The organism is Enterococcus sp. 12C11_DIV0727, assembly GCF_002148425.2.
In the GTDB taxonomy this organism is placed as follows: domain Bacteria; phylum Bacillota; class Bacilli; order Lactobacillales; family Enterococcaceae; genus Enterococcus_L; species Enterococcus_L lemimoniae.
In genome coordinates, this window is record NZ_CP147248.1 from 3,121,951 (window position 1) to 3,179,621 (window position 57,671).

A 57,671-nucleotide genomic window follows, 5' to 3' on the forward strand; every position below is an offset into this window, starting at 1 on the left:
TGCTAGTTGATAATTTAGAAAAAATAAATCAAGAAATTCAGCTGGCATGCCAAAAAGCTTCAAGGTCAGACAATGATGTAACAATGATTGCTGTGACTAAATCAGTGGAAAAAGAGATCGCCAAGGAGCTTGCTGAACTTGGTGTTGAGAATATGGCTGAGAACCGAGTCGACAAATTACTAGAAAAAAAAGCGGCACTTGAAAATTTTTCATCTATTAAGTGGCATTTGATTGGTAATTTACAGCGTAGGAAGGTAAAATCAATAATAAATAAGATAGATTATTTTCATGCTTTGGACAGTTTGAAATTAGCACAAGAAATCCAAAAACGAGCAGAAAAGCAAATTTCCTGTTTTGTTGAGGTGAACGTAACCGGTGAAGAAAGTAAACATGGATTCAAATCAGAGGAAGTACTCGATTTTATCCATCAGCTAGCTGAGTTTGATCAAATCAAAATCATAGGATTAATGACTATGGCTCCGTTAGATGCTTCTGAACCAGTTCTTCATGAAGTATTTTCTAAGCTAAAAAAACTGCAATCAGCAATAAATAATCAGCATCTGTCATATGCACCATGTACAGAGCTTAGCATGGGAATGAGTAACGATTTCCCGATTGCTATTGAAGAAGGTGCAACTTTTGTACGAATCGGAACAGCATTATTCAGAGGTGCGTAAAGGAGGGGAATCTATGTCAATTTTTAGTAAAAATGCGTTATCGAGCTTTTTTGGATTATCTGGTGAAGATGAATATGATAATTATGATGAATATGAAGAGCAAAAGGTAGTGAATGAACAACCAAGACAGACGGTTCGACAAACACAAGCACAGGTACAAAGACCGACTGAGCCTTTAACCGAAAAACCATCTGCTCGTTATCGTTCAACAGAAACGCATCAAGATAAGAAAGAAAGCCGTCAGGAAACAGCATTTAATGAACAAAAGGTTGTCTCCATGCGTAGTTCTAATAACTCAAGTTCAAAACGTTCGCAAGATACACATAGCGCAGGTAGACCAGGAAAAATAACGATTATTGAACCGAGGGTTTATTCTGAAGCAATGAATATTGCTAAACATATTATTGCAAGTGATGCTGTATTGATTAATTTTCATTTAGTGGAAGAAAATCAAGCAAGAAGAATTGTTGATTTTCTAACAGGAACGGTTTATGCATTAGATGGAGATATTCAACGTGTAGGCGATGAAATTTTTCTTTGTACACCATCAAACATTGAAATTGATAGCGCAACGGCTCAATCATTAGCGAAGAAACAAATGTTTGATTTCTAGTCAGGAGGTAATGATTATCGCTCTATTTATATATTTATTATATAAGGCTGTTCAAATTTATTCAGGACTTTTAATCATTTATGCATTGTTATCTTGGTTTCCAGGAGCCTACGATTCTACATTTGGTCGATTGATTGCAAGAATCTGTGAACCTTACTTAAGCATATTTGACCGATTAAATTTGAGAATAGGCATGGTAGGTTTTAATGTAATGATTGCAATCATTGTATTAAATTTAGCTGCTAGTGCACTGGGACGGATTTTACAATCAATCATGTATTAATAAAAGAAAGGATGATTTATCTGTGAACGCAAATGTGTACCAACATTTTCGAAAAGATGAGCATCCTTTTATTGATTCTGTTGGAGATTGGTTGGAACAGGTTGAAAGTCAGTATGCTCCTTATTTATCTGACTTTTTAGATCCTAGGCAAGCTTATATTTTAGAAACATTGATACGGCAAAATAGTGAGCTTGAGTTCCAATTTTACGGTGGATACGAACAAGCTGAGCGGAGACGCTGTCTGATTTTTCCAGATTACTATGAACCAAAAGAAGAGGATTTTGAAGTAGAATTACTTGAAATTGTTTATCCTGTAAAATTTTCTACCTTATCTCACGGTAAAGTACTAGGAACCCTAGTTAATACAGGGATCAAGCGTGAATATTTTGGTGATATTATTTCTGATGGTGATAGGTGGCAAGTATTTGTTGCGAAAGAAGTAGCAAATTTTGTCATAACTCAGGTAGAGAAAATCGGGAAAATTTCAGTAAGACTAGAAAAAAGAAACTATACAGAGATCATTCTTCCAAAAGATGATTGGTCACATGAGCGGACAACAATAAGTTCACTACGTCTGGATAATTTAATCTCTAGCGTATATAATATATCTAGACAGAGATCAAAACAGTTGATCGAATCTGGAAAAGTTAAAGTGAATTGGACGGAGAATATCAGACCAGATTTCTTAGTAGACTTACTAGATATCGTGTCGATTAGAGGTTTTGGCCGAATTCAAATCCAAGAGTTAGAGGGTAAGACGAAAAAGGACAAGTTTCGTTTGTTATTGGGAGTTCTACGAAAATAATCCAAAGAGGTGAAGGAATATGGCATTAACTCCATTAGATATTCAAAATAAGAATTTCTCTACGAAAATGAGAGGTTACAATCAAGACGACGTCGATGATTTTTTAGATCAAGTAACAAAAGATTATGAAGATTCACTTCAAAAAACACGTGAGCTTGAAAAATCATTAAAACATGCTGAAGAAAAATTACAATATTTCAATGAATTGAAAGATGCGTTGAATCAATCAATTATTGTGGCTCAAGATACTGCAGACAAAGTGAAAACAAGTGCGAACAAAGAATCAGAGGTAATCGTAACTTCTGCTGAAAATACAGCAAATGAAATGATTTCTTCTGCTGAAAAACGTTCAAGCAATTTAATTACTTCTGCTGAAGAAAAAGCCAAAGAAATTTTAACAGATGCAACTGATCGTGCTCGTCAATTAGCAGCTGAAACAGATGATCTGAAGAAGAAAACACGTGTCTTCCATCAACGTTTAAGCTTAATGTTAGAAGCACAATTAGAGCAAGTGAAAAGTGAAGAATGGAACGAATTATTAAAACCATTCTCAAGTTACGTAAGTGACTCACATACTGTTATCAAAGAAGTCTTAGCAGGTGAACTTGATAGTAGCAATGATGTAGCTGTTGAGACAACACTAACTGAAGAACCAACTACAGTGGATGAACCAACATTAGAACAAGCAGCTATGGATCCAAAAGCAATGTTAGATCTATTAAATAAAGATCCTAAATAATTTTGTAAATAAATAGAACAGAAAAGTCAATAACCATTCTTTTAGCGAGTCAATGATAGTGCAAGTTTGACAGACCCTGGTATTGAAAAGATCCTCTATTTTACTCAAGTTTGAATCAAGTAAAACTTGACGAGTGATTTCGTTAACAATTAACAGAGGAAATAATTGAGTTGATCGATTATTTTAAATTTGGGTGGTAACGCGAGTACTTTCGTCCCTTGGGATGAAGGTACTTTTTGCTGTTCATCACTACGACTGGCTCCGCCAGAGTAGATGATGAACAGTACTTAGCGACTGCAAGGAGCGAAGTAACCTCACCAAAATTTCTGATGAAAAACAAAGCAAGTGATCCAGTTTAGACTATATTTCATTTATTAGCAGCATGACTTATTAAGCAATCGTTACAAAAGAAAGCGAGGAAATAGAAATGAAAATGAAAGAGACATTACAATTGGGGAAAACTGCTTTTCCAATGCGTGGGAATCTGCCAAACCGCGAGGTAGAGTGGCAAAAAGATTGGGAAGAACAAAAAATCTATGAAAAACGTCAAGAATTAAATGAAGGGAAACCAACATTTGTCCTTCATGATGGACCTCCGTATGCAAATGGAAATATCCATTTGGGTCATTCATTAAACAAAATCAGTAAAGACATCATCATCCGTTCAAAATCTATGTCAGGATTTCGTTCACCATATGTTCCAGGCTGGGATACGCATGGGTTGCCGATTGAACAAGTGTTAACCAATAAAGGTGTTAAAAGAAAAGAAATGACTTTAGCTGAGTATCGTGAAAAATGTGAAGAATATGCTCGTTCACAAGTAGATACACAACGAGCTGATTTTAAACGTTTAGGTGTTGCTGGAGACTGGGAACATCCTTATATTACATTAGATCCTTCATACGAAGCTGCTGAAATTCGAGTGTTTGGAAAAATGGCTGAAAAAGGGTATATCTATAAAGGTCTAAAACCTATCTACTGGTCTCCTTCAAGTGAGTCATCATTGGCAGAAGCTGAAATTGAATATAAAGATGTTAAATCACCTTCTATTTATGTAGCTTTTAAAGTAGTTGATGGCAAAGGAATATTAGATACAGAGACTTCATTTGTGATCTGGACGACAACACCTTGGACACTACCTGCGAATTCAGGAATTTCGGTAAATCCAACCTATCAATATGTCCTTGTAAATGCTTATGGCAAAAAATATGTTGTGGCAAAAGATCTTTTAGAAAACGTTAAGGAAGCAATTGGCTGGGATGAAGTCGAGATTCTAGAAACGATTTCTGGTAAAGATCTAGAATATATGACAGCACAGCATCCATTTTATGATCGCACTTCTCTAGTAATGTTAGGGGACCATGTAACTTTAGACGCTGGTACTGGATTAGTTCATACTGCTCCTGGACATGGTGAAGATGACTATATTGTAGGGAAAAAATACAATTTAGATGTTTTTTCACCTCTGGATAACCGTGGCGTATTTACAGATGAAGCACCAGGTTTTGAAGGGATTTTCTATGATAAAGCAAATCCAATGATTACGGCACTACTTGATGAAAAAGATGCACTCTTAAAATTAGATTTCTTTACCCATAGTTATCCACATGACTGGCGTACAAAGAAACCAGTGATTTATCGTGCTACACCACAATGGTTTGCTTCAATCGATAAGTTCCGTCAAGACATCTTAGATGAAGTTGAAAAAGTCGATTGGATCCTACCTTGGGGAAAAACGCGTTTATACAACATGATTCGTGATCGTGGCGATTGGGTTATCTCTCGTCAACGTGCGTGGGGCGTACCATTACCGATTTTCTATGCTGAAAATGGCGAAGCAATCATTACGCCGGAAACAATTGATCATGTAGCGAATCTTTTTGCTGAACATGGATCAAATGTTTGGTTTAAGCGTGAAGCTAAAGAGTTATTGCCGGAAGGTTTCACACACCCAGGTTCTCCAAATGGTGAATTTACAAAAGAAAATGATATCATGGATGTTTGGTTTGATTCTGGTTCTTCACATGAGGCTGTCTTGCGTGAGCGTCCAGAACTAACTTTCCCAGCTGATATGTATCTAGAAGGCTCTGATCAATACCGTGGCTGGTTTAATTCAAGTATTACAACAAGTGTAGCGATCAACAGAGTAGCGCCTTATAAAGCTGTATTATCCCAAGGATTTACCTTGGACGGTGAAGGTCGCAAAATGAGTAAATCATTGGGGAATACGATTTTACCAGATAAAGTAATCAAACAAATGGGTGCAGATATTCTACGCCTGTGGGTAAGTAGTGTGGATTATGAAGCGGATGTGCGTGTTTCGATGGACATCTTGAACCAAGTCTCAGAAGTTTACCGTAAAATCCGCAATACAATGCGTTTCTTATTAGCAAACACAAGTGATTTTGAGCCTAAAGAACACACTGTTGCTTATGAAGAATTACGTTCTGTGGATAAATATATGGTTGTCCGTTTAAATCAAGTGATTCAAGAAATTCGTGAAAAAGGCTATGAAAAATATAATTTCATGCAAATTTATCGTTCAGTAATGAACTTTTTAACAGTTGATCTATCTTCATTCTATTTGGATTTTGCCAAAGATGTTGTCTACATCGAAGCAGAAGATAACTATCAACGTCGTTGTATGCAAACTGTGTTCTATCAAACGGCTGTTGCTCTAACAAAACTTTTAACGCCAATTATCCCTCATACTTCTGAGGAAATCTGGAGCTTCTTGAAAGAAGACGAAGATTATGTTCAGTTAGCTGAGTTCCCAGGTTATGCTGAGTTTGCCAATCAACAAGAGTTATTAGACACTTGGGCAGCGTTTATGGACTTTAGAGATAATGTTCTAAAAGCGTTAGAAGAAGCACGTAATTCTAAATTGATCGGTAAATCATTAGAAGCGAAAGTGACGGTTTATCCTAATGAACAAATCTATGAGTTATTAACAGCTGTTGATGCTGATGTTGCTCAATTATTGATTGTTTCTGGTTTTGAGGTTGCGGCTAAAACGGCAGAAGTTCCTGAAAACGTGGAAAAATTCGATGATATGTCGATTCTTGTGGAAAAAGCAGCGGGTGAAACCTGTGACCGTTGTCGTGCTGTACGTACAGATGTTGGTGAAGATGAAAAATTACCACATTTATGTGCGCGTTGCGCTACAATTGTTGAAGAAAATTATCCAGAAGCTGTGGCAGAAGGATTTGAAGATTAATAAAAAGGACTCTGGAAATTATCCAGAGTCCTTTTTATTAATCTAATTTTCCACGTTCACGATACCAGATATCTGGTTGCCAATCCCAGGTAAATCCATCTTTTGCCAACAGATCAAATGAAGTATCAGGTCCCATCGATCCTGCTGCATAATTAGGGAAATCAACGGAGGTTTTATCCCAAGCTTGACGAATGATATCAACGATACGCCAAGATTGAGCAACTTCGTCCCAATGAGAGAAGTTTGTCCCGTCACCGTTTAAACTATCTAATAATAGCTTTTCATAAGCTTCAGGGCTATTTCCTGTTGTTTCTGCACTATGACGATAATCCAATTTGACAGGTGTCGTCGTGAAGCCTTGACCAATCTGTTTTCCATTTAATGTCATAGAAAATCCTTCTGTTGGTTGAATATAGATTGTTAAGACGTTTGGTGGCAAATCTGTTTTTTCACCACATTTGTCGATGTCGTCTTTAAAAACATTGACTGGTACTTGTTTGAAGACAATATTGATTCGTGTTCCTTTTTCAGTTAGACGTTTCCCAGTACGAATGTAGAAAGGAACGCCTGACCAGCGGAAGTTATCGATCAAGAATTTACCCGCAACGAATGTTTCTATTTGTGAGTGTTCATCAACATTTGGTTCTTCGCGATAACCGATAAATTGCTGATCATCTAATTTTCCTTCACCATACTGACCACGAACAAAATTCTCCAAAGCTTCTTCTTCTGAATACAGACGGATTGCTTGTAATGCTTTGACTTTTTCTGCGCGGATTTCTGCTTCTGAAAAAGCGACAGGTGGTTCCATGGCTAATAATGAGACAACTTGTAAAATGTGGTTTTGAACCATGTCTTTTAAGGCACCACTGTGATCATAATAGCCACCACGATCTTCAACACCTAAGCTTTCTGCAAAAGTGATTTGAACATTATCGATGTAGCGATTATTCCATTGAGATTCAAAAATGTTATTAGCAAAGCGAATTGCGGAAATGTTTTGAATCATTTCTTTGCCTAAGTAATGATCGATTCTAAAAATATCTTTTTCAGGGAAAACGGCCCGAATTTCTTCATTTAACTGATAGGCAGAAGCATAATCAGCGCCAAATGGTTTTTCGATAACTAAACGATCAAAACCATTATCTGTTAGAATTTTTTGTGATTTTAAATGCTGAACGATCGTACCGAAAAATTGCGGAGCCATAGCTAGGTAGTAAATATGATTGCCGCCTAATTCGTATTTATCACTTAAAGTATCTGATAATTTTTTTAGCGTATCGTAATGTTCAGAGTCATTGACATTGTGAGCTTGATAATAGAAGTGACTTGAAAAAGCAGCGGCTTCTTCTGTTGTTGGATTTAGATCTTTGATCGTTTCACGAACGATTTCGCGGTAGTAATCATCAGACCATTCTCTTCTTGCTGTGCCGATCACAGCAAAATGTTCAGCCAAATTGCCTTTACGATATAACCGGAATAAAGAAGGATATAATTTTCTTTTGGCTAAATCACCAGTGCCGCCAAATATAGTAAATAGAGCTATCTTTTCATTCATTTCATTTCCCCGCTTTCATAATGGAGGTTGTGACAGAAATTTTTCTGAAACCACCAGTTCTTATAATTTATCCACAAAAATAGTGCTTGCTGCTTTATAACTTATCGATAATTTCTTTGTTTCATTACTTATACTGATCGGACCTTCGTAAGCTGCAATATCATTGATCGTGTATTCTTCATGAATTTGCAGATCGATCGAAACAAGATAATCCAATAATTCTTTCTCATCTAAAACGCGAGCGATACGAATTGTAGTCCCAACAGGATAGTCTATTAATGTTTGACGTTTTTCTTCGTGAACAGGTTGATCATCTCTGGGGATGACACCGCCATGAGGACAAAATTTCGGTTGATTCAAGTAAGTAGATAAACGGTTTGCCAAAGTTTGAGAGGTAACATGCTCTAAGACTTCTGCCTCATCATGAACTTCATTCCAGGAATAGTTTAAATGCTCAACCAAAAAGACTTCCCATAAGCGGTGTTTGCGAATCAGTGTACTGGCTTTTTTTAAGCCTGACTCGGTTAATTGAACACCTTGATAGGGTGAATGTTCGACCAATTTTTCTTTTACTAATTTTGAAATCATTTCGCTGACAGAAGCTGCTGAAACATCTAAGCCCGCGACAATTTGTTTATTGTTGATTTTATTTTCATCGCCACCTAATTCAAAAATCAATTTTAGGTAGTCTTCGCGATTTGGGGTCATATCGTTCATCCTTTCAAAGAAGCCATCAGCATAAGTTTATCAGAAAATTGTTTTTTTGACCATTTAATAATATGTTAATCTTGAAAAAAATGTGTGTTTGACTTTTTGAATCTACAAATAGGGAACAAACACTTGATTGATAACGTTTTCTCGGTTCTTTTTGGCTTATGTTTTAGTTTAAATTGGTGAGTACAGGATTATAAAAAAAATGGATTGTTAAAATAAAATTAGAATTTTCGGGAAATGAGAACACCAGTTGATCAACGTTTTATATAATAGAACAAGACTTTTAAGTGAACTTTGCTTTATAATGAAAGTATCATCTTCGAGGAGCGGAAAAAATATGAAACAAAACCAATACATTTTATCGATAGATCAAGGAACAACGAGCTCAAGAGCAATCATCTTCAATCATGATGGACAGGAAGTTGCCAAAGCCCAAAAGGAGTTTACTCAGTATTTTCCAAATCCTGGTTGGGTCGAGCATGATGCTAATGAAATTTGGAATTCAGTTCAGTCTGTGATTGCAGATGTACTGATCGAAGCAAAGTTAAAACCTGCTCAGATCAATGCAATTGGAATCACCAATCAACGTGAAACAACGGTTGTTTGGGATAAACAGACAGGCGAACCGATTTACCGGGCCATTGTTTGGCAATCTAAGCAAACAAATGAATTAGCGGATGAACTGAAAGAAAATGGTCATCAAGAGTTTATTCAAAAACGAACAGGCTTGATCATCGATTCTTATTTTTCTGCAACTAAAGTAAAATGGCTACTAGAGAATGTCAAAGATGCCAAAGTAAAAGCACAAGCTGGACAACTATTATTTGGTACGATCGATACCTGGTTATTGTGGAAACTGACAGGTGGGAAAGTGCATAAGACAGATTACACGAATGCTAGTCGAACGATGCTATTTAATATTCATTCATTAGATTGGGATCAGGATATCTTGGATATTCTGGGTATTCCAAGAATGATGTTGCCGCAAGTGTGTTCAAATGCAGAAATCTATGGTTATACAGAAGACTATCATTTTTATGGAGAAAATATCCCGATTGCTGCAATGGCTGGTGATCAGCAGGCGGCGCTCTTTGGTCAGGCGGCTTTTGAAAAAGGAATGGTTAAAAATACGTATGGCACAGGCGCATTTATTGTGATGAACACAGGGGAGCAGGCAATTTTATCTGACAATGGTTTATTGACTACGATCGGTTATGGAATAGATGGCAAGGTCAATTATGCTTTAGAAGGAAGTATTTTTGTGGCAGGCTCTGCTGTTCAGTGGTTACGTGATGGATTGAAATTGATTGAAAAGGCTGAGGAGTCAGAAGCCTTGGCAAATCAAGTCACAGATTTGGATGGCGTGTATGTTGTACCAGCCTTTACGGGGTTGGGAGCGCCTTTTTGGGACCAGAAATCCAGAGGAGCAGTTTTCGGTTTAACAAGAGGAACAACAAAAGAACACCTGATTCGTGCAACATTGGAGTCGATAGCCTATCAAACCGCTGATGTGATCAAAACAATGGAAAATGATTCTAAGATTACAATTAAGCGATTAAGAGCGGATGGTGGAGCTTCAAAAAATGATTTACTGATGCAGTTTCAAGCAGATATCATTGACAAACCAGTAGAAGCGGCTGATTTTTCTGAAACTACAGCTTTAGGTGTTGCTTATCTAGCTGGTTTAGCCGTCGGTTTTTGGCAAGATTTAGCTGAAATTAAAGCATTTGCTCATCATGGCAAACGATTTGAAGCACAAATCAATGATGCTAAGAGAACGGAACTGTATGATGGCTGGAAAAGAGCAGTTCAGGCAACGATGGCTTTTAAGCCGACTGAATAAAGCATGTGAGAAAGGAGCATGATGATGATGTATCGACCCAAAGTTTGGCAAGATTTTCTAAATGATTATCAAGAAGTAGCTCCTGATCTACGTTTAAGTTCCTATATACAATCGTATTGGATTAGTTATACAGATTCATCTAGCCCGCCAAGTAGAGTCATTCCTGATTTGTGTTCTGACTTAATTGTGCAACTAAGCACTGAATTAGATGTTTTACAGGTCAATATTTGCGGTCCCAGTACACACTTTTTTTATTCATATTCGGATCAGCCATTGATTTATTTTGGTATTCGGTATTATTTAGGCGGCATGTATCCTTTTTTGGGTCAGTCTTTTAAAGGGTTGAAAGATCAGTTGCTGGAGTTAGCTTTGTTTGAAAAAGGCATAGCGACTGAGTTGATTACGTGTTTATCTGGGCAAGAGTCTCTTAGTGTTTTAATCGAGAGTGCAAATCTTTATTTTTTAGAACGTTTGAATCGTTTAACTGTAAAAAAAATCTCAGCACCAATTCAGACATTTTTTGAAGAACATTATCAAGGGATCAGCTATCCTGAAAGTATTGCGAGTAGTTCTTTATCTGAACGTAGTTTACAGCGTACATTTAGAGAAGAAACGGGTCTTTCACCGTATGAAGTATTTGATGTTCTACGTTTTCAAAAGGTTTACCAGGAATTGGTCAGTCGACCAACGATTGAGCATCTGGACTTAGTCGAAAAATATGGTTTTTTTGATCAAGCTCATTATTCTCGAAAATTAAAAAAGATGACGGGATTATCACCACAGGCAATCCGTCAGCATGTCGGAATTTTACAAGACAATATTTAAGCTTGAAACTATAATGGAGAAAAGGAATGGAGGGAATCAAAAATGAAACTAGATATGGTCGGAATCATTGTTGAATCGATGGAGGAAGCAATTTTATTTTATGAGCGATTTGGTTTTGAAGCTTTAGGAGAAAAAGAGGCTGCTTATGTAGAACTGAATAACGAAGGAATGCGTATCTCATTAAATACTAAAAAAATGATTGAAGGAATTTATGGTTATCCGCCCAAAAGTGCAGGGGATAAAATCGAATTAGCTTTTATTTGTGATTATCCTGCAGAAATCGATCAATTATGCGGGAAAATGAAAGGGTTTGGCTACGAACTTTTTCGTGAACCTTGGCAGGCTTTTTGGGGTCAATATTACGCAATTATCAAAGACCCCGACGGTAATTTATTGAGCCTGTTTTGCAATGAGTAGAAGGGGGCAGCAAATGCAAGATAACATTCAGTATTTAAAAGATGAAGCAAGAAAATGGCCAGGGGCTACAGTTGAGTATCGGGAAGATTGGGATTGCGATTATTTTGGCATTGAGAAGAAATGTTTTTGTATGCTTGGGACCAATAAAACGGGTGACCGGGTGATGACGGTTAAAGGTGATCCAGCAGAAAATGAATTGTTACGAGAACAATATTCAGATGTCGTTCCTGGATATTATGCTAATAAAACCCATTGGAATTCATTTTTACTAGAAAAGTCTTCTTTTACCGAAGAACAATTAGCTCTATTTTTAAAAAAATCTTATCAGTTAGTTCTTGAAAAATTACCTAAGAAGGTTCAATTGAAGTATCACCAATAAAAGTTAAAAACGCCACTTTAACTGTAAAAGTAGCGTTTTTTTTGAATTATCCTTGATGTAGATAAAAGTTGATTAATGTAATCACCCAAATATGTAATGGATAGAATACATAAAATAAATATTTGAAGAACGGATTATTGCTCCCTTTTTGACCATTATATAAATGAATAAAAGGAATAACTGTAAGGAATAGAAATTCTGGATTTCCTTCAAGCTGTACTTTAATCATTTCAAAAGAATATTCTGGTAAGCCAAGTAGAGGCATGATAATCAAAGGAATTGCCAAAATAAGATAAGAAATATTTCTTTTTTTCGCATTGTCTCTGAAGAAATAACTTAGTAGCATAAATGGTATAACGACAAGCCCACCTTCTGCGGGAATCAAGCCTAAAGTAGTAACCAAGGTCAAAATAATTGCTAAAAGTGTTGATGTTATTTTAAAGAAGGGTTCCTTTATTCGTTTAGAAAAATCGATTAGTGTTAAAATTGTCACGCCAACAGCTAAAGTGAGAAAAATATTTCTAAAAGCATAATATAATGGATCTGTGATGATTAGTGTGTTAATCAGCGTATTTCCTATAAACATGATAGTAGCCCAGCCGTATAGACGCAGTAGGTATTTTTTTCGACTGCTTGTGTAATGGAAGCCTTCCACTGCCATAAAGGCAAAAAATACAGCAACGCAGCGGGTCAACATATGGATTGGGGTACCAAATTGTGGCGGTAAAAGTGGTGCAAGATGATCAAGTAGCATTAAGCCCATCATGATCAGTTTTAATTGATTTCCGTTCATTTATTCTCCTAATTAATTGTTATTTTATTACTTTTTATAGTATAAAAAAATTAAGCTTTTTTTGCGTGGGAATCAACGAACAATTGTCTTACAAAATTGAGAGTGAGAAGTAAGATGAACGTTTATTACAACGATTTACTTCTGATAAAAAAAAACAAATCAATCAGTAGTTGAAGGCCTAAATAGTATTTCCATTACTTTAAAATTATGATAAGCTTGAGTATAGGTTGGTTAGCGATTAAAAAAGGAGAAAAAAATGAAAAAAACTGTATTATTTTATGGGGTATTGGTATTACTATTAGGAGGCTGTGCCGCAAAAAGCGAATCTGACTCTGCATCTAGCAGTCCAGTTAAAGAGACAAGTGTATCCAGTACAACGAGTGAAAGCTCGAATAAGGAAGCGGAATCTACTACCAGTACAAAGAAGCGTAAATCAAAAAAAGTAAGGACACCTTCTAGTACAACTGAAAGTAGTAAGAAAGAAACAGTGAAACAATCAGAGGCAAATGGACAGCTTTTTGTGCCTAATCCAGAAGAAGATGATGAAGAGGTTTATTATGAGTCATCAGGGGATGGGAACATATCAGCTTTTGTTCCAGATTATTCACAATACGATAAAGAACAAGTAATCAGCAAACTAGGGGAACCAAGTCAGATCATCACAGATGGTGCAGTGATTCGAGATCGATTGGAAGAGAGCGAATGGCAATTGATCAAGGAACAGTTTGATCTAGGTAAGTTAACTGAAGGACAAGCAAAAGCCTTTATGTTTGCTACGAAAGATCTATCTTTAGCAGCAGCGATAAGTATGGAGCTAGAATTATTAGTGTACGATGATCAAAGCAAACCTAATATTTACCTATCAGAAAATAGCGTTAAGTTTATTACACCAATGACAGACTATATTGAGTTTACTGGGAAAATCAATACTATATAAATTACTTTGAAGAGAGAAACTAGCGATGGTTTTCTCTTTTTTTTGCTATGATGGCAATTGTTTATCTGGAAAATATATGCTATTAATTAACTATTAAATCGAAGATGAAAGAAGTGGCTGTATGTGAAAAGTAATTATTTATGTGAATATCAATCAAATTTATTCAGTCTGTCAAAACAAGAACATGAGGAGAAAATCAAGATCATTCAGTTGTTTGTAGAAAATGGCCTGATAAAAATCGGTACAAAGACTTATCCGATTGTGTATGGGGATATTTATTTTATAAATGCTGGGGAAGGCTACTCTATTGTTGAAATAGAAGAAGAGCTAGTGCAAAGTACGATTATGGTGTCAGCTGATCATTTAAAAGAATTAGCCAAAATGTTGGATTTTGAATCCGACTATTATAAAATCTTTGAAAAAAAAGGTCATTTTCATGTAGCATCTCCTCATTACAAAGCGATTGATCGGCGTTTTAAAGAAGCCTTTAGTGTAGTTGCAACAGACAAACCATTTTCAAAAGCGTTATTTGTTTCACGAGTATTTGAATTGCTCAACTATGCTGTTGTGGCGATAGAAAAAAGAAAATAAAAAAGTTGAGAATAATTGTTGACTCTCCCCTAGCTGGAACCTATATGATAAGTTTGTCTCGAGACAGTAAAAAATAGTTGCTTTGAAACATAGTGAATAAAATGAACTGATGTTGAAAAGTACAAGGTGAAGCGAAACGGAACGTTGTCACCATATCTAGCTACGTGGGCTAGCTCTTCGGAAAAAAGATAAAATCTGATTGTGGCAAAAAGCGCCACCCTCCTATTTTCCTATTTTTCTGTCAGAACTGTACGAGCCCGTTACGCTTTTAAATTAGGAGGTAATCATGTTATCAATTGGTGATTTTTCAAAAGTTTCCCAGGTTACGCCCAAAACGCTACGCTATTACGATGAAATCAATCTACTAAAACCAACGTCTACAGATGTTAAAAGTGGCTATCGTTATTATGATGTAAGTCAGCTTGAAATTATTCTTTTGATCAAGAGATTGAAAGAATATACATTTTCTTTAGAAGAAATTAAGCAGGTTCTTGAAAGTGAACAGGATCAAGAATTGTTACAGGTAACGATCAATAAAAAGAAAAAGGAAATCAGCCAAAAGATGCAGAGTTATTCCCGATTATTGGAGCGTATCACTGATGATTTATCGATATTAGAAAGGGGAAATAAAATAATGTCTTATTTGAATACAATCGAAGTTAAACTTACAGAAGTACCAGAAATGAATCTTTTATATCTTAGAAAACAAATGAATGTCAATGAATATGGTCACTATATAGGGGAACTATTTGGTCGTCTAACTGCAGAAAAATTTACGCCCACAGGACCGCCACTAACGATTTATCATAGTCCAGATTTTGATCCAGAAAATACCGATATGGAATTAGCCGTACCGATTGCTGAACAAAATGAGCAAACGAGAACTTTTGCTGCGAGCCTATGTGCAGTGTCTACGTATACTGGTCCTTATACAGAATTATCTTCAGTATATAGCAAGATTTTAAAGTGGATCGAAGAACAAGGGTACACAATGAATGGAGCACCATTTGAAATCTATCAAACAGATCCTAATACCACTGCACCTGATAAAAATATAGTTGAGATCTATTTTCCAGTAGCACTTTGATAAAATCAAGTTGAATAGTGTCATTTAACAGTGATTCCTCAGATTATTAGTCTGTGGGGTTGCTGTTTTATTTATAAGAAGCAAGTTAAAAAAGGTTTAAAATAAGCCTTGAAAATCATTTTAATAGGCATTACTCTTATTCATGAGAACGCTATTGATTATTTTTTTCATGAATAATGACAGTATACATGATTTCTACAAGGAAAAGATTTCCTCTTGTGCGTAATTTAAGTTTTGCAAAAACTATTGACTATATTTGTTTTTCGTGATAGATTGTTTAAAAATATATGAGAAAAAAATGAAAAAATGCTGACCAGAATAGTAGATGAGTTGCTTCGTTTTAGAGAGTTTCCGGTTGCTGTGAGGAAATAGCGAAGGATCATTGAACACGCCTGTGAATTATTTTTCTGAAATCACCCGTTTAGCTTAACGAAATTAAGTTCGTTTTCTAAATTCAGTAGGAAAAATCGGAGAGCCCGTTATCGCTTTTTAGTTTATCTAACTAACAGAGGTTTTTACTGTGAAGTAAAAATAAATCTGAGGTGGGACCACGTGAAACTTATTCTCGTCCTCTTGGCTTATTTGCCAAGGGGACGATTTTTTATTTTGGCTATTAAGTATAGAGGGCGAGCGAAATGGGATGTTGTTACTGTATGTTGTCTAGCTTCAAGAGCTAGCCTCTCGGGAAAAAGATAAAAACTCAATGAGACAAAAAGCGTCTCAGTCATTTTTTTCTATTTTCCAGTCGAGGCTGAACAAGCTCTTTCAGCTTTTAGCGTTATCTAGCTTCGCGGGCTAGCTCTTCGGAAAAAAGATAAATTCTAAATGAGGCAAAAAGCACCTCAGTTAGAATTTCCTATTTTTCTGTCAGAGCTGGACGAGCCCGCTACGCTTTTAAATTTAGGAGGAAATCGTATGAAATGGAATCGTAGTTTACCGTCAGGTACAAAGGATAAGTTATTTCGAGAAGCTAATGGTGCCTATCAATTAGAGCAACAAGTTAATGATATCGTGAAAAAAAGAGGATACCAGCGTATTGATACGCCAGTGATCGAATTTGAAGATGTGTTTTATAGTGAAGAAAAAAATGAGAAAGAATTTTATCGTTTTTTTGATAAACAAGGTCGCTTACTTGTTTTACGGCCAGATATGACTATGCCAATAGGGCGTGTAATTGCCACAACAGGAATTCAACCTCCGCTTAAATTATCTTATAGTGGAAAAGTCTTCCGCTCAAACGATGATATGTTAGGGGAACAAAATGAACTGACACAAGCTGGTATTGAATTGATTGGCTATTCCTCTTTGAAAGCAGAAGTTGAATGTCTCTCTTGTGCTGTTGAAATTTTAGAGGAACTAGAGATACCTAATTTTCATTTTGAGTTAGGTCATGCACAAATTTTTCGTTTGATTGTAACATCACTGGGATTAGACGAGACAGCAAAAACAGAACTTCAAACGTATTTTAATCATAAAAGCTTAACAGACCTTCAACGATTCGTTGCCATTTATCCTAGTGAACTAGATGCATTTATCTGTGCAATTCCCAGATTGTTTGGTGAAGTAGAAGAAGTCTTGCCAGTCGCTAAAACATTATTGCCTAATGAGTCGAAAATCATCCCAGTCATCGATGAGCTAGAAAAACTAATGAGTGTTATTAAGAGCTATCATGAAACTATTTCATTGACTGTAGATTTAGGGTTAATAACATTGATGGATTATTACACTGGTGTATTGTTTAACGGGTATGCTGATTTAGTGCCAGATATTTTTTTACGAGGTGGCCGATATGATCATTTGGCGGAACAATTTGATCATCCGATGATACCTGCAGTTGGATTAGGCATCAATTTAGATACCTTGGTTACGTTACAGTACCAACTAAATAAGCTTGCTGCTTTAAAACCGCCCACAACGCTAGTTCATAGTTCTTTAGCACAATTGGGCAGAGCAGAATCCTTGGTAAAAGAGTATCCTGATTATCAGTTATCGTTATTTGAAACATTGGAAGAAGCGATAGAATATGCTGAGAAATGGCAATATCGACAGGTAATTGAAGTGCTAGAAAATAAAACACATGTAACAAAGGTAGGTGACCAAAATTGACACAATTAACGATTGCGCTGACGAAAGGGCGTTTGGAAAAACAGACCCTAGCTCTATTTGAACAAGCAGGGATCGACATTTCGTTTATACAGGACAAGCAACGAAAATTGATTTTTATTAGTCCTGATCAACGCTTTAAATTTCTTTTAGTAAAAGCGGCTGATGTGACGACTTACGTGCGTCATGGCGTAGCAGACCTAGGAATCGTTGGTAAAGATGTCTTGATTGAACATCCAGTTGGTTATTATGAAATGTTGGATTTAAAGATTGGTGTTTGTAAATTTTCTGTTGCATCAACAAAAAGTTATCAACCAGATGATTATAAACGAAAACGGATTGCAACGAAATATCCAGCAGTTGCTTCTGAACATTTTCGTAGAAAAGGCGAAGATGTTGAGATCATTAAGATCGAAGGATCTGTGGAAATTGCACCAGTTTTAGGATTAGCGGATGCAATCGTCGATATTGTCGAAACAGGCACAACCTTAAAAGAAAATGGTTTAGAGATTTTTGAAGATATCTGTCCAGTTTCAGCGCGAGTAATTGTAAATAAAGCAATGCTTAAACGTAAACGTCAAGCAATCTTTCGACTGTTTGATGAATTAGAGAATGTGATTGGAGGAGAAATGATATGAACTGGCTGACGGGAAGCATCACAGAAATTTTGACTGCATTAAAAGCGGAGGTAAAGCTAGCCCATGAAGACAATCAAGAGATAGAAGAACAAGTTCGTCAAATCATTCAACAAGTCATTCAAAATGGTGATAAGGCACTAAAAAACTATTCAAAAAAATTCGATCAAGTTGAGCTTGAGGACTTGTTTATATCAAAAGAAACAATCGATTTGGGCTACCAACGAGTAGAGGATGAAGTCCTCAAAGCTCTAGAAGCGGCTAAAGAGAATATTGTGAGTTACCATCAAAAGCAAAAACAGTATGACTTTATGGACACCGAAAAACAAGGTGTACTACGGGGGCAATTAGTGCTACCTTTAGCCCGCGTAGGTGTTTATGTACCAGGAGGTACGGCAGCTTATCCTTCTTCTGTATTGATGAATGCTCTGCCAGCTAAGATTGCGGGAGTTGAAGAAATCATCATGGTCACCCCGCCTTCAGTTGACGGCATCCCAGATGTAATCTTAGCGGCAGCCAAAATCGCTGGTGTAGATAAGATTTTTCAATTGGGTGGAGCTCAAAGCATTGCAGCACTTGCTTATGGGACTGAAACGGTACCGAAAGTAGACAAAATTGTCGGACCAGGTAACATTTATGTAGCGACAGCTAAAAAACAAGTTTTTGGTACCGTCGGAATCGATATGATTGCAGGACCTTCTGAAATCGGGATTATCGCAGATGAAACAGCTAATCCTGCATACATTGCAGCAGATTTGCTGTCGCAAGCAGAACATGATACGCTTGCCAGAGCGATCCTAGTGACAGATTCAAACCAGCTTGCAGAGCGAGTTGAAAAAGAAATTTATCGACAATTAGAAACATTACCGCGCAAAGAAATTGCAAAACAAGCAATCGAAAATCATGGAATGATCATTATTGCTTCAACAGTTGCAGCGATGTTTACGATCATGAATGAGATCGCTCCAGAACATTTAGAAGTCCAGTTGCTCGATCCAATCAGCTATTTACATGAAATCAAAAATGCTGGATCGATTTTTTTAGGCGACTATGCATCAGAACCAGTAGGAGATTATTTTTCAGGAACAAATCATGTGTTGCCAACAAGTGGTACGGCAAAATTTTATTCACCGTTAGGCGTTTATGATTTTGTGAAGTATAGCCAAGTCACCTATTATACAAAAGAAGCCTTAGCGCAAGCGAAGGAGGCAATAGCACTCCTGGCACGAAAAGAAGGTTTAGAAGCACATGCAAGAGCAGTTGAATATCGGTTTAAGTGATTCTAGAAAAGAAGATTTTATACTGGGGGAAAAATAATGAGAATAGCTAGTTTAAAAAGAGAAACTGCAGAAACAAAAATTGAGATGAAACTTGATTTAGATCGTCAAGAACCAGTTACGATTCAAACCGGAGTTGGTTTTTTTGATCATATGTTGATTCTATTTGCTCGTCATAGTCGTATTTCGCTGGAGGTCAAAGTAGAGGGTGATTTGGAAGTAGATAGTCATCATACTGTGGAAGATGTCGGGATTGTTTTAGGGCAATGTATTCGTGAAGCGTTAGGAGATAAGACCGGAATCAATCGCTATGGTACTAGTTTTGTGCCAATGGATGAGTCTTTAGGTATGGCATCTTTAGATCTAAGCGGTCGTTCTTATTTAGTGTTTGATGCGGTATTTGATAATCCTAAACTTGGGGATTTTGATACAGAATTGACAGAAGAATTTTTTCAAGCATTAGCATTCAATACCCAAATGAATTTACACTTAAAAATCTTGCATGGAAAAAATACACATCATAAGATAGAAGCCTTGTTTAAGGCAACCGGGCGAGCATTGAGAGAAGCGCTAACTGAAAATCCTGATATTCAAGGGGTCAACTCGACGAAAGGAATTTTGTAGATGATTATTATCATTGATTATGATACTGGAAATACTCGTAATGTTCAAAAAGCCTTAGATTTTGTTGGATTAGAGAATAAAATTTCTGCTGATCCTGCTGAGATAAGAAAAGCAGATGGCTTGATTTTACCAGGAGTCGGAGCTTTTTCATTAGCGATGAAAGAGTTGGAACAACGAGGCTTAGTGACTGTGATCCAAGAAACGGCTCAAAAAGGGATACCGATTTTAGGAGTCTGTTTAGGTATGCAGCTACTATTAGAAGGCAGTATGGAAAATGGTTTTACAGAGGGATTGGGTTTGATCGAAGGGCTGTGTGAAAGACTACCTGACGATCCTGATTTACCTGTTCCTCATATGGGGTGGAATCAACTTGTAGTAACCGAAGAAACATTGCTGACAAAAGATGTGGCTAAAGAGTATGTCTACTTTGTTCATTCTTATTATGCTGATTGTGAACCAGATGTGATTGACGCGATTGCTCAGTACTCCATTAAAATACCTGCAATGATCTCAAAAGGAACTATTTATGGGACACAATTTCACCCTGAAAAAAGTAGTGAGGCAGGCTTACGGATTTTAAAAGGATTTAAGGAGGTAGTGGAGCATGTACGTTTTACCAGCAATTGATATTAGAGAAGGAAAAGCAGTTCGGTTAGTTCAAGGGGACTTTCTCCAAAAAACGATCGTCAATCATGATCCCGCAGCCCAAGCACAAGAATTTAAAGACGCGGGTATTCAGATGATGCATGTTGTTGATTTAGATGGTGCTTTGATGGGGAAGGCGTCCAATGCGCCTTTAATTGAAGCTATGAAAAAGACAACTGGCTTAAAAATAGAAGTTGGTGGTGGTATCCGTACATTAAAACAAGTAGACGATTATGTGGCACTGGGAATCGATCGAATCATTATTGGTTCAGCAGCTTTAAGTGATCCTGAATTAGTCAAAGCAGCGGTCAAAAAACATGGGGATAAAATTGCTGTCGGAATCGATGCTAAAAATGGAAAAGTTGCTGTTAGTGGTTGGTTAGATGTGAGTGAAACAGATTATTTACAGATGGCTAAGGAAATGGCGGCAATTGGTGTCAAAACAATTATCTACACAGATATTTCTAAAGATGGCACGTTAGCAGGACCAACTTTTGATGATTATGCACAGCTGGCAAAGATTGTACCGAATGTACAAATCATTGCTTCAGGTGGGGTTAGTAGCAAAGCTGATTTAATGAAATTAGCAGAATTAGGGCTGTACGGTGCAATCGTCGGAAAAGCTTTTTATAATGGGACTATTGCCTTAGCTGATATGCTGGAGGTGGAACAAATTGCTGACTAAACGTATTATTCCTTGTTTAGATGTTACAGATGGACGAGTAGTCAAAGGAATTAATTTTGTTGATTTACAAGATGTTGGAGACCCAGTAGCGATTGCACGGACATACAATGAACAAGGTGCCGATGAGTTAGTTTTTTTAGATATCACTGCTACGAGTGACAAGCGTGAAACGATGATCGAAGTAGTCGAAAGGACAGCAGCAGAAGTATTTATCCCTTTGACTGTTGGTGGTGGAATTCGGAGTGTTTCCGACATGAAAAGAATGCTGCAGGCGGGGGCTGATAAAATTTCTCTTAACTCAGCGGCAATTCGACGACCAGCACTGATCAAAGAAGGGGCTGAGAAATTCGGTTCACAGTGTATTGTTGTCGCAATCGATGCTAAAAGAACAGGTGATTCATGGCATGTTTTTGTTAAAGGCGGACGTGAAGATACCGGATTAAATGTGATAGAGTGGGCTAAAAAGGCAGTGGCTTTAGGTGCTGGCGAAATTTTACTAACTAGTATGGATGCAGATGGTACTAAAGCAGGATACGATCTGGTATTGAATCAAGCTATTTGCGAGGCTGTCAATGTTCCAGTTATCGCGTCAGGAGGATGTGGTAGCGCAGCAGATATTGTAGAAGTCTTTGAGCAAACTAAAGTCAGTGCGGCTCTAGCTGCTAGTATTTTTCATTATGGAGAGGTAAAAATTCCAGAATTAAAAGAGTCCTTGGCGCTTAAGGGAATGGAGGTACGTCGATGAAATTAGATTTTAGTAAAGGTCTATTACCTGCAATTATTATAGAAGAAAAAACAAACGAGGTTTTGATGCTAGCTTATATGAACGAAGAAAGCTTTGAGAAAACGCTCGAAACAGGAACAACTTGGTTTTACTCAAGATCCCGTCAACAGTTATGGAATAAGGGTGAGACTAGTGGGAATAGTCAAAAAGTAAAAAGCATCGTGACCGATTGTGATTCAGACACGTTACTTATCACTGTTGAGCAAACAGGACCTGCTTGTCATACAGGACAGCATAGTTGTTTTTTTAATGTAATTCTCTAGCTATGTGAGCTAGTCACTACGCTCTGCTCCGATCTCATCAATTCCTAGGAGCTAAAGCTCCAAGGATTGAAGGTCTCGGAAAAAAATAAAGGAGGTAAAAAGACATGCTTGAAACACTCTATGAAGAAATCCGTGCGCGCAAAAAAACGCCAAAAAAAGGCTCCTATACAAATTATCTATTTGATCAAGGGCTAGATAAGATTTTAAAAAAGGTTGGTGAAGAGGCAACAGAAGTGATCATTGCCGCAAAAAATAACCAAACAGAACTTGTTTCTGAAACATCTGATCTGATTTATCATATGTTAGTCTTACTCGTTGAACAAAACATTTCACCAGACGAAATCAAAGCAGAATTAACGAAGCGTGAAGGGAAACTAAGTAAAACCACCGAGCGGAAACAAATTGATACGCTTTAAACGAACCAAAAACTAAAAGAAGCGTCCCACATAAAACAATTACGGGGATCGCTTCTTTTAGTTTTCAGTTGGGCAATCAAAAGAATTGGTTGCTTCTAAAACATAAGTAGCATCATCTGCTTCATCGTATAACGAAGCAGGTTTATCATTTAGACATTGAACAATTAAATGATAGCCATATTCATCTTGGGCGACTAAGCGTTTATTTGTTAATTCAACTAACATGTAACTTAATTTTTTACCATCGATAATGATTTGCAAATCATCTTCGATCTTTAAGGTATGTTGGGTTGCTTTGACTTTATTAACGAACCACCAACTGCCCAAATAACTCTTATATAAAGTAGGAATATCTGAATCAGCCTGCTGTTTTTCTTGTTGTTTTTTTAAGAACAATGAGCCGGCAATCCCCGTAATAAGTGATGCACCTAAAAATAATGACCAATGTTTTTTCATAGTATCATTCTCCTCTAAAACAATCATAGCACGAAATTAAAAAACAAACTATTCGAAAATCTCTTCCTATAAAAAAACTTAATGAAGTCCTTATTCTTTTTAATTTTTAAGTAGCGTTTCTATCTCTGTTTCCTGTTATATAGGAGTACGTTTGTCTGAAAAGTTTGACAATGCTTTTTCATTCAAAATATGGTATTGTTTTGAAGAAAGGGTGGTACAATGATTACATATCCCAATGTGTATTTAGCGTATTTTATTGATAGACCAAATCGTTTTATTGCACAGTGTCGCTTACAAGAGACCGGTGAAATAGTAACGGTTCACGTAAAAAACACTGGCCGCTGTAAAGAACTATTTCATCCGGAAGTTGAAGTTGCTTTATCCTATCAGCCTTCTCCAAAGAGAAAAACAGAGTATGATCTAATTGCGGTTAAAAAAAATGATGTATGGTTTAATATCGATAGTCAAGTTCCAAATGCACTGGCTGCTCAGGCAATCCAAGCAGGTACCATTGTTTTACCAGACTTAAATGGCGAAATTATTTCGGTAAAAAGAGAAAAGCGTTTCGCCCATTCACAGTTTGACATACTAGTAAAAACGAATACCGGGCATCAAGCTTTCGTTGAAGTGAAAGGGATGACCTTAGAAAATCACGGAGTAGGCGCCTTTCCTGATGCACCAACGTTACGTGGCTTAAAACATGTAACAGAATTGATCGAAGCCACAAAAGAAGGGTATCAAAGCTATGTATTGTTTGTTGTTCAATTTGAAAAAGTTGAAATAGCAACGATCCATACAGCGATGCAGCCAGCTTTAGCAGAAATCATTTTATCAGGACAAAAACAAGGATTAAGCGTCATTGCTTACAATTGTAGTGTCACTCCTGATACAATAGCAATAGAACATCAGGTACCGTTTGATGTTGCCAAAACGTTTGAAGATCCAAATTCAGAAAGGTGAGGGTAAAGATGATTCACTTAGGTATTATTGGAACAAACTGGATTAGTCATCAATTTGTCAAAGCAGCGTTGGAAACAAACCGCTATGATTTGACAGCAGTCTATTCACGCAAGTTAGAAACAGCTCAAAAATTTGGTGAAGAGTATGGTGATGTTGAATATGCAACGGATTTAAAAACATTTTTTGGGATTGCTCATATGGATACGGTTTATATCGCGTCACCGAATTCACTCCATTTTGAACAGGCAAAACAAGGCATTTTAGCCGGCAAAAATATTATTGTTGAAAAACCAGCTTTCTCAACACCGGAAGAAATGAACGAAATTATTGAGTTGGCTAATCAGCAAAAAGTCTTCTTTTTTGAAGCTGCTCGTAATATCCATGAGAAAAGTTTCAAAAAAATTGCTGAGCTATTGCCTTTAAAAAATCAAATTATAGGTGCAAATTTCACCTATATGAAATATTCTTCACGCTATGACCAAGTGTTGGATGGTCAAGAACCAAATATTTTTTCACCTCATTTTTCAGGTGGAGCTATGGCGGATTTAGGTGTCTATTTAGTCTATGCCGCAGTGGGGTGGTTCGGTATGCCAAATGAAAGTCATTATTTTGCAAGAAAAATCCCAACAGCTGTTGATGGAATTGGCACAGCGATTTTAAGATATGATTTATTTGATGTAACGTTACAAACAGGAAAAAATGCAGATTCCTTCTTAGATTCTGAAATTTATTTTGATGGCGGTACGTTGATCTTAGATAGTGTCAATGCGATTTCAAAAGCTGAATATCACAATCGCAACCATCAAGAACGTGATATCATCTCTGTTACGACCGAAGAAAATCCAATGATCGAAGAAGCCAATGATTTTGCTGATATCTTAGAAAATCCTAACGATTCGACAATGGGTGTGCGTTACGAGGAGTGGGTCGAGTTATCACGCAACGTAAATAAAGTATTAACAAGTTTAAGAAAAAGTGCTGGCATCGTTTTTGATGCGGACAAAGCATAAACAAGTTTAATCAAGAAAGGACTATTATGACATTTATCAAACATTTACCAGAAGCCTTGCAAGAACATTGGCAGGCTTCTGGTTTTAGCGAGCCATCGATGATTCAAGAAAAGAGTTTCCACCCTTTGCAAGAAAAGGAAAACCTCTTGGGGATTTCACCAACTGGATCAGGAAAAACGCTGGCGTATGTTTTACCATTACTTTTAAATGTAGAAAAAGACCATGGCAGTCAACTGTTGATTTTAGCACCGTCACAAGAATTAGCTGTGCAGATCAGTCAAGTTGTGCGGGATTGGGCAACACTTCTGCAATTAAAAACTCAAAGTCTGATCGGCGGAGCCAACGTTGGTCGACAAATCGAGAAACTTAAAAAGAAACCAGAAATTTTAGTCGGAACCCCAGGCCGCGTACTAGAATTGATCAAAACTAAAAAAATCAAAAGCCATTTGCTAAAGACGGTTGTGATGGATGAAGTCGATCAACTCTTTCATGATAGAGAATTGAATTTAACGAAACAAATTTTGGCAAGTGCGCCAACAGAGTTTCAGCTTGTCTTTTACTCAGCGACTGCAGATCGAGTGGTAGAAGAAGCAAAAAAATTAACGGATCAGCTGACGATCATTGATGTAACAAATGAAGATCAGTCAGGTGGCGTCGTCAACCATTATTTCATGGCTTTATCACCTAGAAAGAAAAGTGATTATTTAAGAAGTTTTGCTTATACACCAGATTTTCGAGCTATGGTTTTCTTCAATCAAGTTGCTGATTTGGGCTCGGTTGAAGACAAACTGATTTATGAAGGATTAACAGTGGTTGGACTTGCTTCCGATCAAAATAAAACATTACGGAAATTGGCGATCGATCAATTTTCTAAAAAAAGAGCTGTAATGCTTTTAACAACGGATATCGCAGCAAGAGGCTTGGATTTTGAAGCTATTCCATTTGTTGTGAATGCCGAAGTTCCTTTATCAGAAGAAAGCTATATCCATCGTGCTGGACGTGTTGGAAGAATGGGAGCAGCGGGCTCTGTCATTACCTTTGTTAATGATGCGACGAAGAGAGATTATCAACGATTGATGAAAAAAATCGAACTTCCTTCTAAGGAAATTTTTCTATACGATGGTGCAATCCATCTGAACAGAAAAGAAAAAAATACAGTCGAAAAAAAACACTCAAAAACAAAATTACCGCACAAAAAAGACCCAGTAACCACACAACAACCAAGCAAACAGACGGCTAAACCTAAAAAACGGCCAAAAAGCAATAAAAACAAAGGGGCTAGACGGAAACTGTCTCAACCTGAAGCATAGTAACAAGTAAGAACGTCATGATTTAGGAGGCTATCCATGAAATCTAGAAAAGACGAGATTTTAGCAGTTTTAGAATTAAAAACACAAGGCATGACGGCAGCAGAGGTTGCCAAAGAGTTGTCAATCGATCGAAGTAACGCGAGTCGTTACTTAAGCGAACTATTCAAAGAACAAAAAATTATTAAAAGCGATGGCCGTCCTGTAGTCTATTCCGTTGTAACAGAAGAAGACAGAGTACATGTGGACAGTTCCAGTGAGGTAACATTTGATAACTTAGTTGGGGCGCAAGACTCTTTGAAAGTCAGCATCCAGCAGGCTAAAGCGGCAATTTTATATCCGCCGCGTGGCTTACATACTATCATCTTTGGTGAAACTGGAACCGGTAAATCGTTATTTGCAGAATGTATGTATCATTTTGCGGTCGATTCAAACACGCTAGCAAAAGATGCTCCATTTGTTTCGTTTAACTGTGCTGATTACGCTCAGAATCCTCAATTGCTTTTTGGGCATATTTTTGGTGTGAAAAAAGGGGCATACACTGGAGCTAATGAAGATAGCCCAGGTTTGATGTCAAAAGCCGATGGAGGAATTCTATTCCTTGATGAAATCCATCGCTTACCACCAGAAGGACAAGAAATGTTGTTCACTTTTATTGATAAAGGCATCTATCGCCCACTTGGTGAAAGTGGTCAAACCTATGAAGCATCTGTTCAAATTATTGGGGCAACTACAGAATCTTCTGAAAGCTTTTTAACAACCTTTAACCGCCGAATTCCGATGGCTATCACATTACCATCGTTAGATGCACGCTCACTTGATGAACGATATGATATTATTTCATTGTTTATCAAACAAGAAGCAAATCGTTTAAATCAACGAATCGATATTAAAAGAGAAGCGATCCTAGCATTTATGTTATATGATGCAGAAGGCAATATTGGACAAGTCAAACGAGACTTGAAACTGGTTTGTGCAAAATCTTTTCTACATTATCGTACTCATAACGAGTCTAGTTTAGTGATCCAAAAACGAGATTTACCACTTCAAGTTCAAAAGGGATTATTAAAAATCAAAGAAGTTTCTGATCGTTTAGATCGTTTTGTTGATAGTAAAAGTAATTATCTAAGCTTTGAACCTGGTACGAATGAAGTTGTTTGGTCTCAAGATCCAGCTCGTGATATGCAGGTTTACAATGAAATCGAAGAAAAAGTGGCTACATTATCAGCTAATGAATTAGAAAATGTTAATTTGGAACAACTAATTTCCAGTGACATGGATGCCTATTTCCAAACGTACGTGGATGAATTGACTCAAAATCCAGTACACAAAGAATTATTGCCAGAGCCAATTTGGAAGCTAACAGATCAATTATATGATATCGCAGAAAAAAGATTAGAGCGTACCTACAATGAAAAAGCGCGTTTTGCTTTTGCACTCCATTTACAAAGTACAATCGAGCGAGTTAGAGAGGGACATGTAATTGTTCATCCTAACTTAAACAATGTTCGTAAAAAAATGAAAAAAGAATTTCAAGTTGCCATGGATTTATCTGCAATCATAGAAGAAGAAAATAATATTGAAATTCCTTTTGATGAGATTGGTTTTATCAGTATGTTTTTATCGATCAATGTCGGCAGTAAAGAAAAAGTTCATGAGAACAATGTTGGCGTTGTCGTTTTGATGCACGGTGATTCCACAGCTTCAAGTATGCTAAAAACAGCGCAAGAATTACTTGGAACTGAGACCGGTGTGGCGATGAACATGCCGCTGACCATGGAAGTTCAAACCATGTATGAACAGCTAAAAACTTTTGTATTGAATCATCGTGAGAAATTAGTCAATGGTATGTTGCTTTTAACGGATATGGGTTCATTAAATTCGTTTGGTAACCTGATTTTTGAAGAAACGGGTATTCGTACGAAAGCAATCACTATGACCAGTACGATGATTGTGTTAGAAGCTATTCGTATGGCTAGTGTGGGACGTAGCTTAGAGGATATCTATCAAAATATTCAAATGTCATTTGAAAGTATTATTAGAGAACAATTTAGAACGAGTCCGCAAAATCGAGATGAAGTTAAAAAAGCGGTTGTAGTCACTTGTTTCACTGGTGAAGGGGTAGCAGCGAAGCTGTACCAACGAATTTTACCCGTTATTGATGAAAACAAAGTAGAGATTATCCAAATGCAGTTCTTAGAACGTGAAGCATTTAAAAAGCATATCGACAGTTTGATGGAAGAATATGAAATCAAAGCAATTGCAGGAACGGTAGATGTTGAATACCAAAATATTCCGTTCTTTTCAGCCTATGATATCTTCGATGATGAAAAACTAAATGTATTAAAACGTATCGCAGGAGATGAGGTGCCAACGGAGAAAATCGTAAAATCATTAGGTGGCACGATTACGGCAGTCGATTCATTACAAAAATTAATTGTCATGCTGCAAAAAACAGTTCATCAAATCCAAACCGATATGCATATTATCGTAGAACCTGGTGTAGACGCTGGGATCGTGATTCATCTGGCTTTCTTAGTCGATGCTATTTTAAAAGGCGAAAAATCAAAAGAATTTGAGCATCTTCCTGAATTTATGAAAAAGAACCGCTTAGAAACAGATGTAACTAGAACCAATTTAATGGTGATCGAAAAAGCCTATCGTGTAGCCTTTACTGAGTCTGATATTGCACATCTTACACAACTATTTTTAGAAAATAGAATTAAAGCTATCTCAGAATATAAACAAAATTAATTAGTGTGTAGCCCGAAAAATAATAGTGTGTACACAAAACGTATAGACCAAAACCCAGTTATCGTGGGATTTGGTCTATATATTTTTTTGGCACGCTTCTTGCTTTATATAAACGTGTAAAGCAAAATTGAGATAGAAGGAGTGGTAACAATGGCTAAAAAAACAATTATGTTAGTATGTTCAGCAGGAATGAGTACCAGTTTATTAGTAACAAAAATGCAAAAAGCAGCAGAAGATCGTGGAATGGAAGCAGATATTTTTGCAGTATCGGCATCAGATGCAGACAACAACCTAGAAGCTAAAGATGTAAACGTATTACTTTTAGGACCACAAGTACGTTTCATGAAAGCACAATTTGAGCAAAAACTAGCACCAAAAGGAATTCCCTTTGACGTGATCAACATGTCTGATTATGGCATGATGAACGGCGAAAAAGTATTGGATCAAGCAATTTCTTTAATGGGTAATTAATTTAAATAAAAAATGAATGGAGCGTTAAAATTATGGAAGAGCAACAAAATTTAGAAGCAGTTATGGGACTTATCATGTATGGAGGTAATGCTAAAAGCGATGCAATGGAAGCGATCGCAGCCGCTAAAGCAGGAGATTTTGACTTAGCAGATCAAAAAATTGTTGATGCAGAAGAATCTTTGGTTCAAGCACATCATTCTCAAACTGGTATGTTAACACAAGAAGCACAAGGAAATCATATCCAAGTGACGTTATTGACAGTTCATAGTCAAGATCATTTAATGACAGCGATCGCATTTACAGATTTAGCAAAAGAAATCATCGATTTATATCGTCGCATGGATAACGAGTAAAGATTACTTGGATTTTGAGACAAACTAAAAAGTTGCTGCTTTTATAACAGCGCTTTTACGACGACCGATTTGAAAAGCAGCATGCTTTTTAGATAAATATTGTTTAGGGGGATTTACAAACGATGGACAAATTTGTTCAATGGATGGAAAAATATTTTATGCCGAAAGCTTCAGTAATTGCAGCACAACGGCACTTGGTGGCAATTCGTGATGCCTTTGTGGTAACGATGCCGTTAATGATTTTAGGCGCACTTGCAGTTTTGATCAACAATCTACCGATTCCTGGATTTCCAGAATTAATGGATAAACTATTTCCAATGATTGCCAATGATGCACCAATTTGGAAAAGCTTTGGTGGGAACATTTGGAACGGAACATTTGCAATTTTTTCAGTTTTAATTGCCTTTTTAGTGGCTTATAACTTAGTGAGATCTTATGGTAAAGATGGTATTGCAGCAGGAACTGTTTCAGTTGCTTCATTCTTTGCTGTTGGCGGACTAAGTGGTATGGATGCTACAGGATTATTTATTGCATTAGTTATTGCACTTATTTCAGGTGAATTATTCCAAAGATTAGTTGGGAATGACAAATTAGTTATTAAAATGCCGGATGGCGTTCCGCCAGCGGTTGCAAAATCATTTGCGGCATTATTGCCTGCGATGATCACGATCAGCTTGTTCAGTTTGATCACATCTATTTTATTAGGTCTTGGAATCGACAACATTGTGGTTTCATTCTATGAGGCCGTTCAAAAACCATTTATGGGATTGGCAAATAGCTATCCTTCAGCGTTATTATTAGCTTTTATTACACCATTCTTATGGTTCTTCGGACTACATGGAGCGAATATGGTGGATCCTTTGATGCAAACGATCAATGTTCCAGCAATCGATGCAAATATCAAAGCCTTAGAAGCAGGGGAAAAAATTCCTTATATCGTAAACAAACCGTTCTTTGATTCTTTTGTCAATTTAGGTGGAACAGGTGCTACTTTAGGTCTATTGATTGCCATTTTCTTAGTAGGACGCAAAAACAAACCATTTAAAGTCATTACAAACCTAAGTTTAGCACCAGGTATTTTCAATATTAACGAACCAGTAATGTTTGGTTTGCCGATCGTATTAAATCCGATCATGTTTATTCCATTTATCATTACGCCAATGGTTCTTGTAACAACGGCTTATATTGCAACATCAACAGGTTTAGTTCCAGCGGCTACATTTATGCCACCTTGGGTAACACCACCGATCATTGGCGGATTCTTAGCAACTAAGAGTATTGCTGGTGGTGTCTTAGCTGCAGTTAACTTAGCGATTTCTGTCTTGATTTATATTCCGTTTGTAAAAGTAGCAACGGATCAATTCTTGAAACAAGAAGCAGCAGCACAAGCACAAGAAAGCAAATAACCAAGCTTAAGCAGGTAACCAATAGATAAAATTTCCTTAAGAGAGGTTGAGAGAAAAAGAGTAATCATTTTTTCTCAACCGTAAGGAGATTTTATCTATTTTCAAATGAAAATAATTTATAGGAGATGACAATGATGGATTATCAATTTCCAAAAGGTTTTTGGTGGGGATCTGCAGCTAGTGGCCCACAGACAGAAGGTGTTTTTGAAGGTGATGGAAAAGCGCAAAATATCTGGGATTTTTGGTATGAAGAAAAACCTGAAAAATTCTTTAACAATGTAGGGCCAGATAAAACGTCACGTTTTTACAAAAAGTATCAAGAAGATATTCAACTGATGAAAGAAACAGGTCATAATTCTTTTCGCACGTCGATTCAATGGAGCCGTCTGATTCCTGATCCTGAGACTGGAGTAGTCAATCCAAAGGCGGTTGAATTTTATAATCAGGTTATTGATGGTCTATTAGAAAATGGAATTGAGCCTTTCTTTAATTTGTATCACTTTGATATGCCGATGACGATGCAAGAAAAAGGCGGCTGGCTTAATCGTGAAGTCGTTGATCAGTATGTTTTTTATGCTAAAACTTGTTTTGAATTATTTGGCGATCGTGTGAAGAAATGGTTTACACACAACGAGCCGATCGTACCAGTTGAAGGTGGCTATTTATACGGGTGGCACTATCCTGATGAAGTCAACTTAAAGCACGGTGTTCAAGTAGCTTATCATGAAGCGCTAGCCAGCGCTAAAGCAATTGAGGCTTATCATAGTCTGGATTTAGATGGTGAAATAGGGATCGTGCTTAATTTGACACCTACTTACCCAAGAGATGAACAAAATAAAGCAGATGTTGAAGCGGCACGTTTAGTCGATGGCTTATTCAATCGCTCATTCTTAGATCCGGCAGTTAAAGGTCATTTCCCAGAAGATATTATAAAATGGGTCAAAGAAAATGATTTAATGCCTATAACAACACCAGAAGATCTAAAAACAATAGCAAAGAATACGATCGATCTTTTAGGGGTTAATTATTACCAACCGCGCAGAGTAAAAGCGAAAGAGACTCCTGTGGAAATTGCAGGGAACAGTATTTTACCAGAAGATTTCTATGATGTATATGATATGCCAGGTAAAAAGATGAATCCATATCGTGGTTGGGAAATTTATGAAAAAGGTATTTACGATACCTTAATAAATTTGAAGGAAAACTATGGCAATATCCGCTGCTATATTTCTGAAAATGGTATGGGTGTTGAAGGAGAAGAACGCTTTGTAAATGCTGATGGCATGATCGAAGATGATTATCGGATTGAATTTGTGACAGATCATTTAAAATGGGTTCATCAAGCTATTCAAGAAGGCAGCCAAGTTCAAGGCTATCACATGTGGACGTGTATGGATAACTGGTCATGGCTAAATGCTTATAAAAACCGTTATGGCTTTATTGCAGTTGATTTAGAACAAGAAGGTAAGCGAACAATCAAGAAAAGTGGCTACTGGTTCAAAGAACTGACAAGAAATAATGGTTTTAATTAAAAAACACTTTATGTTGAAAACGGTTCAAACGTTGGTTTAAAGGTAAAGAAAACGCACACAAAAGATAGTGTGTATTGTGGATTTATTAGTGTGTACACAAAGACGTATAGACCAAAACCGTGCTATTACTGAATTTGGTCTATACATCTATTTGGCACACTTCTTGCTTTATATAAAAGTGTAAGTACAACAACTATTAGAAGGAGTGTAAAAAATGGCTAAAAAAACAATTATGTTAGTATGTTCAGCAGGAATGAGTACCAGTTTATTAGTAACAAAAATGCAAAAAGCAGCAGAAGATCGTGGAATGGAAGCAGATATTTTTGCAGTATCGGCATCAGATGCAGACAACAACCTAGAAGCTAAAGATGTAAACGTATTACTTTTAGGACCACAAGTACGTTTCATGAAATCACAATTTGAGCAAAAATTAGCACCAAAAGGAATTCCTTTTGACGTGATCAACATGTCTGATTATGGCATGATGAATGGCGAAAAAGTCTTAGATCAAGCAATCGCTTTGATGGATCAGTAAAAATAAAACAATGAACGGAGTTACAAACGTGGAAGATCAACAAAATTTAGAAGCAGTTATGGGACTTATCATGTATGGAGGCAATGCTAAAAGCGATGCAATGGAAGCGATTGCGGCTGCCAAAGCAGGCGATTTTGACTTAGCAGATCAAAAAATTGTTGATGCAGAGGAATCTTTAGTCCAAGCACATCATTCTCAAACTGGTATGTTAACACAAGAAGCACAAGGAAATCATATCCAAGTGACGTTATTGACAGTTCATAGTCAAGATCATTTAATGACATCGATTGCATTTACAGATTTAGCAAAAGAAATCATTGATCTGTATCGTCGTATGGACAACGAATAAGCTGTATCATTTTCTTTTTTGAACGGAAGAAAATAGAGGTTAAAGTTTTTTGAACGGGACTTTAACTACTACTTTGTTTTAAAGAGTTTTATCGCTCTTTGAATAAATATTATTTATAGGAGGAATTAAAAAATGGATGGATTAACAGCCTGGATGGAGAAATACATTCTACCTGTGGCCGGTAAAATTGGTGCGCAAAAACACTTAGTTGCACTTCGTGATGCTTTTATCGGGACAATGCCGGCAACAATGGCAGGATCGATTGCCGTAATGATCAACGCGATGATTCGTGACTTGCCGCAACAATTTTTCTCTGATTATGCAGCCAATCTTGCTGCAGATAAAGGGATTTTTGCAGTTATTAACGTTATTATTGGTATCAACGGATTTGTTTGGAATGGTACTTTGGCGATTGCCGGCTTGATTTTTGCCTTTTCTTGGGGCTATAATCTAGCAAGAGCATACAAAGTAAATGACTTAGCGGGTGGTATCGTTGGGTTGGCAACATTGATTCAAGGGATTGCATTTGCTTATTCTAATACATTAGAAACAGCGGTTCCAAAAGAATTAATGAACACAATCAATGAAAACACTGCAACAAGTGGTTGGTCAGCAACAGCCGAAGGATTAACAGCCGGTGGTTGGGGTTGGTTAAAATTAGATCACTTAAATGGTAACGCATACTTCACCGTAATGATCATGGGTGCAATTTCTGTTATCATTTTCTGTAAATTAATGTTGGCGAATATCACAATCAAAATGCCTGATTCAGTTCCGCCAGCAGTATCAAAAGCGTTCGCAGCTATCTTGCCTGCAACGATCGCATTATATGTTATTGCAATTATCAACTTTGTAGTAGGTAAATTAACAGGTGGACAATTGATCATCGATCTAGTCCAAAAATATATTGCAGAACCATTCTTGGGACTATCTCAAGGTTTAGGTGCCGTATTGATCGTAACGATTTTCGTTCAAATTTTCTGGTTCTTCGGGATTCATGGTCCAAACGTATTGGCACCAGTTTTAGAAGGTATCTGGGGACAAGCGCAATTGATCAATATCGATATTTTCCAAAAAGGCTACAAAGGCTTAACTGGTACGCCAGCTGTCTTGAAAGCCATTGATGATGGAAAAGCCTATATGTGGGTTCGTGGTTCATTTGATGCCTTTGCATGGTTTGGTGGTTCAGGTGGTACGATCGTCTTGATCATTGCTATCTTGCTATTCTCTAAACGTGCAGATTACCTAACTGTTGGTAAATTATCATTAGGACCTGGTATCTTCAACATCAACGAACCAATCATGTTTGGTTTACCAATCGTATTAAATGCAATCATGTTTGTACCATTCTTAGTAGCACCAGTTGTTGCAACAACAATCGGCTGGTTAGCAACATACTTTGGTTTAGTAGCACCAGTTTCACAACAAGTAACGTGGGTTGTTCCACCAGTCTTGCTATCATTCTTAGCAACAGGAGCTGACTGGAGAGCACCGATCGTGACACTTGTCTGTATGGTTGTAACGTTCCTAATCTGGACACCGTTTGTTATAGCGGCCAACAGAATGGAACCAACTGATTTTGAATAAAAAAACTAAATAGTAAGTTGCTTTCACCTTTGACAAGGTGAGAGCAACTACTTTATTGTTAAGGAGAGCTTAAAATGATTACAATTGCGAGTGCAATGCAACAAGAAGAAATCAAGAATTTATTAGAAAGCTATGACGGTGGCGATTTTACATACACTTTCAAAGAAAAAAAAGGAATCAAATTAACGTTTGATGTAACTGGCGATAAAGAAGAAGCAGCAAAAAAAGCAAAAGAAATTATCAAAGCACAACCTTGGGGCGGTGTCTTGTTCTTCCAAGCGGCTGCAGTTTAAAAAGATTGGATGGATGCAAAATGGTAAGAAATGGTTTATTTGTATGTAGTATCGGCTTAATTATAATTTTATATGCGCTGAATCCTGCATCAATGAAGTATGATTTGTTAAGTATGACTACAGGTATTTTCTTAGTGGTTGTTGGAGGGTATTTTTTCTTCAAAGGCAGAAAGAAAGAAGAACAAAATAAGAAAGAGAGTAACGAGGTGAAAAGATAATGGAAATTATAAAAAAAATGAATATTCCTGCATCTGTTTTTTATGACCAAGTCATGGATTCTGTTTTGTTTGATATACGAAAGCATACGGGCAAAAGTTTAACAAGAAAACAATTAAATAACTTTGAATATGTTAAGCAATTTTCAAAAAATAGCCGAGCGCGGATCAAAGTAGAAAAACTTGTTGAAAATACATCTTACCATTTTCGCACATCAACAACGAAAAATGATTTCTTGGTTCAATATGATATCAAACCATTAGATGAAAAATCGTGTGAGATTCGTTATAACGAGAAAATGGAATCATATGGATTTTTACAAAAAATGAATGATGCCGTACTGGGTACGATCCTGATGTTTTTTAAAAAACGTCAGTTTACTAAAATGTTAAAAATGATGGAAGAATCATATTGATGAGAGTGTCATATAGGCACTCTTTTTTTTGGGTTTTTTTACACACAAAATACACAGTGTAACTTGTGTGTAAAAACACTGTGTTGAGAAAGCGCTTTATATCGTGCGGTTTTGGTCTAGATCAATTTGGCATGATTTTTGCTTATTATAAGAATGTAAGGTTATATTGATACGATATTTTGTGTGGATAAGTGATTTATTTTAGGGGGTATGAGGCTGTTTTGAAGAGTGCAAACTTTTTAAATAAATAAATTTTTGGGAGGACAAAAAATGAATGGATTAACAGCGTGGATGGAAAGGTATATTTTACCTGTAGCTGCGAAGATTGGAGCGCAAAAACATTTAGTGGCATTAAGGGATGCCTTTATTGGTATGATGCCAGTTACGATGGCTGGGGCGATTGCTGTTTTATTAAATGCATTTATGCGCGATTTTCCTAATACGTATTTAGGAGAAGGCAATGCAATCACTAGCTTCTTTACACCCGTGATTGCGATAAATGGATTGGTTTGGACGGGAACGCTAGCAATCATGGCTGTTGTGTTTGCCGCATCTTTGGGTTATAACGTGGCAAGAGCTTACGATGTCGATGCATTATCAGGTATGCTAGTCTCATTAGCTGCTTTTTTCATTGGCTTGCCACAAAGTTCAACAGCGACTGTTACCTTGGCTGAAAAATTACCAAAAAATATTGCGCAACTATTTACGGATGCTGGTGCGACGGTTAATACAGTTGATGGTGTTTCGGCAGTTGATGCTAGTGCTTGGGGGTATTTCCCGTTTAGTAAATATATGGGGGGAACAGGCCTATTTACAGCAATGATTTTTGGGTTTATTTCTGTTATTATTTTTGCTAAATTGATAAAGAAAAATATTGTTATTAAAATGCCTGATTCAGTGCCACCGGCTGTTTCAAAAGCATTTGCCGCAATTATTCCTGGGGTAACAGCTCTTTATGTTTCAGGACTGATTTATCATGTATTTGAACAATTGACAGGGAAATTATTGATTGACTGGATCTCTGAATCAATTCAAACGCCATTGCTTGGTTTGTCTCAAGGTTATGGCGCTGTTCTATTGATTGTGTTGTTAGTACATGTTTTGTGGTTCTTCGGACTGCATGGAACCAATATCATGTCGCCGGTTTTACAATCGATTTATGGTGTAGCGATGGTAGACAATACCAATGCCTACCAACAAGGACAAGAAATTCCCTATAAATGGGTTGCGGGTTCTTTTGAAGCGTTCGTTTGGCCTGGTGGTGCCGGTGTTACCTTAGTCTTGATTATCTCGATTCTACTTTTATCAAAACGTGCAGACTATAAAACAGTCGGCAAACTTGGCATAGGGCCTGGCTTATTCAATATCAATGAACCAGTGATGTTTGGGATGCCAGTTGTATTGAACCCGATTATGTTGATTCCTTTTATTGTAGCGCCATTAGCAACAGCTACGATCGCTTATTTTGCAACGATGGCCGGATTAGTGAATCCTGTCGTTGTGAATGTGATATGGGTCATGCCGACGATCATAAGTGGTTTCTTAGCAACAGCGGGTGACTGGCGGGCGATCGTTCTGACGCTGGTCAACTTAGCTGTCGCATTCGTGATTTGGGCTCCTTTTGTCATCGCAGCAAATAAAATGGACCCTAATTTAGGTGAACCAGAAGAATAAAAAACAAATCTAAGCGTTGGATCGAATATGATTAGTGAATTAAAGAGTGATTCAATTTAGAAATGCTGAATAAGATATGGAATGAGGCCGAGACGAAAGTATTTGTTCGGTTTAGAGAGTGAAACAAAACGTATTTTTGGTTTTGTCTCGCTCTCGTTTTTGCGTAATGAAAAGGGTCGTTTTTATTCTGGACATCCGTTTGTATTGGAGTACAATGAAAAGTAGAAAATTACTTTTAGTTAGGGTGGAGAACAATGAAGAATGAAGTACGTCTTATGGGAGTAGAAAAAATTGATGAGATGTTTGATTTGGCTGCATATGCATTCAATTCAATTAAAACCGAGGAGCGAAAAGAACGATTTAATCAGATTGTTGCAAAATCCCAGAATTACGGGTATTTTGCAGAGAATGCCTTAACAAGTCAAGTTATTTCTACACCATTTCGAGTAGCGTTTCATGGGACTTGCTATCAAATGGCCGGTATTGGTTGCGTTTCGTCTTACCCTGAGTATCGCGGACAAGGCGGCATTTCAACTATTATGAAACAGCTGTTAACAGAGTTAGCTGAAAATCGGATCGAGCTCGCTTACTTGGCGCCATTCTCCTATCCATTTTATAGAAAATATGGTTTTGAACAATTATTCGAGCAAATTAGCTATACAGTTAAAGCGGCAGATTGGCCCAATGTCAAAGCCGTTTCAGGCAAGATGATACGGCTCACCTATGAAGAGGCAAAAAATAGTTGTCAGAAAATTTATTCTGAGTTGTCAAGTAATCAAAAAGGGGCAGTGATTCGAGAGACTTGGTGGTTGGATTATACATTTGGTTTGGAAGAAAAGAATCAGTTTGCGATTTACGAAGATGAACAAGGGAATCCTCAGGGGTATTTGATTTACCAATCTAGTGCGGAGTATTTTGACATTAAAGAATGGGGCTATTTGACGAATCAAGCATTTCAATCGATCACCCGTTTTATCGGTTCTCATAACGGTTCATCACGAGAGTTTCGTTTGGAGACAGGGTTTGATGGTGAAAATTTAAGCTATTTGATGTCATCTCCGTTAGTAGAAATGAAAACCACCCCGTTTATGATGGCTAGAATTGTTGATTTAGAAAGCTTTCTAGCTAAGTATCCGTTTGAGGTTGGGAAGGAAGAAATGTATTATCTTAAAGTTGAAGATAATTATGGCCCATGGAATCAAGGGATTTGGTCGTTACAAATAACGGAAGAGGGCCAAAGCGTCGTAAATAAAGTTAGTCAGATTCCTAACTTATTGAAAGAAGAAGACTTGATTGTAAGCTCAATTCAAGTATTAACTCAACTTTTTATGGGGTATCGTCAGGGTAGTGAATTACATTTTTATGGAAAAATGACAGGATCAAGAAAACAAATTCAGTCATTGGACCAACGTTTAGTAAAAGGCGTGCCGCTCTTGGCGGATTACTTTTAAAAAATAGGTTAAGTGAGTTAGTTGTTTCAATGCTCACTTAGCCTATTTAAATTTATCCCTTACTTTCGTCATTTTCCGTCGTTTCTCCTGAGAGCTCTTCATGATAGTCTTTCAAAGCTTCTTTGAAAATCGCCTCTTTTTCTTGTTTGTAACTATTTTGTCGCTCAGCAAATACATTTTCTTTTGTTTGATCACTCATCCAAGCACCTCTGTATTCTCTTTATTTACCATAAATGGTATAGCTCAACCTTAACATCGATGAAAAGCCTTTGCGAATTTTTTGACTATAAGCGGATCATTAGCGAAACGGATGAAAACTCCTTATAATATAAGACAAAGAGACGAATAAAAGTGCAAAATGAAAGGTAGTGAATACTGTGAGCAAAACGAAAGAAGAAAAAGTTGCAAGAAATGGTAAAATCGGGAAAACATTAGCAGTGGTCATAGGTGGGCTCTATTTAGTTAAGATGTTGAAAGGAAAAAAGAACGTTAAGAAATAAAAAGAAAGAGGATGGGGCATAACCCATCCCTTTTCTTTTTGTTTTCCATTGACACTGACTGAAAAGACTTCTAAAATAAGTAAGTGAATGTTCTCGTAGCTCAGTAGGATAGAGCAATCGCCTCCTAAGCGATAGGCCGCTGGTTCGATTCCAGTCGGGAACGTAAAAAAAGGGTCCGAGACAAAAGTGGTATTTACTTTTGTCTCGGACCCTAAGTGTGAATAAATGCTTCTGTCCCACTTTTTTCTTCTTATTTATTAATTATTTTGCCTATTTTTTTTGATGATTTTAGCTAGTAAAAGCCAATCATGTTGAATTATAGCTTCAAGTTTTTGATTATAAAAAACAGCTGCGGGATGATAAATTGGAAATAGCGTATAGAGATCACTGGACGCAACAAGTTGGTTTTTCTCTTTTGCATAAGTAAGAATCGGTAAATGGAGTAACTTGCCATGGTAAGCAGAAATCCTATAGCTGTGTCCTAGCAATCGTTGTAAACCAACGTTGCCCATTGGTACAAGGATTTTTGGTTGGATCGTTTTGATTTCATAGTCTAGTAATGGGGCGAAAGAGACAACTTCATTTTTGGTGGGTGTTCGATTTGGATATTTTGTTTCAATGATTCTAGTTCGTTTGTTAAGTTGTTTTTTTATGGTGAAGGGTCTGCTTCTTACTGCACTAGTAATATAAATTTCTTTTCGTTCTAAGCCAGCCTCAGCCAACCAGCTATCTAACTTTTTTCCTGATCGTCCGCTAAATGGGATAGATGTTTTTATTTCTGTTGCACCTGGTGCTTCTCCTATGAGCATTAAAGGGGCATGTTTAGGTCCTTGTCCTGAAAGAAAGCCTTCTAAGTTGTGACCGTGTACTTTCTGTGAGACTGCTTCAACTAATGTAGTTGGATAGTCCATAGTTCAACATCTTCTTTCTAAAAAAACGTACTGATCGAGTTGATCAGTACGTTTTTAATATTAAGCCCAATCACCATTACGGAAGATTGGAACGCGTGTACCATCTTCACGAATACCATCGATATCCATTTGGTCTGATCCAACCATGAAATCAACGTGAGTATGACTACGGTTTAAACCAGCTGCTTCTAATTCTGTTTCACTCATTTCTGTTCCGCCTTGTAGATTAAAAGCATAGGCAGAGCCAAAAGCTAAATGATTTGATGCATTTTCGTCAAATAAAGTATTGTAGAAAATAATACCAGATTGAGAGATCGGAGAAGGGTCTGGAACCAATGCGACTTCACCTAAATGACGTGCACCTTCATCTGTTTCTAGTAATTTACCTAATACTTCCTCACCTTGTTCAGCAGAAAAATCAACGACTTTTCCATCTTTAAAGGTAAATTTCATACCAGAAATCGTTGTTCCAGCATAACTAAGTGGCTTAGTACTAGAGACAACACCATCAACACGACGTCTATCAGGTGCAGTGAAGACTTCTTCTGTCGGCATGTTGGCCATGAATTTTTCGCCACGAACGTTATCGCTACCAGCACCTTCCCACAAATGGTTTTTAGGCAATCCAATCACTAAGTCAGTGCCTGGAGCTGTGTAATGCAAAGCATTAAATTGTTCTTTATTTAATTCGTCCGCTTTGGTTGCTAATTTGTTGTCATGAGCTTTCCAAGCTGCAACTGGATCTGCTTCATACACACGAGTTGTTTTAAAAATTTCATCCCAAAGAGCGTCTACTTGAGACTCGCTGTCTGTTAGGTCAGGGAAAACTTTAGCAGCCCATTCTTTGCCAGCAGCAGCAACGACTGTCCAGCTGACTTTATTCGCTTGTGTTGCTTTTCTTAAGTTGACCAATGCTTTGCCGGAAGCAGCTTGAAAAGCGGCAACACGATCAGCATCAACGCCTGCTAAAGCATCGGGATTAGCAGAGACAACACTGATACGGCTAGCTCCTTTGTTAACCCAGTCATCTGTTTGATCTATTTTATATTGAGGAATAGTATCCAAATATTTTTCATCAGCATGCAGTAAAAATTCACGTTGCACAAGATCATCATTCCACTGAACGATCACTTCACCAGCCCCAAGTTTATAAGCCTCTTCTGTGATCAAACGAGCTAGTGGTGCTTGATCAACGCTGATTTGTAAAACGATGCTGTGTCCCTTTTGAACGTTAACACCAGTTTCAACAATCAGTCTAGCGTATTTCTTTAAGATCTCATTAAAATTTGGTAATGACATAGAATAGCCTCCTAGTTTTGCATTTGTATAATCGTGAATATCATAACACGTACAGAGCTTGAACTCAAACAATCGAACAGCATTAAGAGCTTATTTAATTCTTAGAAAAATGCCTTGAAAGACCCGTGTAATCAATTAAACAAAATAATTTGAAACGAAGGACTAGTATTTTGCAGAATAAACAAATCGTGTTACAATAACTGTAGTATTTATATGGAAGCGTTGTAAGATAGGTAGAGGGGATTGAAAGATTATGGCAAGAAAAAAAACGATTACTAAAGATCAGATTTTAAATGCTGCATACGAAGTAGTGGCCACTGAAGGCTTTTCGAAATTCACCGCACGTAACATTGCAACCAAAATGAAATGCTCAACACAACCAATTTATTTGGAATTCAAAAATATGGATGATCTGAAAGAAGAACTGTTTGAAAAGATCCATCAATATTTAGCAAAAGAAGTATTCCCTGTCGCGCATACAGGCAATACGATTGTCGACTTAGCTTTAAATTATATCCATTTTGCTAAAAATGAAAGTAAACTATATCGTGCGCTATATTTGGAAGAGTACGGTGGCGGAAAAAGAATGCAGGAATTTTCGTACAGTTATTTTTCCAACGCGGTCAAACAAGATCCGGATTATGAAAAATTAAATGATACAGAGATCAATTCTCTTCATATGGGAACGTGGATCGTCGCAACGGGGATTGCTGCGTTGATGACATCTGGAATCATTCATCCAAGCGAGCAACAAATCGAGCACTTGATGAAAGAGTCAATCGATCAGATATTAGAGCGTGATGAACCAATCGATATCGATAGTTAGATCTACTAAAAAGAAAAGACCAGAGCAAAACGCATTGAGTTTTGTTCTGGTCTTTAATTGTTTCAATAATTATTTTACAGCTTCTGCTAGTTTTTTCGCAAAAGCTTCGAGATTTTGAATATCTTCTTCTTCAGCAGCTAAATCAACTTTTACACTATCTGCGCCTTTTGAAGCACCAATTTTTGTGAAAACAGCGTCAAAGTCATCCACTGATTTACAAAAATCATCGTAAAAAGTATCACCAGAACCACAAACACCATACGTTTTTCCAAATAAATCGATTTCTTGTAACTCTTCATAAAAATCTACGATTTCATCAGGTAACTCACCATCACCATATGTGTAAGTTGCGACAACGCAAATGTCTGCATCTTCAAAGTCTTCAGGATCCACTTGTGTACATTCGTTGATCTCAACTTCAATATTTAAATTTTCTAAAGCTTCAGCAACGATATCTGCTATTTCTTCTGTATTTCCAGTCATACTTGCATAAACGATTTTAGCTAAGGTCATTAGATTTCCTCCTTCAAATAATACAACCTTGATTATATCAGAAAAACGAAGGTCATGTAAATTACAAAATTGAAGCTAAAAATGATGAAGTTGCTTTAATAGCACCGTTTGTAGTGGATCAGAAGAAGAAAAAAGATGAAAATAATGTTTAACAATGACTTTTCAGTGAAATTTTCACAAATTATGATAAAATACTCTTAGATAAAGATTATCTAGCTACGTGGGCTAGCTCTTCGGAAAAAAGATAAAAATGGAATGTGGCAAAAAGCGCCACAGTCAATTTTTCCTATTTTTCAGTCAGAACTGGACGAGCCTACTTCGCTTTTAGTGTTATCTAGCTACGTGGGCTAGTCTCTATGAAAAAGATAAAATCTGCCTGTGACAAAAAGCGTCATAACCCTATTTTCCTATTTTTCTAGGAGCCTGAGCGAGCCCACTGCACTTTTATTGTTATCTAGCTTCGAGAGCTAGCCTTTCAGCTTTTGCTTTGAAACACAGTGAACGAAGTGAACTGATGTTGAAAAGTACAAGGTGAAGCAAAGCGGAATGTTGTGACCGTAAGTTATCTAGCTACACGGGCTAAACTTTATGAAAAAAGATAAAAGCTATCTGTGACAAAAAGCGTCACAACTATCTTTTCCTATTTTTCTACGAGTTTAAACGAGCCCGTTACGCTTTTAGTGTTATCTAGCTACGTGGGCTAGTCTCTATGAAAAAAGACAAAATATGCTTGTGACAAAAAGCGTCACAACCCTGTTTTCCTATTTTTCTACGAGCCTGAACGAGCCCACTGCACTTTTATTGTTATCTAGCTTCGAGAGGTAGCCTTTCGGGAAAAAGATAAATTATAAATGAGGTAAAGAACACCTCAGTTATAATTTCCTATTTTCCTGTCAAGGCTGAATGAGCTCTTTCAGCTTTTAAATTTAGGAGGACGAGATTAAATGATTACATTAAAATCACCAAGAGAAATTGAAATGATGGATGAGTCTGGAGAGTTATTGGCAGATGTTCACCGTCATTTACGTACGTTTATTAAACCTGGCGTGACAAGTTGGGATATTGAAGTATTTGTGAGAGACTTTATTGAAAGTCATGGCGGCATTGCTGCCCAAATTGGTTTTGAGGACTATAAATATGCTACTTGCTGCAGTATCAACGATGAAATTTGTCATGGATTTCCTCGGAAAAAACCATTAAAAGATGGTGATTTGATCAAAGTAGATATGTGTATTGATTTAAAAGGAGCAGTTTCAGATTCTTGCTGGGCTTATGTTGTAGGAAACTCAACACCTGAATTAGACCATTTAATGGAAGTAACCAGAAAAGCGTTGTACTTAGGGATCGAACAAGCACAAGTCGGTAATCGCATTGGTGATATTGGTCATGCGATCCAAACCTATGTTGAAAGTGAAAATTTATCTGTTGTAAGAGATTTTGTAGGACATGGCATTGGTCCGACGATTCATGAGAGTCCAGTTGTTCCTCACTATGGTGAAGCAGGTAAAGGGTTGCGCTTAAAAGAAGGAATGGTTATTACCATTGAGCCGATGGTCAATACTGGAACTTGGCGTATGAAAATGGATCCAAATGGCTGGACAGCGTATACTTTAGACGGGGGACTCAGTTGTCAATTTGAACATACGTTGGCAATTACGAAAGAGGGTCCGAAAATTTTGACTTCTCAAGGAGAAGAGTTGACATACTAATGAACTTAAATTAGAGGAGAATTTTATGAAACTAGTGAACAAAGTAAAGAGTAACAAGAACCTGATGCGTTTCATAGAAACGACACAAAATCGAATGGTCGATTCGGAAATAGGTAATACATCTGTTGTGGTGGCTTACTATTTACTTTTGTCCTTGTTTCCTCTATTGATTGCGGTAGGAAATCTCCTACCGTATTTACATATTGATCCAAATGATGTTCTGCCTTATATCGCAGAAGCGATCCCAGAGGCTATTTTCAATGATTTAAAGCCAGCGATTCAGTCATTACTAACACAACGATCTGGCAGTTTGCTTTCTATTTCTGCTTTAGCAGCTTTGTGGAGTGCCAGTCAAAGTATTAATGCTTTACAAACTGCAATGAACAAGGCTTTTGGTGTTGAGCAGCGAAAAAACTTTATTATTGTCCGTTTAATGTCGTTGTTTGTTATTCTCTTATTTTTGACAGCAATTGTAGGTGTAGTTGGTGTCTTAGGATTAGGTAAAACGATTTTAGACTTACTACAACCGATTTTTCATTTTTCCACTGATTTTATTGATACTTTCCAAGCATTAAAGTGGCCGATAACCTCGTTGGTTCTTTTAGTGATCATGTGTTTGATTTATCGGGTTGTTCCCAATGCTAAGCTGACCTTTCGTTCCATCGTGCCTGGTGCTGTATTTGCAACTGTAGGCTGGATGTTGTTATCTCAAGTGTTTGGACTCTATATTACGTATTTCAGTTCAAAGATCGCTAGTTATCAAATTATAGGAAGCTTTATCATCTTGATGCTATGGCTGAATTTTGCAGCTACGATCATTATTTTAGGTGGTATTATCAATGCTGTTGTCAAAGAATATCTGTCAAATGAAAAAATCCAGCATCGCTATGGGTTGATTAATCGTTTAGTTGATAAAATAAAAGAAAAGTTAAAGAAATAGCTCGATTGCTTTTGGTTCAGATAAATGATTAGGAACACAGGCTTTTCCTAAGTTGTGGAAACACCTGTTCCAACTTGTAAATGTGGAATGATTCGGTATAATATACGATGTACATTAAGAAAGTAGGTTCAGCATGTCGATGTTTATTTATGAAATTTTTATTCGTCTATTTCTGACGTTTATTTTATCGCTGATTGTAACGCCAATTATTAAATTATTGGCTTTTAGAATAGGCGCCTATGATGCTCCAGGTGAAAGAAGAGTAAATACTAAAATCATGCCGACAGCAGGTGGTCTAAGCATTTATTTTGTCTTTGCCTTTTCTTGTTTAGTTATGTTTCAGTCGATTATACCAGTTGATTATATCTGGCCAATTATTTTAGGTGCGGGGATTGTGGTTGCAACAGGTTTGATCGATGATATTTACGAATTGTCGCCAAAGAAAAAAACACTAGGGATTCTGTTAGGTGCTTTAGTCATTTATTTTGTAGCGGATATTCGGATCGATGCTGTAACTTTGCCGTTTTTTGGACATATTGATTTACGCTGGCTTAGTTTGCCACTGACACTATTTTGGATTTTGGCTATTACAAATGCCATCAATCTGATCGATGGTTTAGATGGACTTGCATCGGGTGTTTCAATCATCAGTTTAACAACGATCGGTGTGATCGGCTACTTTTTCCTTCATGCTAAAACAGTTTATATTCCGATTGTGATTTTTATCTTAGTTGCTAGCATTGCGGGATTTTTTCCGTATAATTTTTATCCAGCTAAAGTTTTTCTGGGGGATACAGGAGCATTGTTTTTAGGCTTTATGATTGCAGTGATGTCCTTACAAGGATTGAAAAATGCGACATTTATCACGGTTATTACACCAATGATTATTTTAGGTGTACCAATTACGGATACAGTCTATGCGATTATTCGTCGACTAATGAATAAACGTCCGATTTCATCCGCTGATAAGATGCATTTACATCATCGATTGTTGTCACTTGGCTTTACACATAAAGGTGCAGTCATGACAATTTACGGTTTGGCATTGGTTTTTTCATTTGTCGCATTGTTATTTAGCTATGCAAGTAATGTTGCTTCGATTCTACTGATTGTTTTTAGTGCGATTGGGCTAGAATTGTTTATTGAAATGATTGGTTTAGTTGGAGAAAATCATCAGCCGTTGATGTATATTTTGCGGATGTTTGGCAATCGAGAGTTTCGTCATCAACAGTTAGAAAAAAGATTAGGAAAACACTCTAAGAAAAAGTAAATAAATCGTAAGAATCTTTGCTGTTTTTTTAAGCTGTGCTATAATTTATTGATTGGGTAAACGGAAAAAGCGGAGTAAGACTCAGTAAGTTTTGCTCCGCTTTCCTAGAATTCAAATAAAAAATTGATGCATAGAATGTTCTCTGTTAGAAAACATTTTTGATAGCTAAACGCATAGGTAAAGGAAGCTAGTCTAAAATCACTGGCTGAATTTATCTTATTTCAAACGAGGTGCAAAAATATGAATGATAGAATAACAATTTCCATTGTTACTCACAATAGCCGTCATATTTTTGATGTGCTTGATAATTTAAAACTCGAACTCGGCCTAGAGTCAATTTATGATATACATATATTTGATAATGCTTCTGAACAAGAGTATATAAACCAACTTGAACTGTATGGTTCGTTTATTACCATGCATAAATCAGAAGAAAATAAAGGCTTTGGCTACGGTCATAATCAGATACTAAAAATAGTTGATACACAGTATGCTGTTATTTTTAACCCAGATGTTTTGCTTACAAAAGAGGCGTTGGATAAGATGCTTCAGCGAATACAAGAAGAGCCACTTGCCGCAGTCTGTCCCAAAGTATTGAACTCAGATGGAACGACTCAATACTTAGTCCGTCAGAAATTAGACGTATTTGATTACATGTTGCGTTTTGTTCCATTTCAATCGGTCAAAAAGCTATTTGACAAACGGCTGAGGTATTATGAATGTCGTGACTTACCAGACGATCAAACTTCTTATATTAAAATGGGGTCCGGTTGCTTTATGGTCATCGATATCGATAAATTTAAACAAATCGGTGGTTTTGACGAGCGATTCTTCATGTATTTTGAAGACAATGATCTTTGTTTGAGTTTTGGAAAAGTAGGGTATAAAATTTTGTATACTCCTTTTGAAACTGTAACGCACTTGTATGAAAAAGGTGCACATAAAAACAAAAAATTATTTAAGATATTTATGCAATCGATGATCAAGTTTTTCAACAAATGGGGTTGGAGGTTTTTTTAGTGGAGAATAAGTTGGTGATTACAATTGTTTTATATCAGACTGAATTCTCTCAGACTCCAAGTTACGGTCTTATCAAAAAAGCACTGACTGAAAATGAGTCGGTCTACCTATTCATTTATGATAATAGTCTTGAACCGCAAGTTAATGAATTATTTCAGCATGCTCAGGTACGGTATATCCATGATGCAACAAATCCTGGCTTGGCACAGGCTTATAATGCTGGCAACCAGTTTTTAAGTCAGGTTCAAGGCGATCTTCTATTACTGCTTGATCAAGATACATTATTGGATGATAGTTATCTTGCCGCGCTCTTAACCTTGACCTTGGATGAAGCGATTGCTGCTTATGTTCCACTGGTTTTCGCTCAGGCTAGACAAATTTCGCCTGTCTTTTCAGAAGACTATATCGGACGTCATTCTGAGTTGCCTAAAGCTGGCATCTACTCACAAGAGATTATGAGCATTAATTCTGGAACCGCGTTGCCTAAAACAGTCTTAAAAAGTATTGGTTCATTTAATCAAGAGTTTCCTTTAGATTTTTTAGATCATTGGCTTTTTTGGAAAATTTGTCAATTGAATAAAAAAATTCGTGTCTTAGATCATCACTTAGAACATGAGCTATCAGTTTTTAATTATGAAACACTCAGTAGTGAAAGATATGAATCGATTATTCGAGCTGAAAGTCTTTTTTATCAAAAATATGATCAGAATAAATTTTATATTCACAGAAGACATTTGTTGCTAAGATCGGTGAAACAATTTTTTCTTGTTAAGAATCGGAACATTTGGCGACGTACGTTTTTAGAGTATCGATTACTAATGAAAGGAAAATAAATGATCTCAATTTGTATAGCAACATATAATGGAGAAAAATATTTAGAAGAGCAACTTGCCAGTATTTTACCTCAAATGACTGCTTCTGATGAACTGATCATCTCTGATGACGGTTCTAAGGATGAGACAATGACTATCATCAATCGCTATGCAGCGCAAGATGAACGAATCAAATTTTTTAAAGGTCCCGGCAAAGGTGTGATTGCTAATTTTGAGTTTGCAATTAATCAAAGTCAGGGAGACTTTATCTTTTTGGCTGATCAAGATGATGTTTGGTTGCCAGAAAAAGTCCAGACAACCTTGAGTTTTTTTGCTTCTAACCCTAAAATCGATTTGGTTATTAGTGATTTAGTGATCGTTGATGAACAGTTACAAGTCATTGAACCATCTTACTTTGAGTATCGAAAGGTGGCATTAGGGTTTCTTCACAACATCGTGAAAAATAAATATATTGGCGCAGGGATGGCTTTTCGTGGCAGTCTTAAATCAAGGATTTTGCCTATACCAGCTAAAGTGCCTATGCATGATATGTGGATCGGTTTAATTGCAGCCTATAAAAATAAAAGTGCTTTGATTCCGCAAACACTTACGTTGTATCGCAGGCATAACAATAATGCGAGTGAAATCAATACAAAAGCCAGCTTTTTTCAACAATTGAAATGGCGCTGTGCAATTAGTTATGTTCTATTCAAAAGAATTTTTTTTAATTCATAGAAAATGGCTATTTTACAGTTTTGTAAAATATTCTTAAAATGAATGACAATCATTGCTAATAATGCAATAATAGCAATTAGTAATGTTAGTAAATGACAATAAAAAATAGTATAAGGAGTTTTTTTCATGAAAGGGATCATCTTAGCTGGAGGAAGTGGAACCAGATTATATCCGTTAACGAAAGCAACATCAAAACAATTAATGCCTATCTATGATAAACCAATGATTTACTATCCAATGTCGACATTGATGTTAGCAGGTATCAAGGAAATTCTAATTATTTCTACACCCGATGACACACCTCGTTTTGAAAGTTTATTTGGGGACGGGAAAGATCTTGGGATTCATATTGAATATGCTGTACAAGAAAGCCCAGACGGATTAGCGCAAGCATTTATTATTGGCGAAGAGTTTATTGGTGATGATAGTGTGTGTCTTGTTTTAGGTGACAATATTTATTATGGCGGGGGACTGTCTAATATGTTACAACGTGCTGCCGCAAAAGAAAGCGGAGCAACCGTTTTCGGGTACCACGTGAATGATCCAGAACGATTTGGTGTGGTTGAATTTGACAGCAATATGCAAGCTCTTTCTATTGAAGAAAAACCAGAAAAGCCAAAATCAAATTATGCGGTGACTGGATTGTATTTTTATGATAACGATGTGATCGAAATCGCAAAAAATATCAAACCATCTGATCGTGGCGAATTAGAAATTACGGATGTTAATAAAGTCTACTTAGAAAAAAATAAATTATCAGTTGAACTAATGGGTAGAGGCTTTGCTTGGTTAGATACTGGTACCCATGAATCGCTTTTAGAAGCATCGACTTTTATTGAGACGATTGAGAAGCGACAAAATTTAAAAGTAGCTTGTTTAGAAGAAATCGCTTATAGAATGAGCTATATCACAAAAAATCAGTTGATAGAATTAGCACAGCCATTAAAGAAAAATGGTTATGGACAATACTTATTAAGATTGGCAGAAACAGACTAGGAGCGAAGACAAAATGAAAGTAATCGACACAAAATTACAAGACGTTAAAATCATTGAAATGGATGTATTCGGTGATCACCGTGGCTTCTTTACGGAAAGCTATTCAAAAGAAAAATTTGCTGAGCAAGGCTTGAGTTTTGATTTTGTACAAGATAATCATTCTCTTTCAAGTGAAGCTGGCGTATTACGCGGTTTACATTTCCAAAAAGGGGAAGCCGCTCAAACGAAGTTAATTCGTGTTGTAACCGGGGCAGTATTAGACGTGATCGTAGATATCCGCAAAGGGAGTCCGACTTATGGTCAATGGGAAGGCTACATTTTATCAGAACACAACCATCGTCAATTACTGGTGCCTAAAGGATATGCACATGGTTTTGTAACATTGACACCGAATGTTAATTTTATGTATAAATGTGACAATTACTATAATGCAGCTGCAGATGGCGGGATTGCCTTTGATGATCCTGATTTGTTGATTGATTGGCCGATCGATATCCAAAAAGCAATTACGTCTGAAAAAGATAAAAATCACCCGACATTGAAAGAATTTGAAGCAGAGAATTCTTTTATTTATGGTGAAATCTAAAAAAATCTAGGAGAGATCTTGAAGATGAAAAACATCATTGTTACTGGTGGAGCTGGATTTATCGGCTCAAACTTTGTTCATTATGTAGTAAACAACCATCCAGAAGTTCATGTGACGGTATTAGATAAATTAACTTACGCAGGAAATAAAAAAAATCTTGAAGGATTACCTGCCGATCGTGTTGAATTAGTTGTAGGTGACATTGCTGATGCTGAGTTAGTTGATCGATTAGTGAAGAAGACAGATGCGGTTGTTCATTATGCGGCAGAATCACATAACGACAACTCATTGAATGATCCATTTCCCTTTGTACAAACGAATATCATTGGAACCTATACGCTAATCGAAGCGTGCCGTAAAAATGATGTGCGCTACCATCATGTTTCGACTGATGAAGTTTATGGTGATTTACCATTAAGAGAAGATTTACCAGGACATGGCGAAGGCGCAGGTGAAAAATTTACTGCTGAAACGCCTTATAATCCATCAAGTCCTTACTCTTCAACAAAAGCAGGCTCGGATTTATTAGTTAAAGCTTGGGGACGTTCATTTGGCCTACAAGCAACAATTTCTAACTGTTCTAACAATTATGGACCATACCAACATATTGAAAAATTCATTCCACGTCAAATTACCAATATTTTGAGCGGAATCACACCTAAATTATATGGTGCTGGTAAAAATGTTAGAGACTGGATTCATACAAATGATCATTCATCTGCTGTTTGGACGATTCTGACAAAAGGAAAAATCGGTGAAACTTACTTGATTGGTGCCGATGGAGAAGAAGATAATAAAGCAGTAATGGAATTGATTTTAGAGCTGATGAGTCAACCAAAAGATGCGTACGAACATGTAAACGATCGTCCAGGACACGATTTACGCTATGCAATAGATTCTTCAAAATTACGGGAAGAATTAGGCTGGACTCCTGAATTTACTAATTTCCGTGATGGCTTAGCGGATACGATCGAGTGGTATACAGAGAATTCAGACTGGTGGAAAGCAGATAAAGAAGCTGTCGAAGCCAACTATGCGAAGAACGGTCAATAATCGCTATCCTATTTCGAGAATATCTTACATCTGATTTAACCGAGTGTGATTAAATAGTGACTTGTTGAGCGTGGAACAAAACTAAAAAATGGTTTTGCTTCACGCTCTAAATACGAATTGATAACAGGCTGAAAGAATAAAGTTCTTGCTGTTTGCTTATCAAAGGAGGAAATAAAATGATACTTATAACTGGCGGTAATGGACAATTAGGAACGGAACTACGACATTTATTAGATGAACAGGGAACAAAATACGTTTCCACTGATTCAAAAGAACTAGATATTACAAATGCAGAAAAAACAATGGCTTATATTACGACGTTAAAACCGACAGTAATCTACCATTGTGCGGCGTACACTGCTGTGGATAAGGCAGAAGATGAAGGAAAAGAATTAGACGAGAAAATCAACGTAGAGGGTACGCGCAACGTAGCACTTGCAGCAAAAGCAGTAGATGCAACGTTAGTGTATATTAGTACAGATTATGTTTTTGATGGTACGAAAAAAGATGAGATGTATAAAACAGATGATCAAACGAATCCACAAAATGAATATGGTCGCACTAAACTATTAGGTGAGCAAATTGTTCAGGAAATTATGGGAAAATATTATATTATCCGTACTTCTTGGGTATTTGGTCAATATGGGCATAACTTTGTCTTTACAATGCAAAAACTAGCTGAAACACGCGATCAATTAACGGTTGTCGATGATCAATTTGGTCGACCGACTTGGACTAGAACCTTAGCTGAATTTATGGTGTTTGTTATAAAAGAAAAAGTTTCTTATGGTATTTATCATCTATCCAATGATAATAGCTGTAATTGGTATGAGTTTGCAAGAGAAATTTTAAAAGATACTGAGGTTGAAATTTTACCAGTGGATTCAAGTAAGTTCCCTCAAAAAGCAATTCGACCTAAATATTCTGTGATGGATCTTAGTAAGACAAAAGCGCTAGGTTTTGATATTCCTACTTGGGAAAAAGCGTTGGAAATGATGTTGGCTTCAATTTCAAACTAAGTTATAGATTAGAAATAAAAAGACGTTAGGAATTTTATTTCTATTAATTGATGGGAAATTTGCAGAAAGGTGTGAAGTAAAATGGGAGCTACTTCTGCAGGTAAACAAAAACATAGTTACTATAAGTTGGCGATTTTATTATGTAGCTGTATGGTTTTTGTTCTTTTACTTGAGTTGTTGGTATTTAATTTTTCTTACTTTAGATACGGTAGTGTTGATGAACGCGTGTCGAATGTAACGCTTGAAAATATTGAGCAAACTGGGGATAATACCTATAAGTTGATTAACAAAACAGCGCCAGGAAAGATAACCGTTCCTAGCACTAAAAGTGGGGCGACTAAACTATCGTTTATCTTATCTATTGCTCAAGGTCCGGAAGCTAAGGTAAAGATTTCAAGTCCGGGAATAGATTATGGTGAACGAAAGATTCAAGATTCGTTAGAAGTAATCAAAGTCGCTGATAAGAAAAAACCGCTTACGTTAACAGTTCTCAATGCTGAGGACAGAGAGTTTCAGCTAGCCGATATGAAAAGAACGAATAAGTTTCATTTTAATTGGATTCGTTTTATTGTTTTTCTATCGTTATCTAGTTTTGTTGTTCTAATTATTTCTGGGATTTTTAAAGGGCGCTATGAGTATTTTGCGATTTTTGCCATTATTTTATTTGGCTCTCTATTATCTATACTTATGCCAGTTGGACAGACAATGGACGAGCGAGCTCATATTCTAAAAAGTATCTCAGTAGCTGAGGGAAATCTGTTCTTCAAAAATGGGGATAAGTTACAATTACCTGCAGGCTTTGAATCAATGTATATAGAAGAGCCGTATACAGCTTACGAAGAATTTCGAGATATGTATAATAAAAATAGTAGCAAAGAAAATTCTATTCCAGTTGAAGAAAAGAAAGAAACTTCTGCAGTTACTTATCCATTTTTATCTTATATCTTTAGTGGGATAGGTATCAAAACCGCAAGGCTCCTTCAACTACCTGTAGTATTTTACGTATGGTTTGCTAGAATTTTTAATGTATTAGCCTACGCTTTATTAGCATTTTTTGCTATCAAAATAATGCCATATGGTAAACGATTATTAGCATTTTTTGCTGTTCAGCCGGTTATGTTATATCTTGCAGCATCTATAGGTGTAGATGCCTTGTTAGTTGGTGTTGTTATAGTAGGATTTGCACAAATTATGCGCATACGGTATGAGAAGTCCCATATAAAACTGTCGGAGTTTATGATAATTGCAGTTTGTTTTAGTATGGCGATCATTATCAAAGTCGTCTACGCACCTGTGCTGGTTTTATTTTTCTTATTAGGGAGACAGAACTTTAAAAGTAAGAAGGCACAGTGGGTGTTATATAGCGTGCTCTCTATAGTATTATTTATAGTTGCTCTTTCAGTTTATAAATATTCAGCAGATATGGGAATCAATCAATGGAAATTACCTAATGTTGATTCTAATAAACAAATGCTAGCAATCATAAAAAATCCAATTAGTTATCTTAAAATGTTAGTTGTTTTTTTCTCAACTAACAGCGTTGAATATTTAACGTCAACATTTGGTTTAATGGGCTATGTGTTAGTCATTAATCCATTGATTACTCTTTTAAATATTTGTGTAGTGGTATTTTTATGTTTGTTTGATTATCAAAAGGTTCAAACAAAAGAAGCTGTCTATTTCAATATAAAAGAAAAGATGTTAGTTGGATTTTCTGTAGTAAGTATGCTTATTCTAAGTGCTACCGCACTATATATCACATTTACACCAGTTGGGGCAGATAGAGTCGATGGCTATCAAGCGAGGTATCTAACACCAATGGTAATTTTAGCGATGTATAGTTTGACGTCAAGGAAATTAGAATCTAAATATAGTGAAAAAACAATGGATCGTGTAGTCTATTTTGGGGCTTCATTCTTACTTATATTTATTTTTATACAAATTTTAACGAAATACTATTCTTAATACTTAGTAAATGGTGAAAGGGGGAGTTTTTTTGCGCGTTCTTTTAATTATTCCGGCATACAATGAAGAAGAGAATATTTTAAGTACAATTAAATCTATTGAAGAGTTTAAGAAAAACAATAGCCAAAATTATTCTTATACGATTGATTATGTTGTGATCAACGATGGCTCGACAGATAAAACACAAGCAATTTTAGATGACAATCAAATTAACTCAGTTCATCTAGTTATGAACTTAGGAATCGGCGGGGCTGTTCAAACTGGATACAGATATGCAAAGGAAAATGACTACGATATTGCAGTTCAATTTGATGGTGATGGGCAGCATGATATCAATAGTTTAGATTGTGTTGTAAAGCCGATTTTGAAAAAAGAAGCTGATTTTGTGATTGGTTCAAGGTTTTTACCAGACGAAAAAGCCGATTTTCAAACGACGTTTATGCGACGTGTTGGAATCAAGATTCTTTCTTTTTTAATTTATTTATCTTCTAGGAAAAAAATCTATGATGTGACTTCTGGATATAGAGCTTGTAATAAAGAAATCATTGCTTATTTTTCAAAAAAATATCCGACAAGCTATCCTGAACCAGAATCAACGGTTCATTTATTGAAAAAGAAATTTAGCATTAAAGAAGTTGCTGTTAATATGATGGAGCGCTCTGGTGGTCAATCTTCAATTCGTTCATTTACTTCGGTGAAATACATGGTTGAAGTAAGTATTGCCATCATTGTTTCAGGTTTTATGAGGGAGGGAGATTAATGAGTTCGATACTAAGAATTGAAATGCTGATTTTCTCGTTGTTCTTTTTTGTGTATATCATCCGATCAATCAACAAGAATATTTTTCTGTTGAAAAATGCGATTAGATGGTTGTTTATCTCTGCCGGATTAGTCGTTTTTGCTGTTTTCCCTGGATTACCAGAATGGCTAGCTACCCAGCTAGGCTTTGAGACAACCTCTAATTTCTTGCTATTTGCAGCAATTTTAGTGCTGTTGTTTATTGAAATCAAAAATTCTGCTTTGTTATCAAAGCAACAAAACCAAATAAAATTGTTAATTCAAGAACTTTCAATATTAAAAGCGAAAAAGGAGAAAAAATAATGTTCTTATTCTTAATATATGTCGTTTTATCAACCTCAGGCTTGATCCTAGTTAAATTAGGTTCGCAAGCAAATACGATTCAAATCACGAATGCTGTTTTTTCTTTTTCAATGTCTTTTACAACGATTATCGGGTTTGTATGTTATATGCTTAGTTTTGTTTTATGGATGGTCATCATTAGCAAATCAGAAGTATCTTATATCGTTCCAATGGGCGTTGCTTTTACGAATATTGCTGTTTTAGTAGGATCAAAGTTAATTTTACAAGAACAAGTTTCACTTGGAACAGTGATTGGTACAGGGGTCATTATTTTAGGGATCGTTATTATCCAGTTAGCAAAATAATTCCTTGTAAAATCGGCATTTACTCCTTAAATCTTAAGAAAATACTTACATAACTTGAAAAAAGAGCGTATATTCTTTAAACTAGTAATGTTATGCAGCTTATTTTTAGTAGAAATAAAAATGCAATGGAAATAGGAAAGGAACAGAATCAATGATACGAGAAACACTATCTATTTTTAAAAATATTTTTGAAAATAGAAAACTGTTATTACAGTTTTCATTTAACGATTTTAAATCAAAATATGCAGGGTCTGCACTAGGGATCGTTTGGGCTTTCATAACACCGTTAGTGACGGTATTGACTTACTGGTTTGTTTTTTCGCAAATACGACAACAAGGGGCTAACGAAGAATATCCTTTTATCGTATATCTCGTGACAGGGTTGATTCCATG

63 protein-coding genes, 1 tRNA gene and 1 other annotated feature (2 of these 65 only partly in view) are annotated in these 57,671 nt (G+C 36.6%); of the genes, 56 read left to right on the plus strand and 8 right to left on the minus strand.

Annotation, left to right across the window (positions count from 1 at the left end; translation table 11 throughout):
* The 6 genes from A5866_RS14870 to ileS form a co-directional block, all read left to right on the plus strand.
* Positions 1-677, plus strand: partial view of a YggS family pyridoxal phosphate-dependent enzyme gene (locus A5866_RS14870; RefSeq protein ID WP_086280155.1) — the 3' portion only. The gene continues 1 nt to the left of window position 1, outside the view; only the last 677 of its 678 coding nucleotides appear in the window; the start codon is cut by the window's left edge — 2 of its three bases fall inside, at positions 1-2; the stop codon is at positions 675-677.
* A gap of 13 nt (positions 678-690) precedes the next feature.
* A complete protein-coding gene (locus tag A5866_RS14875; protein WP_086444972.1) occupies positions 691-1,290 on the plus strand; it encodes a cell division protein SepF in 600 nt (199 codons plus the stop codon).
* Between the two features lie 10 nt (positions 1,291-1,300).
* Entirely contained in the window at positions 1,301-1,573 is a 273-nt protein-coding gene (locus A5866_RS14880; protein ID WP_244148138.1) for a YggT family protein, read from the plus strand.
* 22 nt (positions 1,574-1,595) lie between these two features.
* Positions 1,596-2,378 carry an RNA-binding protein gene (locus A5866_RS14885; protein ID WP_086444971.1) on the plus strand — a complete coding sequence of 261 codons (783 nt, stop codon included), beginning with the start codon at positions 1,596-1,598 and terminating at the stop codon, positions 2,376-2,378.
* 19 nt (positions 2,379-2,397) lie between these two features.
* A complete protein-coding gene (locus tag A5866_RS14890) occupies positions 2,398-3,117 on the plus strand; it encodes a DivIVA domain-containing protein (protein ID WP_086444970.1) in 720 nt (239 codons plus the stop codon).
* A gap of 427 nt (positions 3,118-3,544) precedes the next feature.
* Complete coding sequence (gene ileS, locus A5866_RS14895) at positions 3,545-6,334, plus strand: isoleucine--tRNA ligase (protein ID WP_086444969.1); 2,790 nt, start codon at positions 3,545-3,547, stop codon at positions 6,332-6,334.
* 37 nt (positions 6,335-6,371) lie between these two features.
* Here the strand turns inward: ileS and zwf are convergent, their stop codons facing one another.
* Together zwf and A5866_RS14905 are read right to left on the minus strand one after the other, a co-directional pair.
* Positions 6,372-7,892: a glucose-6-phosphate dehydrogenase gene (gene zwf, locus A5866_RS14900; protein ID WP_086444968.1), complete on the minus strand. Its 1,521-nt coding sequence runs from the start codon at positions 7,890-7,892 to the stop codon at positions 6,372-6,374.
* A 60-nt stretch (positions 7,893-7,952) separates the two neighbouring features.
* The gene (locus A5866_RS14905; protein WP_086280176.1) at positions 7,953-8,600 is read right to left on the minus strand and encodes a metal-dependent transcriptional regulator; all 648 of its coding nucleotides are present in this window, start codon (positions 8,598-8,600) and stop codon (positions 7,953-7,955) included.
* A 343-nt stretch (positions 8,601-8,943) separates the two neighbouring features.
* Between A5866_RS14905 and glpK the strand changes: the two genes are divergently transcribed.
* The 4 genes from glpK to A5866_RS14925 are packed head-to-tail and all read left to right on the plus strand — an operon-like array spanning position 8,944 to position 12,070.
* On the plus strand, positions 8,944-10,449 hold the full coding sequence (gene glpK / locus A5866_RS14910) for a glycerol kinase GlpK (RefSeq protein WP_086444967.1): 1,506 nt from the start codon (positions 8,944-8,946) through the stop codon (positions 10,447-10,449).
* 24 nt (positions 10,450-10,473) lie between these two features.
* Entirely contained in the window at positions 10,474-11,274 is an 801-nt protein-coding gene (locus tag A5866_RS14915) for an AraC family transcriptional regulator (RefSeq protein WP_086444966.1), read from the plus strand.
* Positions 11,275-11,316: 42 nt separating this feature from the next.
* Positions 11,317-11,691, plus strand: coding sequence for a VOC family protein (locus tag A5866_RS14920; RefSeq protein WP_086444965.1), 375 nt, complete (start codon positions 11,317-11,319; stop codon positions 11,689-11,691).
* 13 nt (positions 11,692-11,704) lie between these two features.
* Entirely contained in the window at positions 11,705-12,070 is a 366-nt protein-coding gene (locus tag A5866_RS14925; RefSeq protein WP_086444964.1) for an MmcQ/YjbR family DNA-binding protein, read from the plus strand.
* A 46-nt stretch (positions 12,071-12,116) separates the two neighbouring features.
* Here the strand turns inward: A5866_RS14925 and A5866_RS14930 are convergent, their stop codons facing one another.
* Complete coding sequence (locus tag A5866_RS14930) at positions 12,117-12,863, minus strand: TraX family protein (RefSeq protein ID WP_086444963.1); 747 nt, start codon at positions 12,861-12,863, stop codon at positions 12,117-12,119.
* A gap of 256 nt (positions 12,864-13,119) precedes the next feature.
* Here A5866_RS14930 and A5866_RS14935 point away from each other — a divergent pair, with 256 nt between their 5' ends.
* From A5866_RS14935 to hisE, 12 genes are all read left to right on the plus strand, one after another.
* Positions 13,120-13,800 (plus strand): DUF4947 domain-containing protein, encoded by a 681-nt coding sequence (locus A5866_RS14935; protein WP_086280193.1) that lies wholly within the window; start codon positions 13,120-13,122, stop codon positions 13,798-13,800.
* 123 nt (positions 13,801-13,923) lie between these two features.
* The gene (locus A5866_RS14940) at positions 13,924-14,391 is read left to right on the plus strand and encodes a hypothetical protein (protein WP_086280199.1); all 468 of its coding nucleotides are present in this window, start codon (positions 13,924-13,926) and stop codon (positions 14,389-14,391) included.
* A gap of 286 nt (positions 14,392-14,677) precedes the next feature.
* Positions 14,678-15,478, plus strand: a complete 801-nt coding sequence (locus tag A5866_RS14945; RefSeq protein ID WP_086444962.1) for a MerR family transcriptional regulator — start codon at positions 14,678-14,680, stop codon at positions 15,476-15,478.
* A 300-nt stretch (positions 15,479-15,778) separates the two neighbouring features.
* Positions 15,779-16,054, plus strand: a binding site (T-box leader).
* A 339-nt stretch (positions 16,055-16,393) separates the two neighbouring features.
* Positions 16,394-17,584 (plus strand): ATP phosphoribosyltransferase regulatory subunit, encoded by a 1,191-nt coding sequence (hisZ, locus tag A5866_RS14950; RefSeq protein WP_086280204.1) that lies wholly within the window; start codon positions 16,394-16,396, stop codon positions 17,582-17,584.
* Positions 17,581-18,219 carry an ATP phosphoribosyltransferase gene (gene hisG, locus A5866_RS14955; protein ID WP_086280207.1) on the plus strand — a complete coding sequence of 213 codons (639 nt, stop codon included), beginning with the start codon at positions 17,581-17,583 and terminating at the stop codon, positions 18,217-18,219. The genes hisZ and hisG overlap by 4 nt, the downstream gene beginning before the upstream one ends.
* On the plus strand, positions 18,216-19,496 hold the full coding sequence (hisD, locus tag A5866_RS14960; protein WP_086444961.1) for a histidinol dehydrogenase: 1,281 nt from the start codon (positions 18,216-18,218) through the stop codon (positions 19,494-19,496). Before hisG ends, hisD begins: the two co-directional genes overlap by 4 nt.
* Before the next feature lie 36 nt (positions 19,497-19,532).
* Positions 19,533-20,117 (plus strand): imidazoleglycerol-phosphate dehydratase HisB, encoded by a 585-nt coding sequence (gene hisB, locus A5866_RS14965; RefSeq protein ID WP_086444960.1) that lies wholly within the window; start codon positions 19,533-19,535, stop codon positions 20,115-20,117.
* Positions 20,118-20,744 carry an imidazole glycerol phosphate synthase subunit HisH gene (hisH, locus tag A5866_RS14970; RefSeq protein WP_086280217.1) on the plus strand — a complete coding sequence of 209 codons (627 nt, stop codon included), beginning with the start codon at positions 20,118-20,120 and terminating at the stop codon, positions 20,742-20,744. It abuts the gene before it with no gap.
* The gene (hisA, locus tag A5866_RS14975) at positions 20,722-21,447 is read left to right on the plus strand and encodes a 1-(5-phosphoribosyl)-5-[(5-phosphoribosylamino)methylideneamino]imidazole-4-carboxamide isomerase (protein WP_086280221.1); all 726 of its coding nucleotides are present in this window, start codon (positions 20,722-20,724) and stop codon (positions 21,445-21,447) included. Before hisH ends, hisA begins: the two co-directional genes overlap by 23 nt.
* Positions 21,437-22,192, plus strand: a complete 756-nt coding sequence (hisF, locus tag A5866_RS14980) for an imidazole glycerol phosphate synthase subunit HisF (protein WP_086280224.1) — start codon at positions 21,437-21,439, stop codon at positions 22,190-22,192. The genes hisA and hisF overlap by 11 nt, the downstream gene beginning before the upstream one ends.
* Positions 22,189-22,494: a phosphoribosyl-AMP cyclohydrolase gene (hisI, locus tag A5866_RS14985; protein WP_086280227.1), complete on the plus strand. Its 306-nt coding sequence runs from the start codon at positions 22,189-22,191 to the stop codon at positions 22,492-22,494. Before hisF ends, hisI begins: the two co-directional genes overlap by 4 nt.
* A gap of 104 nt (positions 22,495-22,598) precedes the next feature.
* Complete coding sequence (gene hisE / locus A5866_RS14990) at positions 22,599-22,910, plus strand: phosphoribosyl-ATP diphosphatase (protein ID WP_086444959.1); 312 nt, start codon at positions 22,599-22,601, stop codon at positions 22,908-22,910.
* 57 nt (positions 22,911-22,967) lie between these two features.
* On the opposite strand, the gene A5866_RS14995 is transcribed toward hisE, so the two are convergent.
* Positions 22,968-23,366, minus strand: a complete 399-nt coding sequence (locus A5866_RS14995; protein ID WP_086280233.1) for a DUF4828 domain-containing protein — start codon at positions 23,364-23,366, stop codon at positions 22,968-22,970.
* A gap of 222 nt (positions 23,367-23,588) precedes the next feature.
* Between A5866_RS14995 and sfsA the strand changes: the two genes are divergently transcribed.
* The 16 genes from sfsA to A5866_RS15075 all read left to right on the plus strand — a co-directional run bounded on the left by sfsA (position 23,589) and on the right by A5866_RS15075 (position 39,679).
* Positions 23,589-24,326 (plus strand): DNA/RNA nuclease SfsA, encoded by a 738-nt coding sequence (gene sfsA, locus A5866_RS15000; protein ID WP_176271447.1) that lies wholly within the window; start codon positions 23,589-23,591, stop codon positions 24,324-24,326.
* An 8-nt stretch (positions 24,327-24,334) separates the two neighbouring features.
* A complete protein-coding gene (locus tag A5866_RS15005) occupies positions 24,335-25,336 on the plus strand; it encodes a Gfo/Idh/MocA family protein (protein WP_086444958.1) in 1,002 nt (333 codons plus the stop codon).
* 26 nt (positions 25,337-25,362) lie between these two features.
* Positions 25,363-26,646, plus strand: coding sequence for a DEAD/DEAH box helicase (locus A5866_RS15010; protein WP_086444957.1), 1,284 nt, complete (start codon positions 25,363-25,365; stop codon positions 26,644-26,646).
* Positions 26,647-26,682: 36 nt separating this feature from the next.
* Complete coding sequence (locus tag A5866_RS15015) at positions 26,683-29,397, plus strand: sigma 54-interacting transcriptional regulator (protein WP_086444956.1); 2,715 nt, start codon at positions 26,683-26,685, stop codon at positions 29,395-29,397.
* A gap of 150 nt (positions 29,398-29,547) precedes the next feature.
* The gene (locus A5866_RS15020; RefSeq protein WP_086280250.1) at positions 29,548-29,868 is read left to right on the plus strand and encodes a PTS sugar transporter subunit IIB; all 321 of its coding nucleotides are present in this window, start codon (positions 29,548-29,550) and stop codon (positions 29,866-29,868) included.
* A gap of 32 nt (positions 29,869-29,900) precedes the next feature.
* Entirely contained in the window at positions 29,901-30,221 is a 321-nt protein-coding gene (locus A5866_RS15025; RefSeq protein WP_086280253.1) for a PTS lactose/cellobiose transporter subunit IIA, read from the plus strand.
* A 122-nt stretch (positions 30,222-30,343) separates the two neighbouring features.
* Positions 30,344-31,627 carry a PTS sugar transporter subunit IIC gene (locus tag A5866_RS15030; RefSeq protein WP_086444955.1) on the plus strand — a complete coding sequence of 428 codons (1,284 nt, stop codon included), beginning with the start codon at positions 30,344-30,346 and terminating at the stop codon, positions 31,625-31,627.
* 134 nt (positions 31,628-31,761) lie between these two features.
* The gene (locus A5866_RS15035) at positions 31,762-33,159 is read left to right on the plus strand and encodes a glycoside hydrolase family 1 protein (RefSeq protein WP_086444954.1); all 1,398 of its coding nucleotides are present in this window, start codon (positions 31,762-31,764) and stop codon (positions 33,157-33,159) included.
* Positions 33,160-33,373: 214 nt separating this feature from the next.
* A complete protein-coding gene (locus tag A5866_RS15040; RefSeq protein ID WP_086280261.1) occupies positions 33,374-33,694 on the plus strand; it encodes a PTS sugar transporter subunit IIB in 321 nt (106 codons plus the stop codon).
* A 28-nt stretch (positions 33,695-33,722) separates the two neighbouring features.
* Positions 33,723-34,043, plus strand: coding sequence for a PTS lactose/cellobiose transporter subunit IIA (locus tag A5866_RS15045; protein ID WP_086280263.1), 321 nt, complete (start codon positions 33,723-33,725; stop codon positions 34,041-34,043).
* A gap of 132 nt (positions 34,044-34,175) precedes the next feature.
* Positions 34,176-35,630 carry a PTS sugar transporter subunit IIC gene (locus A5866_RS15050; RefSeq protein ID WP_086280266.1) on the plus strand — a complete coding sequence of 485 codons (1,455 nt, stop codon included), beginning with the start codon at positions 34,176-34,178 and terminating at the stop codon, positions 35,628-35,630.
* Between the two features lie 74 nt (positions 35,631-35,704).
* Complete coding sequence (locus A5866_RS15055; RefSeq protein WP_086444953.1) at positions 35,705-35,923, plus strand: hypothetical protein; 219 nt, start codon at positions 35,705-35,707, stop codon at positions 35,921-35,923.
* 20 nt (positions 35,924-35,943) lie between these two features.
* Positions 35,944-36,141: a DUF3188 domain-containing protein gene (locus tag A5866_RS15060; protein ID WP_086280269.1), complete on the plus strand. Its 198-nt coding sequence runs from the start codon at positions 35,944-35,946 to the stop codon at positions 36,139-36,141.
* On the plus strand, positions 36,141-36,554 hold the full coding sequence (locus A5866_RS15065; protein WP_025872033.1) for a DUF3284 domain-containing protein: 414 nt from the start codon (positions 36,141-36,143) through the stop codon (positions 36,552-36,554). The genes A5866_RS15060 and A5866_RS15065 overlap by 1 nt, the downstream gene beginning before the upstream one ends.
* A gap of 270 nt (positions 36,555-36,824) precedes the next feature.
* Positions 36,825-38,228, plus strand: a complete 1,404-nt coding sequence (locus tag A5866_RS15070; RefSeq protein WP_086444952.1) for a PTS sugar transporter subunit IIC — start codon at positions 36,825-36,827, stop codon at positions 38,226-38,228.
* A gap of 254 nt (positions 38,229-38,482) precedes the next feature.
* A complete protein-coding gene (locus tag A5866_RS15075) occupies positions 38,483-39,679 on the plus strand; it encodes a GNAT family N-acetyltransferase (protein ID WP_086444951.1) in 1,197 nt (398 codons plus the stop codon).
* Positions 39,680-39,731: 52 nt separating this feature from the next.
* Here the strand turns inward: A5866_RS15075 and A5866_RS15080 are convergent, their stop codons facing one another.
* On the minus strand, positions 39,732-39,878 hold the full coding sequence (locus A5866_RS15080; protein WP_176271339.1) for a hypothetical protein: 147 nt from the start codon (positions 39,876-39,878) through the stop codon (positions 39,732-39,734).
* A 178-nt stretch (positions 39,879-40,056) separates the two neighbouring features.
* On the opposite strand from A5866_RS15080, the gene A5866_RS15085 reads away from it, so the two are divergent.
* Both A5866_RS15085 and A5866_RS15090 read left to right on the plus strand, forming a co-directional pair.
* Entirely contained in the window at positions 40,057-40,179 is a 123-nt protein-coding gene (locus A5866_RS15085; RefSeq protein WP_086280278.1) for a hypothetical protein, read from the plus strand.
* Between the two features lie 89 nt (positions 40,180-40,268).
* Positions 40,269-40,342 (plus strand) — tRNA-Arg (locus tag A5866_RS15090).
* Between the two features lie 94 nt (positions 40,343-40,436).
* Here the strand turns inward: A5866_RS15090 and A5866_RS15095 are convergent.
* Together A5866_RS15095 and A5866_RS15100 are read right to left on the minus strand one after the other, a co-directional pair.
* Positions 40,437-41,090, minus strand: coding sequence for a uracil-DNA glycosylase (locus A5866_RS15095; protein ID WP_086444950.1), 654 nt, complete (start codon positions 41,088-41,090; stop codon positions 40,437-40,439).
* 60 nt (positions 41,091-41,150) lie between these two features.
* The gene (locus A5866_RS15100) at positions 41,151-42,389 is read right to left on the minus strand and encodes an aminopeptidase (RefSeq protein WP_086280285.1); all 1,239 of its coding nucleotides are present in this window, start codon (positions 42,387-42,389) and stop codon (positions 41,151-41,153) included.
* Positions 42,390-42,642: 253 nt separating this feature from the next.
* On the opposite strand from A5866_RS15100, the gene A5866_RS15105 reads away from it, so the two are divergent.
* Entirely contained in the window at positions 42,643-43,215 is a 573-nt protein-coding gene (locus A5866_RS15105; protein ID WP_086444949.1) for a TetR/AcrR family transcriptional regulator, read from the plus strand.
* Positions 43,216-43,284: 69 nt separating this feature from the next.
* Here the strand turns inward: A5866_RS15105 and A5866_RS15110 are convergent, their stop codons facing one another.
* Complete coding sequence (locus A5866_RS15110; RefSeq protein WP_086444948.1) at positions 43,285-43,728, minus strand: flavodoxin; 444 nt, start codon at positions 43,726-43,728, stop codon at positions 43,285-43,287.
* Between the two features lie 944 nt (positions 43,729-44,672).
* Here A5866_RS15110 and map point away from each other — a divergent pair.
* The 15 genes from map to A5866_RS15185 all read left to right on the plus strand — a co-directional run.
* Positions 44,673-45,437, plus strand: a complete 765-nt coding sequence (map, locus tag A5866_RS15115) for a type I methionyl aminopeptidase (protein ID WP_086444947.1) — start codon at positions 44,673-44,675, stop codon at positions 45,435-45,437.
* A 25-nt stretch (positions 45,438-45,462) separates the two neighbouring features.
* The gene (locus A5866_RS15120) at positions 45,463-46,377 is read left to right on the plus strand and encodes a YihY/virulence factor BrkB family protein (protein WP_086444946.1); all 915 of its coding nucleotides are present in this window, start codon (positions 45,463-45,465) and stop codon (positions 46,375-46,377) included.
* Between the two features lie 133 nt (positions 46,378-46,510).
* Complete coding sequence (locus tag A5866_RS15125) at positions 46,511-47,647, plus strand: glycosyltransferase family 4 protein (RefSeq protein ID WP_086280300.1); 1,137 nt, start codon at positions 46,511-46,513, stop codon at positions 47,645-47,647.
* 240 nt (positions 47,648-47,887) lie between these two features.
* Entirely contained in the window at positions 47,888-48,667 is a 780-nt protein-coding gene (locus tag A5866_RS15130) for a glycosyltransferase family 2 protein (protein WP_086444945.1), read from the plus strand.
* Positions 48,667-49,500 carry a glycosyltransferase gene (locus A5866_RS15135; protein ID WP_086444944.1) on the plus strand — a complete coding sequence of 278 codons (834 nt, stop codon included), beginning with the start codon at positions 48,667-48,669 and terminating at the stop codon, positions 49,498-49,500. The genes A5866_RS15130 and A5866_RS15135 overlap by 1 nt, the downstream gene beginning before the upstream one ends.
* Positions 49,501-50,214, plus strand: coding sequence for a glycosyltransferase family 2 protein (locus A5866_RS15140; RefSeq protein ID WP_086444943.1), 714 nt, complete (start codon positions 49,501-49,503; stop codon positions 50,212-50,214).
* Positions 50,215-50,340: 126 nt separating this feature from the next.
* Positions 50,341-51,210, plus strand: coding sequence for a glucose-1-phosphate thymidylyltransferase RfbA (rfbA, locus tag A5866_RS15145; RefSeq protein ID WP_086280314.1), 870 nt, complete (start codon positions 50,341-50,343; stop codon positions 51,208-51,210).
* A 13-nt stretch (positions 51,211-51,223) separates the two neighbouring features.
* Positions 51,224-51,796 carry a dTDP-4-dehydrorhamnose 3,5-epimerase gene (gene rfbC, locus A5866_RS15150; protein WP_086444942.1) on the plus strand — a complete coding sequence of 191 codons (573 nt, stop codon included), beginning with the start codon at positions 51,224-51,226 and terminating at the stop codon, positions 51,794-51,796.
* Positions 51,797-51,820: 24 nt separating this feature from the next.
* Positions 51,821-52,849, plus strand: a complete 1,029-nt coding sequence (rfbB, locus tag A5866_RS15155) for a dTDP-glucose 4,6-dehydratase (RefSeq protein WP_086444941.1) — start codon at positions 51,821-51,823, stop codon at positions 52,847-52,849.
* A gap of 176 nt (positions 52,850-53,025) precedes the next feature.
* A complete protein-coding gene (rfbD, locus tag A5866_RS15160; RefSeq protein WP_086444940.1) occupies positions 53,026-53,868 on the plus strand; it encodes a dTDP-4-dehydrorhamnose reductase in 843 nt (280 codons plus the stop codon).
* Positions 53,869-53,949: 81 nt separating this feature from the next.
* Positions 53,950-55,833 (plus strand): DUF2142 domain-containing protein, encoded by a 1,884-nt coding sequence (locus tag A5866_RS15165; protein ID WP_086444939.1) that lies wholly within the window; start codon positions 53,950-53,952, stop codon positions 55,831-55,833.
* 31 nt (positions 55,834-55,864) lie between these two features.
* A complete protein-coding gene (locus A5866_RS15170; RefSeq protein ID WP_086444938.1) occupies positions 55,865-56,593 on the plus strand; it encodes a glycosyltransferase family 2 protein in 729 nt (242 codons plus the stop codon).
* Complete coding sequence (locus A5866_RS15175) at positions 56,593-56,934, plus strand: DUF2304 domain-containing protein (protein ID WP_086444937.1); 342 nt, start codon at positions 56,593-56,595, stop codon at positions 56,932-56,934. The genes A5866_RS15170 and A5866_RS15175 overlap by 1 nt, the downstream gene beginning before the upstream one ends.
* A complete protein-coding gene (locus tag A5866_RS15180) occupies positions 56,934-57,278 on the plus strand; it encodes a hypothetical protein (RefSeq protein WP_086444936.1) in 345 nt (114 codons plus the stop codon). Before A5866_RS15175 ends, A5866_RS15180 begins: the two co-directional genes overlap by 1 nt.
* Before the next feature lie 151 nt (positions 57,279-57,429).
* Positions 57,430-57,671: the beginning of an ABC transporter permease gene (locus tag A5866_RS15185; protein ID WP_086444935.1), read on the plus strand. 553 nt of this gene lie beyond the right edge of the window; 242 of the gene's 795 nt are visible here — the first part of the coding sequence; it begins with the start codon at positions 57,430-57,432; its stop codon lies beyond the right edge, outside the window.

Coding starts and splice junctions, on each gene's coding strand:
- A5866_RS15050 (WP_086280266.1), top strand. CDS start 34,176: ATGGATGGATTAACAGCCTGGATGGAGAAATACATTCTACCTGTGGCC.
- A5866_RS15075 (WP_086444951.1), top strand. CDS start 38,483: ATGAAGAATGAAGTACGTCTTATGGGAGTAGAAAAAATTGATGAGATG.
- A5866_RS14930 (WP_086444963.1), bottom strand. CDS start 12,863: ATGAACGGAAATCAATTAAAACTGATCATGATGGGCTTAATGCTACTT.
- A5866_RS15035 (WP_086444954.1), top strand. CDS start 31,762: ATGGATTATCAATTTCCAAAAGGTTTTTGGTGGGGATCTGCAGCTAGT.
- rfbB (WP_086444941.1), top strand. CDS start 51,821: ATGAAAAACATCATTGTTACTGGTGGAGCTGGATTTATCGGCTCAAAC.
- A5866_RS15110 (WP_086444948.1), bottom strand. CDS start 43,728: ATGACCTTAGCTAAAATCGTTTATGCAAGTATGACTGGAAATACAGAA.
- A5866_RS15095 (WP_086444950.1), bottom strand. CDS start 41,090: ATGGACTATCCAACTACATTAGTTGAAGCAGTCTCACAGAAAGTACAC.
- A5866_RS14880 (WP_244148138.1), top strand. CDS start 1,301: ATGATTATCGCTCTATTTATATATTTATTATATAAGGCTGTTCAAATT.
- A5866_RS15175 (WP_086444937.1), top strand. CDS start 56,593: ATGAGTTCGATACTAAGAATTGAAATGCTGATTTTCTCGTTGTTCTTT.
- hisH (WP_086280217.1), top strand. CDS start 20,118: ATGATTATTATCATTGATTATGATACTGGAAATACTCGTAATGTTCAA.
- A5866_RS15125 (WP_086280300.1), top strand. CDS start 46,511: ATGTCGATGTTTATTTATGAAATTTTTATTCGTCTATTTCTGACGTTT.
- A5866_RS14915 (WP_086444966.1), top strand. CDS start 10,474: ATGATGTATCGACCCAAAGTTTGGCAAGATTTTCTAAATGATTATCAA.
- A5866_RS14945 (WP_086444962.1), top strand. CDS start 14,678: ATGTTATCAATTGGTGATTTTTCAAAAGTTTCCCAGGTTACGCCCAAA.
- A5866_RS15025 (WP_086280253.1), top strand. CDS start 29,901: ATGGAAGAGCAACAAAATTTAGAAGCAGTTATGGGACTTATCATGTAT.
- A5866_RS15005 (WP_086444958.1), top strand. CDS start 24,335: ATGATTCACTTAGGTATTATTGGAACAAACTGGATTAGTCATCAATTT.
- A5866_RS15010 (WP_086444957.1), top strand. CDS start 25,363: ATGACATTTATCAAACATTTACCAGAAGCCTTGCAAGAACATTGGCAG.
- rfbA (WP_086280314.1), top strand. CDS start 50,341: ATGAAAGGGATCATCTTAGCTGGAGGAAGTGGAACCAGATTATATCCG.
- hisA (WP_086280221.1), top strand. CDS start 20,722: ATGTACGTTTTACCAGCAATTGATATTAGAGAAGGAAAAGCAGTTCGG.
- A5866_RS14875 (WP_086444972.1), top strand. CDS start 691: ATGTCAATTTTTAGTAAAAATGCGTTATCGAGCTTTTTTGGATTATCT.
- hisZ (WP_086280204.1), top strand. CDS start 16,394: ATGAAATGGAATCGTAGTTTACCGTCAGGTACAAAGGATAAGTTATTT.
- A5866_RS14995 (WP_086280233.1), bottom strand. CDS start 23,366: ATGAAAAAACATTGGTCATTATTTTTAGGTGCATCACTTATTACGGGG.
- A5866_RS15080 (WP_176271339.1), bottom strand. CDS start 39,878: ATGAGTGATCAAACAAAAGAAAATGTATTTGCTGAGCGACAAAATAGT.
- A5866_RS15020 (WP_086280250.1), top strand. CDS start 29,548: ATGGCTAAAAAAACAATTATGTTAGTATGTTCAGCAGGAATGAGTACC.
- A5866_RS15130 (WP_086444945.1), top strand. CDS start 47,888: ATGAATGATAGAATAACAATTTCCATTGTTACTCACAATAGCCGTCAT.
- A5866_RS15120 (WP_086444946.1), top strand. CDS start 45,463: ATGAAACTAGTGAACAAAGTAAAGAGTAACAAGAACCTGATGCGTTTC.
- A5866_RS14905 (WP_086280176.1), bottom strand. CDS start 8,600: ATGACCCCAAATCGCGAAGACTACCTAAAATTGATTTTTGAATTAGGT.
- hisD (WP_086444961.1), top strand. CDS start 18,216: ATGAACTGGCTGACGGGAAGCATCACAGAAATTTTGACTGCATTAAAA.
- A5866_RS15070 (WP_086444952.1), top strand. CDS start 36,825: ATGAATGGATTAACAGCGTGGATGGAAAGGTATATTTTACCTGTAGCT.
- glpK (WP_086444967.1), top strand. CDS start 8,944: ATGAAACAAAACCAATACATTTTATCGATAGATCAAGGAACAACGAGC.
- A5866_RS15105 (WP_086444949.1), top strand. CDS start 42,643: ATGGCAAGAAAAAAAACGATTACTAAAGATCAGATTTTAAATGCTGCA.
- A5866_RS14925 (WP_086444964.1), top strand. CDS start 11,705: ATGCAAGATAACATTCAGTATTTAAAAGATGAAGCAAGAAAATGGCCA.
- A5866_RS15180 (WP_086444936.1), top strand. CDS start 56,934: ATGTTCTTATTCTTAATATATGTCGTTTTATCAACCTCAGGCTTGATC.
- hisE (WP_086444959.1), top strand. CDS start 22,599: ATGCTTGAAACACTCTATGAAGAAATCCGTGCGCGCAAAAAAACGCCA.
- A5866_RS15040 (WP_086280261.1), top strand. CDS start 33,374: ATGGCTAAAAAAACAATTATGTTAGTATGTTCAGCAGGAATGAGTACC.
- map (WP_086444947.1), top strand. CDS start 44,673: ATGATTACATTAAAATCACCAAGAGAAATTGAAATGATGGATGAGTCT.
- A5866_RS15030 (WP_086444955.1), top strand. CDS start 30,344: ATGGACAAATTTGTTCAATGGATGGAAAAATATTTTATGCCGAAAGCT.
- A5866_RS15140 (WP_086444943.1), top strand. CDS start 49,501: ATGATCTCAATTTGTATAGCAACATATAATGGAGAAAAATATTTAGAA.
- A5866_RS15060 (WP_086280269.1), top strand. CDS start 35,944: ATGGTAAGAAATGGTTTATTTGTATGTAGTATCGGCTTAATTATAATT.
- A5866_RS15065 (WP_025872033.1), top strand. CDS start 36,141: ATGGAAATTATAAAAAAAATGAATATTCCTGCATCTGTTTTTTATGAC.
- A5866_RS15165 (WP_086444939.1), top strand. CDS start 53,950: ATGGGAGCTACTTCTGCAGGTAAACAAAAACATAGTTACTATAAGTTG.
- zwf (WP_086444968.1), bottom strand. CDS start 7,892: ATGAATGAAAAGATAGCTCTATTTACTATATTTGGCGGCACTGGTGAT.
- rfbD (WP_086444940.1), top strand. CDS start 53,026: ATGATACTTATAACTGGCGGTAATGGACAATTAGGAACGGAACTACGA.
- hisI (WP_086280227.1), top strand. CDS start 22,189: ATGAAATTAGATTTTAGTAAAGGTCTATTACCTGCAATTATTATAGAA.
- A5866_RS14920 (WP_086444965.1), top strand. CDS start 11,317: ATGAAACTAGATATGGTCGGAATCATTGTTGAATCGATGGAGGAAGCA.
- A5866_RS15100 (WP_086280285.1), bottom strand. CDS start 42,389: ATGTCATTACCAAATTTTAATGAGATCTTAAAGAAATACGCTAGACTG.
- rfbC (WP_086444942.1), top strand. CDS start 51,224: ATGAAAGTAATCGACACAAAATTACAAGACGTTAAAATCATTGAAATG.
- A5866_RS14935 (WP_086280193.1), top strand. CDS start 13,120: ATGAAAAAAACTGTATTATTTTATGGGGTATTGGTATTACTATTAGGA.
- hisB (WP_086444960.1), top strand. CDS start 19,533: ATGAGAATAGCTAGTTTAAAAAGAGAAACTGCAGAAACAAAAATTGAG.
- ileS (WP_086444969.1), top strand. CDS start 3,545: ATGAAAATGAAAGAGACATTACAATTGGGGAAAACTGCTTTTCCAATG.
- A5866_RS15055 (WP_086444953.1), top strand. CDS start 35,705: ATGATTACAATTGCGAGTGCAATGCAACAAGAAGAAATCAAGAATTTA.
- A5866_RS14890 (WP_086444970.1), top strand. CDS start 2,398: ATGGCATTAACTCCATTAGATATTCAAAATAAGAATTTCTCTACGAAA.
- A5866_RS15015 (WP_086444956.1), top strand. CDS start 26,683: ATGAAATCTAGAAAAGACGAGATTTTAGCAGTTTTAGAATTAAAAACA.